Genomic DNA, 43658 nt, shown 5'->3' with positions numbered 1-43658 from the left:
ATCTTCCAGCGCAACACCCGCGCCTCCGGCGTCATCCCGCAGATCAGCGTGATGCTCGGCCCGTGCGCGGGCGGCGCGGCCTACTCACCGGCCCTCACCGACTTCGTCTTCATGGTCCGCGACATCTCCCAGATGTTCATCACCGGCCCCGACGTCGTGCGAGCCGTGACCGGCGAGGAGATCAGCCAGAACGACCTGGGCGGCGCCGACGTGCACGCCACCACCTCCGGGGTCGCCCACTTCGCCTACGACGACGTCCGCAGCTGCCTGGAGGACGTACGCCACCTGCTGTCGCTGCTGCCGTCCAACAACCGCGAACTGCCGCCCACGGCCCGGACCGGCGACCCGGCGGAGCGGCGCACGGACCCGCTGCTCGCTCTCGTCCCCGAGGACCCGAGCCGGGTCTACGACATCCGGACCGTCATCGAGGAGATCGTCGACGACGGCGAGTACTTCGAGGTGCAGCCGGGCTGGGCCACCAACATGGTGTGCGCGCTGTCCCGGCTGGACGGCGAGGTCGTCGGCCTCGTCGCCAACCAGCCCGCCTCCTTCGCCGGCGTCCTGGACATCGACGCCAGTGAAAAGGCCGCGCGGTTCGTGCAGTTCTGCGACGCCTTCAACATCCCGCTTGTCACCCTCATCGACGTGCCCGGCTTCCTGCCCGGCGTGGACCAGGAGCACAGCGGCATCATCCGGCGCGGCGCCAAACTGCTGTACGCCTACTGCAACGCCACCGTGCCGCGCGTCTCCCTGGTCCTGCGCAAGGCGTACGGCGGCGCCTACATCGTGATGGACTCCCGATCCATCGGCACCGACCTGGCGCTGGCCTGGCCGTCCAACGAGATCGCCGTCATGGGCGCGGAGGGCGCGGCCAACGTCATCTTCCGCCGGGAGATCGCCGCCTCCGACGATCCCGACGCCACCCGGGCGCAGAAGATCAAGGAGTACCAGGCGGAGCTGATGCACCCGTACTACGCGGCCGAACGCGGCCTGGTGGACGACGTCATCGACCCGCGGGACACCCGCCGGGCGCTGGTACGGGCGCTGGCGATGCTGCGCAGCAAGCAGGCCGACATGCCGTGCCGCAAGCACGGCAACCCGCCGCAGTGAGCGGGACCGACGGCGAGCGGGACGCGCTGGTCATCCGCGTCGTCAGGGGACGGGCCACGGCCGCCGACATCGCCGCCCTGACCAGCGTCCTCCTCGCCCGAGCAGCCGCCCTCACCCCACCCGACCCCACCCCCCGAACCCGCCCCACAGCCCCCTGGCGCCCCCCACCCCCCAAAAACCCCCGCCCCTGGACCACCTGACCCCGAGGGGCGCGGGGCACTGCGCGACAGGCCGCACCCCCACCCACCCTTGAGGGGCGCGGGGAACGGCGCGACAAGCCACAGCAAACCGGCACGGGCAGACAACGCGCACCCCCACCCACCCTCCGGGGGCGCGGGGAACGGCGCGACAAGCCACAGCAAACCGGCACGGGCAGACAACGCGCACCCCCACCCACCTTCCAGGGGCGCGGGGAACGGCGCGAGAAGCCACAACGAACCCGCACGTTCAAATCACCCGCACCCCCACCCCCAGGGGCGCGGGGAACTGCGCGACCGGCCACAACCAACCCGCACCCGCCGAACAACCGCCCCCGAGGGCCCCAGCAACGGAGTTGCCATGACCGCCCCACCCCTGGCCCCCGCAAACCAAGACCTCACCGCCCTGCGCCAGCAGCTCCGCACGCTCACCGACCGCGCCGACCTCACCGCCCTGGTCGACCGCTACGTCATCCTCCTCGACACCCAGGACGAGCACGGCTTCGACGACACCTGGACCCGCACGGTCTTCACCGAGGACTGCCGGCTCGAGTTCCCCGTCGGAAGGGCGTCCGGCCTCGACGGGCTCGCCGCCTTCCACCTGGAGAAGAAGTCCCGCTTTGCCCGCACCCACCACCTCGCCTCCACCCACGGCATCCACCTGGACGGCGACACGGCCCGGCTGCGCGTCCACCTGGTCGCCTCGCACGTGCACCACGACGACGGCCCGGACCCCGGCGGCCGCTTCGACATCGGCGGCCACAGCGAGGGCGAGGCCGTCCGCACGCCCGACGGGTGGCGGCTGCGCCGCTGGACGTTCCACCTCGTCTGGTCGGCCGGAGCCGGACCCCGGCCGGGCCCCGCGCCGAGCGCCCTGCGCGCCTCCCAGCCGCAGCCGCGCGGTTGACCGAGGGCCGCCGGCCCATCCGCCCCGAAGGGAGAGACCCCGTGTCAGCGATACCCACCACCCCCCAGGCCATGGAGACGTTCCTCTGCCGCAACCTGGCCTCCTACCTCGACATCCCCCCGGCGCACCGCATCCACCGCGACCGGCCCCTGTACAGCCAGGGCGTCGACTCGCTCACCGCGCTGGCCCTCCAGCGCAGGCTGGAACACGCCCTGCGCATCCCCGTCCCGGCGAGCTACCTGCTGCGGGAGAACTCGGTCAGTGAACTGGCCGCCGTACTGGCCGATCTGGCGTGTCGCGCCACCGCGTCACCTGGGGGCGAGGCGGCCGCCGCCTGAGCGGAATGTCCGAATCCTCTTGCTTTCGCACGCGTGTTTGTGGACAGTGGTGCCGCGCCACCATGACCGGGCCGGCGAAAGGCTGTCGTTGAGACTGTCGTTGGGACCGACACGGATCCTCGTTGCGGGCGGGAGCGGCTTCGTCGGCTCCCACGTGGTGCCCCTGCTGCGGGCGGCCGCGGCGGACGCGCCGCAGGACATCGCCGTACGCCTGCTCACCCACCGCAGGCCGCCCCCCGGCACGGCGGCGGGCGAGGTGGAGGCGGTGCACGGCGACCTCGCCGAGCCCGCCACCCTGCGCGGCGTGTGCGACGGCGTCACCACCGTCCTGCACCTCGCGGCCCGGATCGGTGGCGGTGAGGAGGACTGCCGGGCGGTGAACCACGAGGGCACCCGCGCCCTCCTCGCCGAGGCCCGGCGGGCCGGCGTCCGCCGCTTCGTGCAGCTCGGCACCGCCGCGGTCTACGGCGACGGCCCGCACAGCGGCGAGTCCGAGGGCCGGCTGCCGGAGACGCCCGTCTCCGCGACCAGCGTCACCCGGCTCGCCGGCGAACGGCTCGTGCTGGCCGCCGGCGGGACGGTGGTGCGTCCCTACCTCGTCTACGGCGAGGGCGACACCTGGTTCGTCCCCGCACTGGTCAGACTGCTCGGCCGCCTGCCGCACTGGGTCGACGAGGGCGCCGCCCGGCTGTCCCTGATCTCCGCGCCTGCCCTGGCGGGCGTCCTCGCGGAACTGGCCTTCGCCGCGCCCCCGCCCGCCGGCCGCGTCCTGCACGCCGCCCACCCGCGACCGGTGTCGGTCCGGGAGCTGGTGACCACGGTCTGCGGCGCCCTGGACCTGCCGCTGCCGACCGGCACGATGACCGGCCGTGAGGCGCTGTCCCACCTCGACGCGACCGCCGATCCCGTCTTCCGGCGCCACCTGGCGCTGATAGCGGTGGACCGCTGGTACGCCACGAGCCACCTCTGGTCCCTGCTCTCCCGGCCCCCCGGCCCCGCTTTCCCCCAGGACTTCACCCACCACACCCCGTGGTACCGCACGTCCCTCCTGGAACAACTCCCCAAAGCCACATAGCAGCAACACCCCCAGTCCCCCGAGCAACCGAGCACCCGCCCTCAACCGGGGCCACCCCTCAGGCACCCCCAGGGGCACGAGGAACCGCGCACCCAGTCCTCAGCCGGGGGCACTCCTCAAGGCACCTTCAGGGGCGCGAGGAACCGCGCACCCAGCCTCAACCGGGGGCACCCCCCAGCCCCCCAGGGGCGCGAGGAACCGCGCACCCGGCCTCAACCGGGGGCACCCCTCAAGGCACCTTCAGGGGCGCGAGGAACCGCGCACCCCGCCCTCAGCCGGGGGCACTCCTCAAGGCACCTTCAGGGGCGCGAGGAACCGCGCACCCAGCCTCAACCGGGGGCACCCGGGGGGCACCCCTCAAGGCACCTTCAGGGGCGCGAGGAACCGCGCACCCAGCCTCAACCGGGGGCACCCCCCAGGCCCCCAGGGGCGCGGGGAACTGCGCGAAACCCCGACGGGCGTCCACCCACCAGACACCCCCGACGGCATCACCCACCCCACCCCACGCCCTCGGCAAGGTCACAGCACCCCCCGCACCCCCCGCACCAACGCCTGCGCCCGCAAATCCGCCGTCACGCTCCTGCGGAACCCGTTCGTCACATAGCCGAAGGCGATGCCCGACTCCGGGTCGGCGAAGCCGAGGGCCCCGCCGCGGCCGGGATGGCCGAAGGAGCCGGGGGAGAGCAGCGGCGAGGCGGCCTCGTGCAGCATGAACCCCTGGCCGAAGCGCGTGTTGACGACCAGTACCCGGTCCGGTCCCGCGGACCGCTCGGCCCGGGCCCGCTCTCGCGTCTCGGGCGTGAACAGCCGTACCCCGCCGTCGACTTCGCCGATGAGGGAGGCGTAGAAGCGGGCCAGTCCGTCCGCCGTGGCGATGCCGTTGGAGGCGGGCAGGACGGCCGCGCGGTAGCCGGGGTCGTTCTCGTCCGGCAGCGGGGTGATCGCGGCGAAGGCGCGCCGGGTGAGGGACTCCGGGTCGGCGTACGCCTCGGCGACCGCCCGCTTGGGCCGGGTCCGCAGCCCGCCGGCCGGCTCCGGCGGCTCGGTCTCCGCCACCCTTCCCGCCCGGGGGCGTTCACCGTCCGGCAGCCCGAGCCACAGGTCCGCTCCGACCGGTCCGGCGATCTCGTCCGCGATCCACGCCCCGATCGAGCGGCCGGTGACCCGCCGGACCAGCTCGCCGGTTAGCCAGCTGTAGGTCTGCGCGTGGTAGCCGTGGTCCGTGCCCGGCTCCCAGACGGGCGCCTGGGCGGCGACGGCGGCGGCGCCGAGCACGGGGTCGGCGGCCTGCGCGGGCGTCAGCGGCCGGTCGAGGACCGGTACGCCCGCGCGGTGCGCGAGCAGGTGCCACACCAGGGTGCGGTCCTTGCCCGCCGCCTTGTACTCGGGCCAGTACGCGCCGACCGGCGCGTCCAGGTCGAGCTCCCCGCGCTGCCACAGCAGCAGGAGTACGGCCGCGGCGACGCCCTTGGTCGCCGAGCGCACGATCTGCGCGGTGTCCCGCTCCCAGGGCGCCGAGCCGTCCACGTCCCGGGTGCCGCCCCACAGGTCGACGACCTTGTGCCCGTCCCGGTAGACGGCGACGGCCGCCCCCCGGTCCCCGAGCGTCGCGAAGTTCGCCGCGAACGCCTCCCGGACCGGTTCGAAGCCCTCGGCCACCACGCCGTTCACGTCCACGTCCGCACTCCCTGTCCGCTCACCTTCGACAGGTGGTGCAACCTGCGGGCCCAGCCTGCGATTCCGATCTCCCTAGCCCAGCAGAATCGTTACATCGATGTTCCCGCGGGTCGCGTTCGAGTACGGGCACACCTCGTGGGCCGCGTCCACCAGCTTCGCCGCGATCCCCGCGTCGAGGACCGGGAGCGAGACGCTGAGCGCGACCGCGAGGCCGTAACCCCGCTGCTTGTTGGGGCCGAGACCGACCTTCGCGGCGACCGTGGAGCCGGTCAGGTCCAGGCCCTCGCGGCGGCCCACCAGGACCAGCGCGTTGTGGAAGCAGGAGCTGTAACCGGCCGCGAACAGCTGCTCGGGGTTGGTGCCGTTGCCGTCGCCGCCCAGTGCCGGCGGCATCGCGACCTTCAGCTGGAGCTGCCCGTCCTGACTGGTGACGTAGCCGTCCCGGCCGCCGTGCGCGGTCGCCTCGGCGACGTACACGATCTTGGACGGGCGGGTGTCCACAGCGGTGTCGTCAGTCATGACCGGCCTCCCCCAGAAACAGTGCGCACAAAAGCATCGTGCACAAGGTACTGGTTGGTAGGTCGCGTGTCCCCATCAGGGGTGGCCACCACGGACCGCGTGAGATCAGCGGGCGCGCTCCGCCGCCGCCCCCGCCCGCTCCGCGAGCCGCCACAGCTCCGCCCGCAACCGCGTGACCTCCGCGTCGGCGAGTTCCGTTGCCGTCAGCAGGGCGCCGGGCACCCGCGCCGCGCGCTCCCTCAGCTCCTCCGCGCGCCCCGTGCACGCGACCAGCACCGACCGCTCGTCGTGGGCCGCGCGCTCCCGCCGTACGAGACCCGCGTGCTCCAGTCGCTTCAGCAGCGGCGACACCGTGCCGTAGTCGAGCCGCAGCGCCGCCGCCAGCTCCTTGACCGGGCACTCACCGCGCTCCCACAGCACCAGCAGCACCAGGTACTGCGGGTAGGTGATGCCGAGTTCGTCGAGCAGCGGGCGGTAGGCGGCCGTCACCGCGCGCTGGGCGGCATACAGCGCGAAGCACAGCTGGTCGTCGAGGAGCGGCGACGGCCCTTGTCCGGTGGTCTCCGCGTTCGTCACCCGCCCATTGTCACGGACGGCCGTCGCCCGCCGCCGCGGAACGCGGATCGAAACCGAACGGCAGCTCCAGCCGGTGGGCGCGCATCAGCCCGTCGTCGGAGAGCAGTTCGGCCGTCTTCCCGTCGGCCGCGATGGTGCCGTCGCTCAGGATCAGCGCGCGGGGGCACAGCTCAAGCGCGTACGGCAGGTCGTGGGTGACCATCAGCACCGTCACGTCCAACGACCGCAGAATGTCGGCCAGTTCGCGGCGGGAGGCCGGGTCGAGGTTGGAGGACGGCTCGTCCAGCACGAGGATCTCCGGCTCCATGGCGAGCACGGTCGCCACCGCCACCCGCCGCCGCTGCCCGAAGGACAGGTGGTGCGGCGGCCGGTCCTTGAACTCCGCCATGCCGACCTGGGCGAGAGCCCGGTCCACCCGCGCCTCCAGCTCCGGCCCCCGCAGTCCGGCCGCCGCCGGCCCGAACGCCACGTCCTCCCGCACGCTCGGCATGAAGAGCTGGTCGTCCGGGTCCTGGAAGACGATGCCGACCTTCCGCCGGATCTCCGCCATGTGCCGTGCGCCGACGGGCAGTCCGGCGACGCGCACCGTGCCCGTGCCGCCGCTCAGGATGCCGTTGAGATGCAGCACGAGGGTCGTCTTGCCGGCGCCGTTGGGCCCGAGCAGCGCGACCCGTTCGCCGCGCGCGACGGTGAAGTCCACGCCGAACAGGGCCTGATGGCCGTCGGGGTAGGCGAACGCGAGGCCGGAGACCTCCAGGGAAGCAGTCACAGGGCCCATCCCAGCAGACAGACGACGAGGGCGGCGAACGGGAGGGTGAGGGCGTACGACCACTGCGCCCGGGACGCGGTCACCTCGTCGATGACCGGCATCGAACCGGCGTAGCCGCGGCTGACCATGGCCAGGTGCACGCGCTCGCCGCGTTCGTAGGAGCGGATGAACAGGGCGCCCGCCGACTTGGCGAGGACCCCCCAGTGCCGTACGCCCCGCGCCTCGAAGCCGCGCGACTCCCGGGCGATCCGCATCCGGCGCATCTCGTCGGTGATGACGTCGCCGTAGCGGATCATGAAGGACGCGATCTGCACCAGCAGCGGTGGCAGCCTCAGTCGTTGCAGGCCCAGGAGCAGTTCGCGCAGTTCCGTGGTGGAGGCGAGGAGCACGGACGCGGCGACACCGAGCGTGCCCTTGGCGAGCACGTTCCAGGCACCCCACAGGCCGTTGACACTCAGCGACATCCCCAGCACCGACACCCGCTCGCCCTCCGCGACGAACGGCATCAGGACGGCGAACGCCACGAACGGCACCTCGATCAGCAGCCGCTTCAGCAGGAAGCCCGCGGGCACCCGGGCCGCGCGCGCCACCACCGCGAGCAGGACGGCGTACAGCCCGAACGCCCACATCACCTCGCGCGGCGTGGACACCACGACCACCACGAACGCGAAGGTGGCGGCGAGCTTGGTGTGCGGCGGCAGCCCGTGCACCGGCGAGTGCCCGTGCCGGTAGAGCCGGTGTGCGTGCCCCGCGCCCACGTCAGAGACCCGTGCCCACGGGCGAGGCGTCCTGGCTACGGCGCCTGCGCAGCGCCCAGAACACGGCGCTGCCCCCGGCCACGGTGACGCCGACGCCGATCACGCCCGCGAGACCGCCGGAGAGGCGGGCGTCGGTGACGTCCCGGACGCCGTAGCCGGCGAGCGGGGAGTCCGACGAGGCGTGCTTCTCCACCCTGCGGTCGATGCCCTTGTCGGTGGCGACCTTCTCCAGTCCGTCCGGGCTGGCGGAGGCGTAGAAGCTCACGAACCCCGCGAGGAGGAGCGAGGTGACCAGGCCGGCCGCCCACACCCCGCGGTGGGAGCGGGCGGCGACGGGCACGGGCGTGGCGTCCGGTACGTCGACGAGTTCGCCGTCGACCCGCAGCTTCAGCTTCCGCTGGAGCCCGCGGGCCCCGTACACCAGGTCCGGGCGGACGGCGACGACGGCGCCGACGGTCAGCGCGGTGATCGTCGCCTCGCCGAGGCCGATGAGCACGTGCACGCCGATCATGGCGGTCGCGACCTTGCCGATCGAGACGTCGGTGGTGCCGCCGACGGCGTAGATGAGGGTGAAGGCGACGGCCGCGGCCGGCACGGACAGCAGCGCGGCGACGAAGGAGGCCGTGGTGATCGAGCGACGCGTGCGCGGCAGCACCTTCACCAGGCCGCGGAAGACCGCGTAGGCGACCACCGTCGTGACGATCGCCATGTCCGTGATGTTCACGCCGAGTGCCGTCAGGCCGCCGTCGGCGAAGAGGATGCCCTGCATCAGCAGGACCACGGAGACGCACAGGACCCCGGTGAAGGGGCCGACGAGTATCGCGGCGAGCGCGCCGCCGAGCAGATGCCCGCTGGTCCCCGCCGCGACGGGGAAGTTCAGCATCTGCACGGCGAAGATGAAGGCCGCCACCAGGCCGGCCAACGGCGCGGTGCGCTCGTCGAGTTCGCGGCGGGCGCCGCGCAGGCTCACGGCGACGGCGGTCGCCGCGACGACCCCGGTCGCGGCGGAGATGGGCGCGTTGATGAATCCGTCAGGCACATGCACCGTTCGATGATAGTGGCTTGTTGCGAACTCCTTGCAAGAGCGAGGGGGTCGTTCGTGCGTGCGGAATCCGCCGCCACGAGGGGCGGGATCCGGAGAATATGCGACATTGGAGAGGAAGCGGATGCACAGCATCCGCACAGGTCACCCAGTGTGAAGGGGCCGTCCGATGTCCGTAGTCGAGCAGTACGCGCGCGCACACATCGTCACCACCGACGCGGACATCCCCGAGGACGAACACGAGGCCGCCGTTCCCGTCGTCCTGCGCTACGACCCCGACGCCGATCCCCGCTCGGTGCGCGTCGGGCTCCCCGGCACCCACGAGTGGACCCTCTCCCGGTCACTCCTCGAACAGGGACTGCGCGCCCCGGCCGGCAGCGGCGAGGTCCGCGTGTGGCCCTGCGGACGCGTGCAGGCCGTCGTCGAGTTCCACTCGGCGCACGGTGTCTCGGTCGTGCAGTTCGAGTCGAAGACCCTCGTCCGCTTCCTGCGCCGCACCTACACGGCGGCCGACCACCGGGTCGCCGGCTAGACCGTGTCCCCCGAGCTCGTCCGCCCGCCCGGGGACGGTCAGCCGCCCGCCTTCAGCAGCGCCGCCACGATCGGGCCCGCGGTGTCGCCGCCGTGCCCGCCCGCCTGGACCACGCCCGCGGCCGCCAGGTCACCCCGGTACGCGGTGAACCAGCCGTTCGGCTTCTTCTGGCCGTCGACCTCCGCGGAGCCCGTCTTCGCGCCGTAGTCCGGGCCGAGGCCCGACATCGCCTCGGCCGCCGTGCCGTACGCGGCCGTGTACCGCATGACGTCCTTCAGCTCCGCCTGCGTCGTCGACGACATCGTGCGCGAGGCCTTCGCGACCGTGCGGCCGTCCACCGCCGGGGACACCAGGTAGGGCTGGTGGAAGACGCCCGTCCGGACCGTCGACGCCACCGACGCCATGTTCAGCGGGTTCATGCGCACCCCGCCCTGCCCGATCAGCGAGGCACCCATCTGCGCGCCGCTCTGCACGGGGACGGAACCGTCGAACGTCGGGACGCCGATGGCCCAGTTGTTGAGGCCGAGGCCGTATACCTGCTGGGCCTCCTTCGTCAGGTCGCTGTCGGACAGCTTCGGCGCGAAGTTGATGAAGGCGTTGTTGCAGGAGGCGCCGAAACTCATCTTGAACGTGCCGTGCTTGATCTCGGAGTCGGCGTCGTTGTGGAACGTCCAGCCCGCCAGCTTGTACGTCTTGGGGCAGGGATGCGAGGCGTCCGGGCTGGTCAGCTCCTTCTCGAACAGCATCGTGGACGTCACGATCTTCATCGTGGAGCCGGGCGCGAGGGAGCCCTGGAAAGCCGTGTTGAAGCCGTGGGAGGTGTTCGCGACGGCCAGGATCTCGCCCGTCGACGGCCGCATCAGCACCACCGAGGCCCGCTTCTGTCCGGCCACCTGCCGCTCGGCCGCCGCCTGAAGGGCCGGGCTGAGCGTGGTCTTCACCTCGCCCGGCGTGCCCTTGCTGAGTTCGAGGAGCGTCTTGTCGGACGACTTGGCCGACTTCGACGAGGTGCCCCGCACGACCCGGAGCTCCACGCCCGCCTTGCCGCCGGCCGTCTTGCCGAACTTCTCCCGCAGCCCGTCGAGGACGGTGCCCAGCGACGGGTACTTCGCCGCGGTGATCTTCCCGCCGTCCCGGTCGAGCGCCGTGACGGGTGGCGTCCCCGACTCACCGGTGACCAGGGTGTCGCCGTCCTCCAGGTCGGGATGCACGACGGCGGAGTGCCAGTCCACGACCGGCCTGCCGTCCTTCGCCCGCCGTACGACCGTCAGCGCGCTGTCGTACGCCAGCGGCTTGGACGTGCCCTTGTACGACACCGTCGCCTTCACCGAGAAGGGCACCCTGGCGCCGCTGCGGGTGCCCTCGGTCAGGGTGACGTCCTTGACGCGGGCGTCCTTGGCGTAGCCGGTGAGCAGGGCGGCCGCCGCCCTGCTGTCGTCGGTGGCGGCCGCCGCCCGGGTGACCTTCCCCTGCTGCCAGGCCGTCAGGAAGGCCGCGGCGGTGGTGTGCACCTCGGTCGCCGACAGCGGCCCGGTCTTCACGTCCTTCGCCCGCTGGGCGGCGGACGGGGAGCCCTCGTCGGCCGCCGCCCCGCCGCCGTACAGGGCGTAGGCGCCGAAACCGGCGCCGCCCACGACCACGGCGATCATCCCACCGACCACGGCGGGTCTCGTCCGCCGCCGCTCGGCGACACGCCTTCTCTTGCCCACAGCCTTCGATCCTCCGCGAAATCCTCGGTCCGCGGGCCCTGGCGGCCCGGCCCTCGTCGCCTTCACACGAACCGACGACGACGCCCACACTAGAGTCCCGTCCTGTGCGGGGTGCGTCAGCCTCCGGCTCGTAGCACGGCTGCGACAATCGGGCCGGCCGCGTCGCCGCCGTGTCCGCCCTCCTCGGTCATGGCCGCCGCCGCGACGTCGTCGCGGAAACCGGTGAACCAGCTGTTGGACACGGCCTGTCCGTCGACCTCGGCGGACCCCGTCTTCGCCCCGATGTCCCCGCCGAGCCCCGACATGGCCGGCCGGGCGGTGCCCTGGGTCGCGGTCAGCCGCATCATCTGCTTGAGCTGCGAGGCCGTCGCGGCCGGCAGGCCCTTGGCGGTCGCCAGGCTCCGGTCGTCCAGCCGCGCCGGCACCAGGTAGGGCTGGCGGAAGGACCCGGTGATCGCGGTCGCCGTCACCGACGCCATGTTCAGCGGGCTCATCTGGACCTGGCCCTGGCCGATGGCGTTGGCCGCGCGGTCGGGGCCGCCCGAGGCGGGGACACTGCCGTCGAAGGAGACGATGCCGGTCTTCCAGTTGTCCATGCCGAGCCCGAAACGCGTCTGCGCCTCCGTCGTCAGGGACTCGTCGGTCAGCGGCTTCTCGTCGATCAGCTTCACGAAGGCCGTGTTGCAGGAGCGCAGGAAGCTGTTGGCGAGCGTGGCGCTCTCGTTGGGCTGCATGCCCGTGAGGTTCTTGAAGGTCTGGCTCTGCCAGGTGGCGGTGTCCGTGCAGGGTGCGGGCCCGTTCATCGAGGTCACGCCGTTGTCGATGAGCATCGCCGCGGTGATGATCTTCATGGTGGAGCCGGGCGCGACCCGTCCCTCGAAGGCCGCGTTGAAGCCGTCCGTGCGGTTGTTGGCCACCGCCAGCACCTCGCCGGTGCTGGGCTTGACGGCCACCACCGACGACTGGGCGTACCGCTTCACCGCCTGCTCGGCCGCCGCCTGCGCGCTCGCGCCGATCGTCGTCGTCAGCCGGCCCGCCCGGCCCTTGGCGAGGGTCAGCAGCGAGGTGTCGGCGGCGCCTTCGGCCTCGTGCCGGACCGACAGCTCGATGCCGGGCGTACCGCCGGCCTTGTCGCCGTACTTGGCCCGCAGGGCGTCCAGGACGGGGCCGAGCGAAGGGTACTTCGCCTTGGTCAGCACGTTCCCGTCGCGGTCCACCGCCTCGATCGGCGGGTTGGCGGCCTCGCCGGTGTAGAGCGTGTCGCCCTTCTTCAGCTCGGGATGCACGACCGACGGCTTCCAGTCGACCAGCGCCCGCCCGGTGCTCACCCCGCGCACGACGGTCAGTTCGCTCTTGTACGCCAGCGGCTTGGACCTGCCCTGGTACGACACCGTCGCCCGCACCGAGAACGGCACGGTCGCCCCGGTCGCCGCACCGGGTGTGATCTTCACGTGCGTGATGTGCGCGGCGCCGCCGTAGGACTCCAGCAGCGGTTCGGCCGCCGCGTCGTTGTTGGTGTACGTCGCCGCGGTCGCCGCCCGCCCCTTCTCCCAGGCGGTGAGGAACGCGGACGCCGTCTTCCCGACCTCGTCCTTGTCCGGCGGCCCGGTCTTGACGGCGGCCGGCCCGCCCGCGCCCGACCCCCCGTCCCCGTCCAGCGCGGACACCAGGTTGAACGCCCCGTATCCGGCTCCTCCCACCATCACGGCGAACACGCTGCCGACGACGGCCGCCTTGACCCCCTTGCGCATGGTGCGGTCCCCTCCCCGTTTTCCAGTGCTTCGACTGTATGGGGCGGGAGGGGAGGCTGTGAGGCGAGTTTCCGTATGTTGGCCGAAGAGAGATCACCCGCGACCGGGCGGCCGCGCAGGGTGGGCCCGCCCCGGTCGCGGGTGCCACGTACGTGAACAATGGTCATCTCTCGGGACGTCCATCGTTCACGTACGGATCAGCCGGCCATGACGCTGCCGAACTCCGGGTAGCCGCTGGTGGAGACACCGACCGTGGAGGGCCCGAAGGTGACGACCCCGTGGGTGCCGATCGCGGTGCCGTCGGAGAGGAGCCCGACGACGTTGCCGTTCCAGTCGTTCTCGCCGTTGGCGCCGATGCTCAGGTCGGCCTTCTTGTCGCCGTCGACGTCGGAGAGGAAGACCTCGCCGCCGAAGAAGTCGGACTTCTCGTTGCCGCCCGGTATGCCGGCGGTGTCCTGGTGGAAGTACTGGCTGGGCGGGTACGACGCGGACACCGAGTACAGCACCAACGTGCTCATCTACGCCTCGCCCACCGGCACCAAGCTGGAGGACGGCTCCCAGGAGGACCTGGCGGCCGGCATGATCAGCGCCACGGGCGACCTGAGCGGCGACGGCAAGGACGACATCGTGATCGGGGAGACCTGGGACGACGGGATCCCGGGCGCCGTCAAGGGCGGCAAGATCGCCGTCATCTACGGCAACGACTACAGCTCCTACCAGGTCCACTCCTTCGGCCAGGACACCGCGGGCGTGCCCAGCGCCGCCGAGAACGGCGACCGCTTCGGCTGGGAGGTCTCCGTGACGACATCGACGGGGACGGCTACGCCGACGTCGCGGTCGGCGCGCCCGGCGAGAACCTGACCACCGCCGGCGCCTCCGTGACCGATGCCGGCGCGGTCACCGTCCTGTACGGCTCCGCCTCCGGTCTCACCACCGCCGGCCGAAATCCCGGGAACACGAAGCCCCGGGACCCGGCCTCCCGGGGTGGCGGACCTGAAATCCCCGGCCCGGGTCAGACCCAGGTGTCCAGCCACATCCGCGAGCGCCATTCGTCGATGGGGATCGCCTGGCCCGTGTACAGGGGCCAGAAGTAGATGAAGTTCCAGGCGATCAGCAGGGTCAGGACGCCCGCGCCCGTCGCGCCCGCGACCCGGCGGGCGTCGCTCGCACCCGGTGGGCCGATGATCGCGCCGAGGAGCATCGCGACCGCCAGGCACAGGAACGGCACGAACACGACGGCGTAGAACAGGAAGATCGTGCGCTCCTGGTACATGAACCAGGGGAGGTAGCCGGCCGCGACGGCGCAGGCGACGGCGCCCGCCCGCCAGTCGCGGCGGAACAGCCAGCGCCACAGGACGTACAGGAGCGCGAAGCAGCCCACCCACCACAGCAGCGGGGTGCCGATCGCGAGGACTTCGCGGGCGCACTTGCCGCCGGCGTCGGTGGGGCAGCCGTCCGTGCCGGGCAGGGGGGACTCGTAGAAGTAGGACACCGGGCGGCCCAGGACGAGCCAGCTCCACGGGTTGGACTGGTAGGTGTGCGGCGAGGAGAGGCCGACGTGGAACTCGTACACCTCGTGCTCGTAGTGCCACAGGCTGCGCCACCAGTCGGGGAACAGCCAGGTCCAGCTGCCGCCCTTCCCGTCGGTCGCCGCCCAGTTGCGGTAGTAGCCGCCGCTGCCGTCGGTGGGGGAGAGGATCCAGCCGGTCCAGGACACCAGGTAGGTGACGATCGCGACCGGGACCGTCGCCAGGAAGGTGATGCCCACGTCGTGTTTCAGCGCCGCGCGGTACGGGCGGCCCGCGCCCGCGACCTTGCGGGAGCCGATGTCCCACAGCACCGCCATCACGCAGAACGCGGCGAGGATGTAGAGGCCGTTCCACTTGGTGCCGATGGCCAGGCCCAGCATGAGGCCCGCCAGCCAGCGCCAGGGGCGCCATCCCAGGCGGGTCGTCTCCGCGATGTGCGCGTCGGGGCGGACCCGGCCGTCGGCGTCGGCCGGCAGGGCGGCGGCGAGTCTCGCGCGCGCCTTGTCCCGGTCGACCACCAGGCAGCCGAACGCGGCCAGCACGAAGAACATCAGCACGCCGTCGAGGAGCGCGGTGCGGCTCATCACGAAGTGCAGCCCGTCGACCGCCATCAGAGCGCCCGCGAGGCAGCCGAGGAAGGTGGAGCGGAACAGCCGGCGGCCGATGCGGCACAGCAGCAGCACGGACAGCGTGCCGAGCAGCGCGGTCATGAAGCGCCAGCCGAACGGGTCGAAGCCGAACAGCAGCTCGCCGAGCCCGATGACGTACTTGCCGACCGGCGGATGCACCACGTACGCCGCGTCCGAGGGGATCGTGATGTGCGAACCGGTGGACAGGACGACGTCGTTGGCGTTCTTGTCCCAGTTGACCTCGAAACCGCGGTGGATCAGCGCCCAGGCGTCCTTGGCGTAGTACGTCTCGTCGAATATCACCGCCTTCGGGCTGCCCAGGTGCCAGAACCGCAGCGCTCCCGCGAGCAGCGTGACCAGCAGCGGGCCGCCCCAGCCGGACCAGCGGGTGAGGCGGGTGGCGAGGGTGGGCGGCACCCCCAGGACCTGCCACAGGCGCGGGTTGGGCCGGGCGTACGGCGGCACCAGGCGGTCGCGGACGTCGGTTGCGGGCGCGGGGCTGTAGCCGAAACGGCGCAGCCGCTGCTGCCACGACGGCCGCTGGTCGGTCGCTGCCTGGCCCTGCCGGGTGTCCGTGGAGGACGCGGTACTGGTCACCGCGCCATCGTAGGGAAACGTTCTGTGGGAGTCCCGTGCATGGCGGTACCGGTGCGGATGCGTCGGCCGCCGACGGCCCCTGGGAGGATGGGGAGGTGACCACTACGCCCGGAACCCTCGTCCTCGCCGGCACCCCCATCGGCGACGTCTCCGACGCCCCGCCACGGCTCGCCGAGGAACTGGCCGGCGCCGACGTCGTCGCCGCCGAGGACACCCGGCGGCTGCGGCGGCTGACCCAGGCCCTCGGGGTCACGCCCAAGGGGCGCGTGCTGTCGTACTTCGAGGGCAACGAGACCGCCCGGACGCCCGAACTGGTCGCGGAACTGCTGGGCGGCGCGCGGGTGCTGCTGGTCACCGACGCCGGCATGCCCTCCGTGTCCGACCCCGGGTACCGGCTGGTCGCGGCGGCCGTCGAGCAGGACATCCGGGTCACCGCCGTACCAGGTCCGTCCGCCGTGCTCACCGCGCTCGCGCTGTCCGGGCTGCCCGTCGACCGCTTCTGCTTCGAGGGGTTCCTGCCGCGCAAGGCGGGCGAGCGGCTGTCGCGGCTGCGGGAGGTCGCCGACGAGCGCCGGACGCTGGTCTACTTCGAGGCCCCGCACCGGCTCGACGACACCCTCGCCGCCATGGCCGAGGTGTTCGGCGCGGACCGCCGGGCGGCCGTCTGCCGGGAGCTGACCAAGACCTACGAGGAGGTCAGGCGCGGCGGGCTGGGCGAGCTGGCGGCCTGGGCCGCGGAGGGCGTACGGGGCGAGATCACCGTGGTCGTGGAGGGCGCCCCCGAGAAGGCCGCCGGGGAACTCGACGCCGCCGAGCTGGTGCGCCGGGTGCGGGTGCGCGAGGAGGCGGGGGAGCGGCGCAAGGAGGCCATCGCCGCCGTGGCCGCCGACGCGGGACTGCCCAAGCGGGAGGTGTTCGACGCCGTGGTCGCCGCGAAGAACGCCGCCGGGCGCACAGCGGTGTGAGAGGGCGGTGTCCGGGGTGCTGGTGGCCGCGGGGGCGGCCGTCGGGCGCACGGGGTGTGAATCAGCGCACATGCCCTCTGAGCAGGGCGCATCTCGCGTGAGCGGGCGCCCCACGGCACGGCAAAGGGCTGTCGCCGAAGGCAAAGCGCAGACCCCCTGAGCGGGCCCCTTGGGCAAGCCGACGCCAAATCGCCTCCAACACTCGACAGGGCTGATGCGTTCGCGCCGGCTGAAGCGTCCACTGGACGAAGGGACGCACCCGTCCCCAGGTCCAGCGGACTGAAGGAGCTGGCATGAGCGAGATCGCAGGGCAGGCCGGAACGCGCGGCACGTCGAGCCCGGTCGTCCACGAGTCGTATTCCTTCGCCTGCATGCGCTGTGGGCACGGCTGGGAGCAGTCGTACGAGATCGAGCACCACCGGGACACCGACGGGCACGAGTTCGTGATGTACGTGGCGGAGGGCCGGGTCGTCCCGTCCCCGCTGAGCCGGCCCTCGTGCAAGAACTGCGACGGCCATGTGCTGCGGATCATGCGGGCCGGGCAGGTGTCGTCCGCCCTCGGCGCGGTGCAGCGGCAGCAGCAGATCCCCCGCCGCCGTCCCGCCGACGCGCCGCCCGCCGGCCCGGTGGAGGTCCCGGCGGCCGAGGGCGAGGCGGCGCCGCCGCCGCACGAGCAGCACCACTGGCACCTGTCCGACCTGCTGCACCCCTTTCACCGCAAGGCGAGCTGAGCGCACCGCCGTCCACCCGGGCGTGCCCCTTTCGTAGGATCGGGGCATGCCTTCGAACGCCCCCCGCGCAACCGGCGCCGCCGACAAGAACGCGGCGCCGCCGCTTCCGGAGCCCCTCCGGGTGCCGGTCGCCGACTCCCACACCCACCTCGACATGCAGTCCGGCACGGTGGACGAGGGCCTCGCGAAGGCCGCGTCGGTGGGCGTGACCACGGTCGTCCAGGTCGGCTGCGACGTGCGCGGCTCCCGGTGGGCGGCCGAGACGGCGGCCCGCCACGAATCCGTCCACGCCACGGTCGCCCTGCACCCCAACGAGGCCCCGCGGATCGTCCACGGCGATCCCGACGGGTGGTCCCGGCAGGGCGCGCGCACCCCGGGCGGGGACGCCGGGCTCGACGAGGCGCTCGCCGAGATCGACCGGCTGGCCGCGCTGCCCCAGGTCAAGGGCGTCGGTGAGACGGGCCTGGACCACTTCCGCACCGGGCCGGAGGGCAAGGAGGCGCAGGAGCGGTCCTTCCGCGCCCACATCGAGATGGCCAAGCGGCACGGCAAGGCCCTGGTCATCCACGACCGCGACGCCCACGCCGACGTGCTGCGCGTCCTCAAGGAGGAGGGCGCCCCCGAACGCACGGTGTTCCACTGCTACTCCGGGGACGCCGAGATGGCGGAGATCTGCGCCGCCGCCGGATACTTCATGTCCTTCGCCGGCAACGTCACCTTCAAGAACGCCCAGAACCTGCGGGACGCCCTCGCCGCCGCCCCGCTGGAGCTGGTCCTGGTGGAGACCGACGCGCCGTTCCTGACGCCGGCGCCGTACCGCGGACGGCCCAACGCCCCCTACCTGGTCCCGGTCACGGTGCGTGCCATGGCCGCCGTGCGGGGCATCGACGAGGACGCGCTCGCCACCGCCCTCGCCGCGAACACGGCCCGCGCCTTCGGCTACTGAGGGGCGCCGGGCGGTCCGCGTCCCGCCCGGCGGACACCCTCCGTGGTCGCGTCGCTTTGGAGAGTGACCGCCGCTCCGCTAGGTTCTGGGGGCCCGATCCGGACCCATTCGGCCCTCTGGAGCGTGTCGGCGTGAGCAACTCGCAGTACGAGACCATCGAGACCTACCGGACGCCCGAGCCGTACGGCACCGACTGGAGCCCCGGGATCCCCGCCCCGAGCTGCGGCGCGGAGGCCGCCGCGGGACCGTACGACACCGTCGAGCTGCCGCCGTACGACGGGCCGCACGACACCTCGTACGACGGCTTCGACGTGCACAGCGCGCCGACGCTGGCCTACGGGGTGCGCGAGGCGCAGCGGCCGCCGCGGCCACCCGAGGCGTACGGGCCCTCCGGCACCCGGGCGTACGGGGACACCTACCGGCCCGCGTACGAGGTGCCCGCGCCCGCCTCGCGCGCCGGTGTGAGCCGGGGGTCCGGGCGGCGGCGCAAAGCACGGTACGCGGAGCGCGTGGACGGGCCGATGCGGCGTCTGCTGCCGCAGGCGCTGGTCGTCGCCTTCCTCGCGGGCGGCACCACCGCCTTCGTCGCCGAGGACAAGGCCGTCGAACTGAGCGTCGACGGCAGACCGCGCACCCTGCACACCTTCGCCGACGACGTGGGCGAACTCCTCGCCGACGAGGGCGTCGCCGTGGGACCGCACGACGTGGTGGTGCCCGCCCCCGGCACCGCCCTCGACGACGGCGACGACGTCACCGTGCACTACGGCCGTCCCGTCCGGCTCACCCTCGACGGGCGGCAGCACGAGGTGTGGACCACCGCGCCCACCGTCGAGGAGGCGCTGCGGCAGCTCGGCGTGCGCGCGGACGGCGCCTACCTGTCCGCCTCGCGCTCGCGGACCATCGGACGCGTGGGGCTCGCCCTCGACGTACGCACCGAACGCTCGGTCACGATCATGGCGGACGGCCGGGCCCGCGCCGTCCGCACCAATGCGGCGACCGTCGGCGAGGCGATCGCGGAGGCCGGCATCACCCTGCGCGGCCAGGACACCACCTCGGTGCCGGCCGACAGTTTCCCGCGCGACGGGCAGACCGTCACCGTGCTGCGCATCACCGGCTCGAAGGAGGTCCGCGAGGAGGCGGTCCCCTTCCAGGTCCGGCGCACCGAGGACCCCTCCCTGCTCCGCGGCACCGAGGTCGTCGAGCGGGCCGGACAGCCGGGCCTGCGCCGGATCACGTACGCCCTGCGGACCGTCAACGGGGTCCGGGAGAAGCCGCGCCGGCTGCGCACCGACCTGGTGCGCGAGCCGCGCGCGCAGGTGGTCCGGGTGGGCACCCGGCCGCTGCCGACGTCCGTGCGGGGCGCTGACCACCTGGACTGGCGCGGCCTCGCGGCCTGCGAGTCCGGCGGCCGCCCCGACGCGGTGGACGCCTCGGGGACCTACGGCGGCCTCTACCAGTTCGACACCCGGACCTGGCACGACCTCGGTGGCAGCGGCCGCCCGCAGGACGCGCCGGCCGCGGAGCAGACCCTGCGGGCCAAGAAGCTGTACGTACGGCAAGGGGCGGGTCCCTGGCCGCACTGCGGGGCACGGCTGCACGGGTGAGGCGGCCCGGCCGGGGCCCCGTACCCTGGTGCGGTGAGCAGCAGCCCCGCCCCCGACGCCCTTCTGAGCCCCGCCGACGTCCGTGAACTGGCGGCCGCCCTCGGCGTACGCCCCACCAAGCAGCGCGGCCAGAACTTCGTGATCGACGCCAACACCGTCCGCCGTATCGTCCGCACCGCGCAGGTCCGGCCCGACGACGTGGTCGTCGAGGTCGGACCCGGACTCGGCTCCCTCACGCTGGCCCTGCTGGAGGCCGCCGACCGGGTCGTCGCGGTCGAGATCGACGACGTGCTCGCCGGGGCGCTGCCCGCGACCGTCGAGGCACGGATGCCGGAGCGCGCCGACCGGTTCGCGCTGGTGCACTCCGACGCGATGCTCGTCACCGAACTGCCGGGCCCCGCGCCGACCGCGCTGGTCGCCAACCTGCCGTACAACGTCGCCGTACCCGTGCTGCTGCACATGCTCGCCACCTTCCCGAGCATCGAGCGCACCCTCGTGATGGTGCAGGCCGAGGTCGCCGACCGGCTCGCGGCCCCGCCCGGCTCGAAGGTGTACGGCGTCCCCTCCGTGAAGGCCAACTGGTACGCCGACGTCAAACGGGCCGGCTCCATCGGACGCACCGTCTTCTGGCCCGCGCCCAACGTCGACAGCGGACTCGTCGCCCTGGTCCGCCGCAGCGAGCCGGTCAGGACGACGGCGTCGCGGCGGGAGGTGTTCGCGGTGGTCGACGCGGCGTTCGCGCAGCGCCGCAAGACGCTGCGGGCCGCGCTCGCCGGGTGGGCCGGGTCCGCGCCCGCCGCGGAGGCGGCCCTCGTCGCGGCCGGCGTGTCACCGCAGGCCCGCGGAGAGTCCCTGACCGTCGAGGAGTTCGCCCGGATCGCGGAACACGGGCAACCGACCGGGAGCACCCGCGGCGCGCACAACGAGGAGTCCGGTCAGCTGTGAGCGTGACGGTACGCGTGCCCGCCAAGGTCAACGCGCAGCTCGCGGTGGGCGCCGCCCGGCCCGACGGCTTCCACGACCTGGCCAATGTGTTCCTCGCCGTCGGCCTCTACGACGAGGTCACCGTGACCCCGGCCGACACCCTGCGCGTGACCTGCGCCGGGCCGGACGCCGACCAGGTCCCCCTCGACCGGACGAACCTCGCGGCCCGCGCCGCCGAGGCCCTCGCCGCGCGGTACGGCCTGAGCCCCGACGTGCACCTCCACATCGACAAGGACATCCCGGTCGCCGGCGGCATGGCGGGCGGCAGCGCGGACGGCGCCGGCGCGCTGGTGGCCTGCGACGCGCTGTGGGGCACCCACGCCTCCCGTGAGGAACTCCTTGAGATCTGCGCCGAGTTGGGCAGCGACGTGCCGTTCAGCCTGGTGGGCGGGGCGGCCCTCGGCATCGGCCGGGGGGAGCGGCTCACCCCGCTGGAGACCGGCGGGGACTTCCACTGGGTGTTCGCGATGGCCGGGCGCGGACTGTCGACACCGGCCGTGTTCCGCGAGTTCGACCGGCTCGGCGCGGGCCTGGACATCCCCGGGCCCGTCGCCTCCCGCGACCTCCTCGACGCCCTGGCCAAGGGCGACCCGGACGCCCTGGCCGCCGCCGTCTCCAACGACCTCCAGCCCGCGGCCCTGTCCCTGTTCCCCGAACTCGCCGAGACCCTCGCCGCCGGCCGCGCCGCCGGAGCCCTCGCCGCCCTGGTCTCCGGCTCGGGCCCGACCACCGCCTTCCTCGTCCGCGACGCGGGGTCGGCGTCGAAGGTGGCGCGGGCCCTGCGCACGTCCGGAACGTGCCGGACCGTGCGCACCGCCTCGGGACCGGCCCCGGGCGCGACGGTGCTCGGCGACCAGGACACCGCCCCCACCCCCTGACCTGCCGGGGGACCGGCCACCGACCGGCGCGCATTACGCTGGGAGGCTGATCGATCCCCCCTGTCAGGAGAGTAATGGCCGTCAACCTGGTCAATGTCGAGAACGTCAGCAAGGTGTACGGCACTCGTGCCCTCCTCGACGGCGTGTCCCTCGGCGTCTCCGAAGGGGACCGCATCGGTGTCGTGGGCCGGAACGGGGACGGCAAGACGACCCTGATCCGCATGCTCGCCAAGCTGGAGGAGTCCGACACCGGGCGGGTCACCCACTCCGGCGGCCTGCGCCTGGGCGTCCTCACCCAGCACGACTCCCTCGACCCGACGGCCACCGTCCGGCACGAGGTCATCCGGGACATGGCCGACCACGAGTGGGCCGGGAACGCGAAGATCAGGGACGTGCTCACCGGCCTCTTCGGCGGCCTTGACCTGCCCGGGTTCCCGCAGGGCCTGGACACCGTCATCGCCCCCCTCTCCGGCGGCGAGCGGCGCCGTATCGCGCTCGCCAAGCTGCTCATCGAGGAGCAGGACCTGATCGTCCTGGACGAGCCGACCAACCACCTCGACGTCGAGGGCATCTCCTGGCTGGCGCGGCACCTGCGCGAGCGGCGCTCCGCGCTCGTCTGCGTGACCCACGACCGCTGGTTCCTCGACCAGGTCTGCACCCGCATGTGGGACGTCCAGCGCGGTGACGTCTTCGAGTACGAGGGCGGCTACTCCGACTACGTCTTCGCACGCGCCGAGCGTGAGCGGATCGCCGCCACCGAGGAGGTCAAGCGGCAGAACCTGGTTCGCAAGGAGCTCGCCTGGCTGCGCCGCGGCGCCCCCGCCCGCACCTCCAAGCCCCGCTTCCGGGTGGAGGCCGCCAACGAGCTGATCAAGGACGTGCCACCGCCCCGGGACACCAGCGAGCTGATGAAGTTCGCCTCCTCCCGGCTCGGCAAGACGGTCTTCGACCTGAAGGACGTCACCGTCCAGGCCGGCCCCAAGGTCCTGCTGAAGCACGTCACCTGGCAGCTGGGCCCCGGCGACCGGATCGGCCTGGTCGGTGTCAACGGGGCCGGCAAGACCTCCCTGCTGCGGGCCATGGCCGAGGCGGCCCGCACCGAGGGCGAGGTGCAGCCCGTCGCGGGGCGGGTCGCCGTCGGCCGGACGGTCAAGCTCGCCTACCTCTCCCAGGAGGTCGCCGAACTGGAGCCCACGCTGCGGGTGTTGGAGGCCGTCCAGCAGGTACGGGAGCGCGTCGACCTCGGCACGGGGCGCGAGATGACGGCCGGCCAGCTGTGCGAGACGTTCGGGTTCAACAAGGAGAAGCAGTGGACGCCCGTCGGCGACCTGTCCGGTGGTGAGCGGCGCCGGCTCCAGCTGCTGCGGCTGCTGATGGACGAACCCAACGTCCTCTTCCTCGACGAGCCCACCAACGACCTCGACATCGAGACCCTCACCCAGCTGGAGGACGTCCTCGACGGCTGGCCGGGGTCGATGATCGTCATCTCCCACGACCGGTTCTTCGTCGAGCGGACCACCGACCGGGTCTTCGCCCTCCTCGGTGACGCCACCCTGCGGATGCTCCCGCGCGGCATCGACGAGTACCTGGAGCGCCGCCGCCGCATGGAGGAGGCCGCCGCGGCCTCCGCCTCCGCGGGCGCGTCCGCCGCCGCCGCGCAGAAGGCGGGGCCCGAGCGCAGCGCCGCCGACCAGCGCGCCGCCAAGAAGGAACTCCAGAAGATCGAGCGGCAGTTGGACAAGCTCTCCGAGCGGGAGGCCACACTGCACGCGCGGATCGCCGAGCACTCCACCGACTTCGCGAAGGTCGCCGAACTCGACGCGGAACTGCGGGATCTGGTGGGCCGGCGGGAGGAACTGGAGCTGAGCTGGCTGGAACTCGCCGAGGACGCGTGAGCGCGCACGACCGCGGAGCCCACGCGCCGCGCGCGCCGCGTGAAGGGGGCGTGAAGGCGGGTAACGAGGTCATCACGGGCCGGTTCTCCCTTGGGAACAGGGGAGGACGCGGCCCGGTGCGCTGTCCGCGCCGAGTGATACAAAGAGCCGTCTGACAACAGTCTGAGTACGACTCTGGGTCCTTCACGTACCTCGGGGCGTGGCGAGAAATCAGTGAACGAGGGGGAGCACGCTGATGAGTCAGCCGCCCGACCAGCCCGCGCAGCACGGTGGGTTCGGCCCGCCGCAGGACCAGCCGCCGTCCGCCGGCGGCTTCGGCCCACCGCCGCAGGAACCACAGGCCCCGGCCCCGCCACCCCCTCCGCAGGCGCCGCCCCAGGCCCCGCCCCCCGGTTACGGCCCGCCCCAGCAGCAGCCCGGCTACGGCTATCCGCAGCAGCAGCTCGGTTACGGCCATCCGCAGCAGCCGGGCCTCTACGCCCAGCCCGGTCCGTACGGCGCCCCCGGCACGCCCGGTGCCGCCGGCCCCTACGGCCCTCCCCAGCAGCCGGGGCCGTACGGACCGCAGGGTTACGGCCACCCGCCGCAGCCCCCGTTCCCCGGCGCACCCGGCACCCCGCCCCCGGGCGGCGGCTCCCGCGGCCCCTTCGGCGGCAGGCGAGGCGTAGTCATCGGGGCGGCGGTGGCGGCGCTGCTCGTCGTCGCCGGGACCGTGTGGGCCGTCAGCGGCGGGGACGGCGGCGGCGACAAGAAGCCGGTCGCGCAGCACACCGACGACGCCACGTCCTCCGCCTCCGCGACCGACGATCCGGCCAACCCCGGGGACGGCAGCGGCGACGGCGGCGCGGACCCCGAGAACCTCAACGAGGGCCGCAAGCCCGGCGAGGCGAAGGTCCTCTGGTACAAGGAGGCGCCCGACGCCCCCGGTTCCGGCGCCGACGCCCCCGGCATGTGGATCACCGGGAAGACCGCGGTGAAGGCCGCCTACAAGCAGGTCTTCGCCTACCGGGTGGGCAGCGGCGCGCCCGCCTGGGACCCGGTCACCTTCCCGCAGAAGATCTGCGCGGTCACCCCGCGGCAGACCGCCGACGACACGGTCGTCGTGGCGTACATGAGCGGCACCAGTGACCGTGCCAAGTGCAACCAGCTCCAGCAGATCGACCTCGACACCGGCAAGAAGGGCTGGAGCGCCGAGGTCGCGGACGGCGCGCTGTTCGACAGCGCGATCAGCGTCGAGCTGACGGTCAGCGGCAACACCCTGATGGTGGGCCGCTCGCAGTCCGGGACGGCGTACGACGTCACGACCGGCAAGAAGCTGTTCGACAAGAAGAAGTACGGGAACGCCTGCTTCCCGACCGCCTTCGCGGGCGGCGGCCGGCTCATCTCCGTCGCGTCCTGCGAGGCCTCGGCCCCCGGCGAGCACGACGAGATGCAGGAACTCGACCCGAGGACCGGCAAGGTCAGGTGGACGCGGAAGTTCGACAAGGGCTGGCGGGTCGCCCGCGCCTACTCCGTCGACCCGCTCGTCATCTACAGCACCAACGAGGACAAGAAGGCGTGGAACATCTCCACGTTCGACGACGACGGCACCTTCCGCTCCCAGGTGAGCTTCGACGAGGAGTTCGCCCCCGCGTGCGGACTGGCGATCCTGGAGCGTGACCTGACGGGCTGCCAGGGCGTGGCCGCCGACGCCGACACCCTCTACCTGCCCACCGAGGCCACCAGTGGCGCCAACGAGGTCGTCGCCGTCAACCTCGCCACCGGCAAGGAGAAGTGGCGCGTGAAGTCCCCGGCGGACGAGTCGATGCTGCCGGTGAGGATCGAGGGCGGCCGGCTCATCGCCTATGTGCAGCCGTCGTACGACGCGGGCGGGCAGGTCGTGTCGATCCCGACGGCCGGGAGCGGCCACACCCCGGTGAAGCTGCTGCAGAACCCGCAGGGCACCGCGGACATCGAGAACGGCTTCTACTCGAAGGCGTTCGACTGGGTCGACGGGCGGTTCTACCTCTCGACCACCCGGCTGACCGGCAACGACGAAGCGAAGGAGAAGTTGATGCTCGCCTTCGGCAAGTGACCCTTCCCCCCACGTCCCCGTCCCCGCAGCCTGCCCCCGAGGTACTCACGTCATGACCCAGCCGCCGCCCCCGCCGTCCGACGAGCCCCCGCAGCAGAAGGGATTCGGCCCGCCGCCGGACCAGCCGCCGCAGCAGCCGGGCGGCTTCGGCCCGCCCCAGGCCCCGCCGCCCCAGGCCCCGGCACCGCAGCCGCCCCAGGCCCCGCAGACGCCACCGCCGCCCGCCCCGCCGGCCGGGCAGCCCCCGCAGGCGCCCCCCGGCTACGGCTATCCGGTGCAGCCGCCCCCCGGCTACGGCTATCCGGTGCAGCCGCCCGCCGGCTACGGCTACCCGCAGCAGCCCCAGCCCCCGCAGGCCCCCGGCTACGGCTACCCCGGCCAGCAGCCGAACCCCTACGGCCAGCCGAACCCCTACGGTCATCAGCCGCCGCCCGGTTACGCGCAGCCGACGATGCCGATGCACCCGCAGCCCGGTCCGCCGGCCGGCGGAGGGCGGAAGATCAACGCGCAGTTGGCGATCATCGTCGCGGCCGTCGCCGCGATCGCGCTGATCATCGGCGGCGGTGTCTGGTACGCGTCCACGTCCGGTGACGACGGCAAGAAGGACGACACCGCCCACTCCACCGGCGGCACCGGAGGCAAGGACGACAACGGCGGCGGCACCGGCGGCACGGGCGGCGGCACCTCCACCGACCCGGTCGAGAAGGCCCCCGCCGACCCCGCCTCCGAGGTCCTCTTCAAGGTCCCGGCACCCGAGGTCGCCAAGAGCACCACCGTCTCGGTCGCCGGCTCCTGGATCACCGACAAGGTGTACGCCAAGAGCGGCGTCGCCAAGATCGTCGGCTACGACCCCGCCAAGGGCACCGAACTGTGGACGATCAAGCTGCCCGGCCCGGTCTGCCAGGCCAGCGACCACATGACCGACGACCACCGCACGGCGATCACCTACCAGCCGGCCATGCCGACCAAGGCGCAGCCCGCGCACGGCTGCACGCAGGTCGCCGCGATCGACCTCGACGCGGGCCGCAAGCTGTGGACGAAGACCGTGGACGCCGGTGACCAGCCGATCAGCCTCAGCAACGTCACCGTCAGCGGGAACACCGTCGCCGCTGGCAGCACCAGCGGCGGCGGCGCCTTCGACATCGACTCCGGCAAGGCACTGTGGGCGCCCAAGCCGGGCGACACCTGCTACGACTCCGGTTACGGCGGCGGACCGAAGCTGGTCGCGGTGCGCAAGTGCGGCCCCTACGACGACCGTGAACTGCACATCCAGACCATCGACCCGGCCTCCGGCAAGGTGCTGTCCGACTACAAGATGGCGACCGGCATCGCGTACGCCAGCGTGGTGTCCACCGACCCGCTGGTCGTGGCCGCCGACGTCGGGCAGGCCGCCAAGGACGGCAGCGGCATCTCCGACTTCTTCTCCATCGACAACAGGACCGGCAAGCTCCGCATCCGCATCTCCGCGCCCAGCGACCAGTACGCGGCCACCTGCGACGGCATCACCCGGATCGAGGAGTGCCACCAGGTCGCCGTCGGCAACGACCGGCTCTACGTGGCGACCGAGGAGCACGACGGCGGTGGCGGCGGCCTCGGCCAGACCAACGAGATCGTCGCCTTCGACCTGGCCACCGGCAAGCTGACCGGCCAGCGCGCCGACGCCGGCGAGGACTACACGATCTCCCCGCTGCGCATGGACGGCACCGACCTCATCGCCTACAAGCGCCCGCCCTACGACAAGGGCGGCCAGATCGTCAGCATCGACGGCGGCTCCTTCAAGGCGACCGAGCTGATGCAGAACCCCTCCACCCAGGCGGTGCACGACGTGGAGTCGCGGATGACCCCGGACTACTCCGAGATCCTCTACGCGCACGGCCGGCTGTTCATGTCGGACGTGTTCGCCAGCGCCCTGACCGGCACCGGCGGCAAGGAGTACCTGGCGATCGCGTTCGGCACCGGCTGACGCCCCACCCGCCCCACCCCGACGGCCCCGTCCCTGCTCAGGGGCGGGGCCGTGCGCGTACCGCTCATCACCCTCGAATGTGAGGAATTTCGGCGATCCGGGGCACTTCTCGCCAGTAGGGGGCGCGCGACGTCGAACAAGCGTGTAGCTTCCGGGGGCATGCGGGGCGGGGGGCCGGAGGGGGCTTCCGCCCGTGCGGACCGGTGGCATCCACGGTGGGGCGTCCACGGGATTCCGTCGGGGGGACTGGGGGGTTGCTCGATGGGAGTGCGGCTCATGGTGGTCGACGACCACCGGCTGCTGGCCGAGGCGCTGGCCTCGGCGCTGAAACTGCGCGGGCACCGGGTGCTCGCCGCGGCGGCGCCGGCCGCGGGCGCGGCGGACCTGGTGATCAGCCGCGCGCCGGAGGTGTGCCTGCTGGGGACGGCGACACCGGCGGAGCCGGGCATGTTCGACCCGGTGGTGCGGATCAAACGGGAACGGCCGCAGGTCGCGGTCCTGGTGCTCGGCCCGGTGCCGAGCCCGCGGGGCATCGCGGCCGCCTTCGCCGCGGGAGCCTCCGGCTACGTACGGCACGACGAACGCATCGAGGGCGTCGAGCGCGCGATCATGAAGGCCCGGGCGGGTGAGGCCGCCGTGGCGCCGCAACTGCTCCAGGGCGCCTTCAGCGAACTGCTCAACCCGGTGGCCCAGCCCGACGACGAGGGCCAGCGCCTGCTGCAGATGCTCACCCCCCGCGAGGTGGAGGTGCTGGTCCGGGTCGCCGACGGCGAGGACACCCGGCTGATCGCCGCCGGCATGGGCATCGCCCCGTCCACCGCCCGCACCCACGTCCAGCGGGTGCTGATGAAACTCGGGGTGGGCTCCCGGCTGGAGGCGGCGGCGCTGGCCGCGCGGACCGGCCTGCTGGACCGGGCGGGCCCGGTGCCGCACACCGCGTCGGAGGCGGGCGCGCCGCTGGAGCCGTAGACACCACCGGCGGCGGCCCGCCTTCGCGCGAGCCACCGCCGGTCACGTGCGTCGCCGCACGCGCGGACGCCGTTCCGTCAGCTCTCAGCTCTCAGCCCTCAGCCGTGAGCCGTCCGCCGTCAGCCACCGGCCGTCAGCCGTCAGCCGCCGGCCGGCGTGTCGTCCGGGGACGTGTCGTCCGGCGCGACCTGCGGGACGGGGGCCGCCGTGGGCCGCAGCTTCAGCCAGGTCAGGAAGAACAGGCCCAGCAGCAGCATGCCGAGGCCGGTCCACAGGTTGATGTTGATGCCCTGCGACTTGTCGAGCGAGGCGTCGGAGGGGGAGATGCCGGCGATCGTCACGATGACGCCGTAGAGCACGAAGAGGCCGCCGATGATCAGGCGGATGTCGAAGAGGCGGGCCGCGGTCGTGGACCGGCTCTCCAGCTCGGTGACCTCACGCTGGACGTCCCTCTCGGAGGATCCTGAGTATTCAGACATGGTGTTCCTGATTGTCCTCTCGCAACGGCGTCAGATCGAGAAGGGGATGTAGCAGGCGGCAGCCAGGACGATCGCGCCCCAGCCCAGCAGGGCCGGCCGCCGGTACCAGGCGTCGTCCCCGGCGGCGGGCGGCTCGGTCATGCCGGGGGAGGTGGTGCCGTAGACCAGGCCCTGGAGTTCCGCCTCCGGCTTGGGCTCGGTGAACAGCGACACGACGACCATGACGACCGCGCCGGCCACGAACCCGGCGATCGCGGAGACGAAGTTGGCGCCCTGGTCGGTGGGGATGCCGATGATGTCCCGCTTGTAGAGGACGAAGTAGTTGACCATCGCGGCGGTGGTGCCGGCCAGCAGGCCCCAGAACCCGGATTTCTTCGAGGCGCGCTTCCAGAACATGCCGACGATGAAGACGACGAACATCGGCACGTTGAAGAAGGAGAACAGCGTCTGCAGGTAGCTCATGATGTTGGAGAACGACGACGCCAGGAACGCCGTGCCGATCGAGGCGAGCACGCCCACGACGGTGATGAGCCGGCCGAAGCGCACGTAGTACGCGTCGTCGCGGTCCCGCACCACGTACTTCGCCCAGATGTCGGTGGTGAACACGGTGTTGAAGGAGGAGATGTTGGCCGCCATGCCCGCCATGAACGCGGCGAGCAGACCGGTCACCGCGATGCCGAGCACCCCGTTGGGCAGCAGCTGCTCCATGAGGTACGGGATCGCGTCGTTGTACTGGAGGTCCGAGCCGGCGGTGCCGATCTTCGGCACCAGGACCGCGGCGACCAGGCCCGGGATCATCACCAGGAACACGATGAAGATCTTCGGGAAGGCGGCGATCAGCGGGGTGCGCTGGGCGGCGGAGAGGTTCTTCGCGGACAGCGCGCGCTGCACCTCGGCGAAGTTCGTCGTCCAGTAGCCGAAGGACAGCACGAAGCCGAGGCCGAGGACGATGGTCAGCCAGTTGGCGCCGAGCGGGTTGTCGCTGCCGATGCCGGTGCCGCCCCAGGCGCTGACGAAGTTGTCGCCGTGGGTCTTGGTGAGGGCGTCGGACAGTCCGTCCCAGCCGCCGACCCGCTTCAGGCTGAGCACGACCAGCGGGATCAGCGCGGCGAGGATGACGAAGAACTGGAGCACCTCGTTGTAGATCGCCGAGGAGAGTCCGCCGAGGGTGATGTACGCCAGGACGAAGAAGCCGGCCACCACGATCGCCACCCACTGCGGCCAGCCCAGCAGCGCCTCGACCACGATCGCGAGGGCGTACAGGTTCACGCCGGCGATCAGGATGGCCGCGAAGGCGAACAGGATCGAGCTCAGCAGGTGCGCGCCCCTGTCGAAGCGCAGCAGCAGCATCTCGGGGACCGAGCGGACCTTGGAGCCGTAGTAGAAGGGCATCATCACCAGGCCGAGGAAGACCATGGCGGGGATGGCGCCGATCCAGTACCAGTGGACGGTGTAGGCGCCGTACTGGGCGCTGTTGGCGGCCATGCCGAGGATCTCGGTGGCGGCCAGGTTGGCCGAGACGAAGGCCAGACCGGTGATCCAGGCGGGCAGGGAGCGCCCGGAGAGGAAGAAGTCGAGGCTGGTCTTCACCGAGCGGCGGGCGGCGAAGCCGATGCCGAGGACGACGACGAAGTAGATGCCGAGGATCGTGTAGTCGAGCCCGTTGGTGGGGAGCCGGAGCTCGGCCGCCAGTGAGGTGGCCGGAAGGATGGGGGTTCGCATGCAGCGCTCACCTTGCTTGGTGTTCTTTGTTTGATTGTGATGGTGACGAACGTGGGGAATTGTGCTTTGATGTGTTCGGTTCTGTTTAAAGCTTGATCACTGCTCGATCGCTGCTCGATCACTGCTCGACCGGTCCCCGGATCGATGCCTGGATCGGTGTACGGACTGGATGGAGTGCCCGGCGTGAAGAAGACCTCGACCCGGCTGGCCGACGGGCGTGAGCTCATCTACTACGACCTGCGGGACGACACCGTGCGCGACGCGGTGGACCGCCGCCCGCTGGAGCGCACGGTCACCACGTCGGAGGTACGGCGTGACGTGCTGCTCGGCGACGAGGTGGCGATCGCCTCGCACCGCCAGGGCCGCACCTACCACCCGCCCGCCGACCAGTGCCCGCTGTGCCCGACCCAGGGCGACCGGCTGAGCGAGATCCCCGACTCGTCGTACGACGCAGTCGTGTTCGAGAACCGCTTCCCGTCGCTGGCCGGCGACTCGGGCCGCTGCGAGGTCGTCTGCTTCACCTCCGACCACAACGCGTCCTTCGCCGACCTCACCGAGGAACAGGCCCGTCTCGTCCTGGACGCGTGGACGGACCGTACGTCGGAGCTGTCGCATCTCCCCTCCGTGGAGCAGGTCTTCTGTTTCGAGAACCGCGGCGCCGAGATCGGTGTGACGCTGGGTCACCCGCACGGCCAGATCTACGCCTACCCCTTCACCACCCCCCGCACCGCACTGATGTTGCGCTCGGTGGCGGCGCACAAGGAGGCCACCGGCGGGGAGAACCTCTTCGACGCCGTCGTGGAGCGCGAACGCGCCGGTGAGCGGGTCGTCCTGGAGGGTGAACACTGGGTCGCGTTCGTGCCGTACGCCGCCCACTGGCCCTACGAGGTCCACCTGTATCCCAAGCGCCGGGTGCCCGACCTGCTCGGCCTCGACGAGGACGCGCGCACAGAGTTCCCCCAGGTCTATCTGGAACTCTTGAGGCGCTTCGACCGGATCTTCGGCGAAGGTGAACCGCCCACGCCGTACATCTCGGCCTGGCACCAGGCCCCGTTCGGCGCGCTGGAGGAGTTCGAGGGCGTCAACCGCGACGACTTCGGGCTGCACCTGGAGCTTTTCACCATCCGCCGCACCTCCGGCAAGCTGAAGTTCCTCGCGGGCTCCGAGTCCGGCATGAACGTGTTCATCAACGACGTGCCGCCGGAGTTCGCGGCTCAGCGACTGCGAGAGGTAGCGAGTTCATGAGTGGGAAGTACCTGGTCACCGGAGGCGCGGGCTATGTCGGCAGCGTCGTCGCCCAGCACCTGCTGGAGGCCGGCCACGAGGTCACCGTCCTCGACAACCTGACCACCGGCTTCCGCGAGGGCGTGCCCGCCGGGGCCGCGTTCGTCGAGGGCGACATCCGTGACGCCGCCAAGTGGCTCGACTCCTCCTACGACGGTGTCCTGCACTTCGCCGCCTCCTCCCAGGTGGGCGAGTCGGTCGCCAAGCCCGAGAAGTACTGGGACAACAACGTCGGCGGCACCATGGCCCTGCTCGGCGCGATGCGCGAGGCGGGCGTCCGCACGCTGGTGTTCTCCTCCACGGCCGCCACCTACGGCGAGCCGAAGGAGGTCCCGATCGTGGAGTCGGCCCCGACCTCGCCGACCAACCCCTACGGCGCCACCAAACTCGCCGTCGACCACATGATCACCGGCGAGGCCGCGGCACACGGCCTGGCCGCGGTCAGCCTGCGTTACTTCAACGTGGCGGGCGCGTACGGGCACTGCGGCGAGCGGCACGACCCCGAGTCGCACCTCATCCCGCTCGTCCTCCAGGTCGCGCAGGGCAGGCGCGAGGCGATCTCCGTCTACGGCGACGACTACCCGACACCGGACGGCACCTGCGTCCGCGACTACATCCACGTCGCGGACCTCGCCGAGGCCCACCTGCTCGCACTGCGGGCGGCGACCCCCGGCGAGCACCTGATCTGCAACCTCGGCAACGGCAACGGCTTCTCCGTCCGCGAGGTCATCGAGACGGTCCGCCGGGTCACCGGCCACCCCGTGCCCGAGGTGGTCGCCCCCCGCCGGGGCGGCGACCCGGCGGTGCTGGTGGCGTCGGCCGGCGCGGCCCGGGAGAAGCTGGGCTGGAAGCCGTCGCGCGCCGACCTCACGGGGATCGTCGCCGACGCCTGGGAGTTCGCGCAGCGGCGCGGCGACTAGAACGCACAGCGCGCCCCACAGCGCGCGGCGCACACCGCATCACGCATCACGCACAACGCATCACGCACACCGCGGGAAAGGTCAGGGGCCAGGGGATGAGCGAGGCTGTCGCAGGGGCTGTCGCCGGACGGTTCAGGGAGCTGTACGGGACCGATCCGGACGGGGTGTGGGCGGCGCCCGGCCGGGTCAACCTGATCGGCGAACACACCGACTACAACGACGGCTTCGTCATGCCGTTCGCGCTGCCGCACGTCGCGGTCGCCGCCGTGGCCCGGCGCGACGACGGCGTGCTGCGGCTGCACTCGGCCGACATCGAGGCCGGCGTGACGGAGCTGCGACTGGACGAACTGGCCCCGGAGTCGGACCGGAACTGGACGGCGTACCCGGCCGGTGTGGTGTGGGCGCTGCGCGAGGCGGGCCACGACGTCACCGGCGCGGACGTCCACCTGACGTCGACCGTGCCGTCCGGCGCCGGCCTGTCCTCCTCGGCCGCGCTGGAGGTCGTGGTGGCCCTCGCCCTCAACGACCTGTTCGCCCTGGACCTCAAGGGCTGGCAGCTGGCCAGGCTGTGCCAGCGCGCCGAGAACGTCTACGTCGGCGCCCCCACCGGGATCATGGACCAGACCGCGTCCGCCTGCTGCCGGGCCGGCCACGCCCTGTTCCTCGACACCCGCGACCTGTCCCAGCGTCAGATCCCCCTCGACCTGGCCGCCGAGGGCATGCGCCTGCTCGTCGTCGACACCCGCGTCAAGCACGCCCACAGCGACGGCGAGTACGGCAAGCGCCGCGCCGGCTGCGAGAAGGGCGCGGCCCTGCTGGGCGTCGACGCCCTGCGTGACGTGCCGTTCGACGGGCTGGAGGCGGCGCTGGAGCGACTGGCCGGCGAGGACGAGGTCCGCCGGCTGGTCCGGCACGTGGTGACGGAGGACGCGCGGGTCGAGCGGGTCGTGTCCCTGCTGGAGGCGGGCGACACCGAGGCCATCGGGCCGGTGCTCACCGAGGGCCACGCCTCCCTGCGGGACGACTTCCGCATCTCCTGCGCCGAACTGGACCTGGTCGTCGACACCGCCCTGTCGGCCGGTGCCCTCGGCGCCCGCATGACCGGCGGCGGCTTCGGCGGTTCGGCGATCGTCCTGGCCCGGGCGGCCGACGTCGACACCCTCACCAAGGCGGTCGAAGAGGCCTTCGCGGCAGCCGGGTTCACCGCGCCGCGGGTCTTCGAGGCGGTGCCGTCGGCCGGCGCGCGCAGGCTCAGCTGAGCCGTTTCGTCAGCGTGTACTCCGTGATCCCCGGCGGATAGCCGGGGATCACGCACACCACCTCGTACCCCTGCTTCACATAGAACCCCGGCGCCTGGAAGTCCCAGGTCTCCAGCCGCGCCGAGGCGCAGCCCCGCTCACGGGACGCGATCCGCTCGGCCTGCGACAGCAGCCGGGACCCCAGCCCCGCGCCGCGGTGGCGGCCGTCGACCCACAGATACGTCACGTGCAGCCAGGTCGCCCAGGTGTGGCCGACCAGACCGCCCGCCAGTTCCCCGGCCTCGTCCGACACCCACACATGCAAAGGGACTTCACGTTCGCCCGGGGTGCCGCGCAGCGCGCGCAGGACCGGTGAGGACGCCGTGTTGGTCTCCCTGAGCCTGCTGCGAAGCAGATCACGCCGGACCTTGTCGACTTCTGTCTCGATGCGAAACATGCGGCTCACCATAAACGTGTCGGGCGACCAGTTCTGCAAATCGCCTTCCGCTCCCGGCCCCCGGTCGTACCCTGTGAACAGCACCGGTGGGGGCCGGTGCTGTTCAGGGGGCGAGACGGTCGGGTACGGCGCCCGCACCGGGGGTAGCAGTCCCCTGCACGGCGGCGGTCGTGCAGGAGCGGTACTCCCGGGCGCCGTGCCCGCAGCAGTCGTCCCTCTCCGAACCTTGGGGTATCCCCTGCTCTTCAGGAGCCTGGGGAAGGGGGTTTCGTGGTTCGCATTCGAGTCCTGGTCGTCGACGACCATCGCATCTTCGCCGAGTCGCTGGCCGCGGCACTGGCCGCCGAGCCGGACGTGGACGTCTCCGCGGCCGGCAGCGGCTCCGCCGCGCTGCGCAGCCTGGAGCGGGCCGCCGCCGAGGGCCGTCGCTACGACGTGCTGCTCGTGGACGCCGACCTGGGCGGCAACGTGCCGGGCCTGCGGCCCGCCGTGCCCGTCTCGGAGGGCAACGAGGACGGGCTGGTGGACGGCATATCGCTGGTCGCCGGTGTCCGCGTCGCGCAGCCCACCGTCAAGATCGTGGTCCTCGCCGAGAGGGACGACCCGCGCCGGGCCGCGCTCGCGCTCCAGGCCGGGGCCTGCGGCTGGGTGGCCAAGGACTGCTCGCTGTCGCGGCTGCTGACCGTCATACGCGGGGTCCTGCGCGAGGAGACGCACCTGCCGCCCGCCCTGCTCACCGGGGTGCTGCGCGAGCTGACCGCGGCCCGCAAGCACCGCACCGACAGCGAACGGCTGGTGGAGTCGCTCACCCCGCGCGAACGGGAGGTGCTGCGCTGCATGGTCGCCGGGCTGGGCCGCAAGGCGGTCGCGGAGCGGCTGTTCCTCTCGCCCCACACGGTCCGCACGCACATGCAGAACGTGCTGGGCAAGCTGGGCGTCCACTCCACGCTCGCAGCCGTCGCGCTCGCCCGCCGGGCCGGGGTCGGACCGGCCGACCTGGGACCCGCCGGACGGGTCGTCAGGCCGGAGGAGAGCAACAGCGCCTGAAGGGGCCCCGCGCCGTGCCGCGTCCGACGCCGCGCGCTGATCCACCGGGGATCACGGGACAGCCCTCAGCCCGGGATGTTGTCGAAGGGGGCGGTCAACTGGCGTAGCAGGGAAGCCAGTTCGCCCCGCTGGGCGCGGGAGAGTTCCGCGAGGATCGCCCGCTCCTGGTCCAGTAGACCGGCCAGGGCCTGGTCCGCGCGGTCCTGCCCCTCGGCCGTCAGCCGGACCAGCACGCCACGCCGGTCGCTCGGGTCGGGCAACCGCTCCACCAGGCCCTTCTGCGCGAGCCGGTCGATGCGGTTGGTCATGGTGCCCGAGGTGACCAGGGTCTGGGTCAGGAGCTGCCCCGGCGAGAGCTGGTACGGCGATCCGGCGCGCCTGAGCGCGGTCAGCACGTCGAACTCCCAGGGCTCCAGGGCGTGCTCGGCGAAGGCCAGCCGGCGGGCGCGGTCGAGGTGCCGGGCCAGTCTGCTCACCCGGCTGAGCACCTCGAGCGGTTCCACGTCGAGGTCAGGGCGCTCCCGGCGCCACGCTGCGACCAGCCGATCGACCTCGTCCTCCATGGCGATCAGTGTAGTGGTTGTGTCGACGTGAAGTCTCTTGACGTAAAGTCTCTTGACGTCGAGATAAATGTGGGGGGAAGGTGGACGGCATGACCACCCCCGCCTGGGACCCCGCCCAGTACCTCCGCCACGCCGGCCACCGCGCCCGCCCCTTCACCGACCTCCTGGCCCGCGTCCCCGACCTGCCCGGCACCCCGCCCCGCATCGCCGACCTCGGCTGCGGCCCCGGCAACGCCACCACCGTCCTCGCCGACCGCTGGCCCACCGCCCACATCACCGGCTACGACAACTCCCCCCAGATGCTCGCGGAGGCCGCGGCGCACGCCGGCCCCACCGCCGGAGGCGGCCGGCTCGACTTCACCCACGCCGACGCGACCGCCTGGACGCCGGGGGAGACCTACGAACTGATCGTCTCCAACGCCACCCTGCAATGGGTCGACGGCCACCTCGACGCGTTCCCCGCCTGGCTGGACGCCCTCGCGCCCGGCGGCACCCTCGCCTTCCAGGTGCCCGACAACATCGACGCGCCCCTGCACGCCCTGATGCGCGAACTCGGGACCGGCCCCCGCTGGAAGGACCGGCTCGGCGGCGTCCTGCGCCGCACGGACTCGGTGCACACCCCCGCCGTCTACCTGGACCGGCTCGTCCGCCTCCGCTGCGACACCGACGTCTGGCAGACGACGTACCTGCACGTCCTGCCCGGCGAGGACCCGGTCCTGGACTGGGTGAAGGGCACAGGCCTGCGCCCGGTCCTCACCGCCCTCGCGTCCGACCCGCAGGCGCGGGACGCCTTCCTCGCCGAATACCGCGACCTGCTCCGCACGGCCTACCCGCGCCAGGAGTACGGCACCGTGCTCCCCTTCCGCCGGCTGTTCGCCGTCGCCCGAAAAGGCACCTGATGCACGGCGCTGCCACCCCGACGCCGCTCACAGCTCCCTGAGCGCGTCCAGGGTGATGTCGATGCCGAGCTCGTAGGGGACACCCAGCTTGAGCGCGTCGTGGTGGATACCGGTCAGCGCGTAGGTCTTCGACAGCGGGTCGAGTTCGTAGACACGGACGACGGGGTGCTGGTTCGCGCCGGCCATCTCGACCAGCCAGAAGTGCGGGATGCCCGCGGCGGCGTACTTGCGGGGCTTGGTGTCGCGGTCGCGGGCCTCGGAGTCGGGGGAGACGACCTCCACGGCGAGCAGCACGTCGGCGGCCTCGAACCGGGTCTGCTCCAGGCCGGTGACGGCCTCGGCGCGCACGACGGACACATCGGGCTCGGGCCCGTTACGGCGGTCCAGGACGACGGTCATCTCGCGAAGAACCTTCAGGTCCTTGGGTACCGTGCCCCGCAGGCCGGTCAATAGCAGGTCGATCATGCGGCTGTGGAAAATCCGCTGCGGACTCACGAAAACAAGGCTCCCGTCGATCAGCTCGGTGTGCGGCGGGAGGTCGGGCAGCGTGAACAGGTCGTCCACGGTGTACCCGTCCTGCGGCGGCACCGGCCAGCGGCAGCCGTGCTCGGCGGTCGGCTCGGCGGTCATGGTTCCTCCCATGGACGGGATTCTCGGCCTGCCGCTCAACCGTAGCCGCCGGAATCCGCCCGCGTCATCACAAAGGGTGACCGCGTCAGCTCTTGCGGCGGCCTATCAGGTGGGGCTTCGCCTCCAGGCCGTCCAGGCCGTGCCAGGCCAGGTTGACCAGGTGGGCCGCCACCTCCGCCTTCTTCGGACGGCGCACGTCCAGCCACCACTGACCCGTCAGCGCCACCATCCCGACCAGGGCCTGCGCGTACAGCGGAGCCAGCTTCGAGTCGAAACCGCGGTTCTTGAACTCACGGCCCAGGATGTCCTCCACCTGGGTGGCGATGTCCGAGATCAGCGACGCGAACGTACCCGTCGACTGCGGGATGGGCGAGTCACGCACCAGGATGCGGAACCCGTCCGTGTACTCCTCGATGTAGTCCAGCAGCGCGAACGCCGCCTGCTCGCACAGCTCACGCGGATGGCCCGCCGTCAGGGAACTCGTCACCATGTCCAGCAGGCGCCGCATCTCACGGTCCACCACCACCGCGTACAGCCCCTCCTTGCCGCCGAAGTGCTCGTACACCACCGGCTTGGACACCCCGGCCTTCGCCGCGATCTCCTCCACCGACGTGCCCTCGAACCCCTTGGCGGCGAAGAGGGTGCGACCGATCTCCAGCAACTGCTGGCGACGCTCCGCACCGGTCATCCGGGTGCGACGCGCTCGCCGCGGCTTCTCATTGCTCGGAGTGCTGCTGGAGTCGGTCGCCACGCACTCCATCATGCCGCCTCGGCGGTCTCCTCCCGGCGCCGGGAGGAGACCCCGTCGGTGTTACGGCGGGAATCGATGCGCGAGCGTGACGGCCAGCGCACGTCCGAGGCCCAGCCGAGCAGTTCGAACCAGCGGATCAACCGCGCCGAGGAGTCCACCTGGCCGCGCTCCACCCCGTGCCGCGCCGACGTCGGGTCGGCGTGGTGCAGGTTGTGCCACGACTCACCGCAGGACAGCACCGCAAGCCACCACACGTTGCCCGAGCGGTCACGCGACTTGAACGGCCGCTTGCCCACCGCGTGACAGATCGAGTTGATCGACCACGTGACGTGGTGCAGCAGCGCCACCCGCACCAGCGAACCCCAGAAGAACCCGGTGAACGCACCCCACCACGACATCGTCACCAGGCCGCCGACCAGCGCCGGCAGAGCCAGCGACAGACCCGCCCAGAGGATGAACGTCCGGGAGACCGCACGCAGCGCCGGATCCTTGATCAGATCCGGGGCGTACTTCTCCTGAGAGGTCTGCTCCTCGTCGAACAGCCAGCCGATATGGGCCCACCACAGGCCCTTCATCAGCGCCGGCAGCGTCTCGCCGAACCGCCACGGGGAGTGCGGGTCACCCTCCGCGTCGGAGAACTTGTGGTGCTTGCGGTGATCCGCGACCCACCGCACCACGGGCCCCTCGATCGCCATCGACCCCATGATCGCCAGAGCGATCCGCAGCGGCCGCCTGGCCTTGAAGGAACCGTGCGTGAAGTACCGGTGGAAACCGATCGTGATGCCGTGGCACCCCAGGTAGTAGAAGAAGACGAGCAGGCCGAGGTCCAGCCAGCTCACCCCCCAGCCCCATGCCAGCGGCACCGCCGCCACCAGCGCCAGGAACGGCAGGACGATGAAGCCGAGGAGCGTGATCTGTTCGATCGAGCGCTTCTGCTCCCCGCCCAGCGTGGCGGAGGGCACGGACGGGCCGTCACTCGCCTCCGGGGCGTCTTCGATCACATCGGAGCTCGTGGTCATGGGCGTCCCCTGTGGGGTCGAGGGTCTGGAGAAGTGCCGGGCTGCGGGAACGGCGCGCAGCGCCCTACGGTTGCGTAACCTACGACATCGTACGTACGGCAGTGCGCCGGTCGGCGGCAAGAGCCCGAGATTCTGCGCGTCCGCATGGACACCTATCCTTGGAGTCGGTCGGACAGCGCGGTCCGCTCTGAATACTTCCCGGATGCCCGTCCCCTAAGCGGCAGCAGCCGCCAGGGCGGTCCGGGTTCCCCTCCGGACGAGCTTCAACACTGCAAGGAGCCGCACCTGTGAGCAGTGCCGACGACCTGACTGCAAGTGCCACCACGACCAGCACCGAACTGCGCGCCGACATCCGGCGGCTGGGTGACCTCCTCGGTGAGACCCTGGTCCGCCAGGAGGGCCCCGAGCTGCTGGAACTCGTCGAGAAGGTCCGCCGCCTCACCCGCGAGGACGGCGAGGCCGCCGCCGAGCTGCTGCGCGGCACCGAGCTGGAGACCGCCGCCAAGCTGGTCCGCGCCTTCTCCACCTACTTCCACCTCGCCAACGTCACCGAGCAGGTCCACCGCGGCCGCGAACTGCGCGCCCGGCGCGCCGCCGAAGGCGGCCTCCTCGCCCGCACCGCCGACCGGCTCAAGGACGCCGACCCCGACCACCTGCGCGCCACGGTCCGCAACCTCAACGTCCGCCCGGTCTTCACCGCCCACCCCACCGAAGCCGCGCGCCGCTCCGTCCTCAACAAGCTCCGGCGCATCGCCGCACTCCTCGAAGCCCCCGTCATCGAGTCCGACCGCCGCCGCCACGACACCCGTCTGGCCGAGAACATCGACCTCGTCTGGCAGACGGACGAGCTGCGCGTCGTACGACCCGAACCGGCCGACGAGGCCCGCAACGCGATCTACTACCTCGACGAACTGCACGCCGGCGCCGTCGGCGACGTCCTGGAGGACCTGACCGCGGAACTGGACCGCGTCGGCGTCAAGCTGCCCGACGACACCCGCCCGCTCACCTTCGGCACCTGGATCGGCGGCGACCGCGACGGCAACCCCAACGTGACCCCGCAGGTCACCTGGGACGTCCTCATCCTCCAGCACGAACACGGCATCAACGACGCCCTGGAGATGATCGACGAACTGCGCGGCTTCCTGTCGAACTCCATCCGCTACACCGGCGCCACCGCGGAACTCCTCGACTCCCTCGGCACCGACCTCGAACGCCTCCCGGAGATCAGCCCCCGCTACAAGCGGCTCAACGCCGAGGAGCCCTACCGGCTCAAGGCCACCTGCATCCGGCAGAAGCTCGAGAACACCAAGGCGCGCCTCGCCAGGAGCATCCCGCACGAGCCCGGCCGCGACTACCTCGGCACCCCCGAACTGCTGCACGACCTCACCCTCATCCAGACCTCCCTGAGGGAACACCGCGGCGGACTCTTCGCCGACGGCCGCATGGACCGCACCATCCGCACCCTGGCCGCCTTCGGCCTCCAGCTCGCCACCATGGACGTACGCGAACACGCCGACGCCCACCACCACGCCCTCGGCCAGCTCTTCGACCGCCTCGGCGAGGAATCCTGGCGCTACGCCGACATGCCCCGCGACTACCGCGGCAAGCTGCTCGCGAAGGAGCTCCGCTCCCGCCGGCCCCTCGCCCCCAGCCCGGCCCCCGTGGACGCCGCCGGCGAGAAGACCCTCGGCGTCTTCCAGACCGTCCGCAAGGCCCTGGAGGTCTTCGGACCCGAGGTCATCGAGTCCTACATCATCTCCATGTGCCAGGGCGCCGACGACGTCTTCGCCGCCGCCGTCCTGGCCCGCGAGGCCGGCCTCCTCGACCTGCACGCCGGCTGGGCGAAGATCGGCATCGTGCCGCTCCTGGAGACCACCGACGAACTCAAGGCAGCCGACACCATCCTGGAGGACATGCTCTCCGACCCCTCCTACCGCCGCCTGGTGGCGCTGCGCGGAGACGTCCAGGAGGTCATGCTCGGCTACTCCGACTCCTCCAAGTTCGGCGGCATCACCACCAGCCAGTGGGAGATCCACCGCGCCCAGCGCCGCCTGCGCGACGTCGCCCACCGCTACGGCGTCCGGCTGCGCCTCTTCCACGGCCGCGGCGGCACCGTCGGCCGCGGCGGCGGCCCCTCCCACGACGCGATCCTCGCCCAGCCCTGGGGCACCCTGGAAGGCGAGATCAAGGTGACCGAACAGGGCGAGGTCATCTCCGACAAGTACCTCGTACCATCGCTGGCCAGGGAGAACCTGGAACTGACCGTCGCGGCCACCCTCCAGGCGTCCGCCCTGCACACCTCGCCCCGCCAGTCCGTCGAGGCCCTGGCCCGCTGGGACGCCGCGATGGACGTGGTGAGCGAGGCCGCCGAGGCCGCCTACCGCAGGCTCGTCGACGACCCGGACCTGCCCGCCTACTTCTTCGCCGCCACCCCCGTCGACCAACTCGCCGACCTCCACCTGGGATCCAGGCCCTCGCGCAGGCCCGACTCCGGCGCCGGCCTCGACGGCCTGCGCGCCATCCCCTGGGTCTTCGGCTGGACCCAGTCCCGCCAGATCGTGCCCGGCTGGTTCGGCGTCGGCTCCGGACTGAAGGCACTGCGCGAAGCGGGCCTGCGGCAGGAAGGGGACACCGTCCTCGACGAGATGCACGAGCAGTGGCACTTCTTCCGCAACTTCATCTCCAACGTCGAGATGACGCTCGCCAAGACCGACCTGCGGATCGCCGCCCACTACGTCGACACCCTCGTCCCCGACGAACTCAAGCACGTCTTCGACACCATCCGCGCCGAACACGAACTGACCGTCCGCGAGGTGCTGCGCATCACCGGCGAGCAGGAACTCCTCGACGCCACCCCGGTGCTGAAGCAGACCTTCACCATCCGCGACGCCTACCTGGACCCCATCTCCTACCTCCAGGTCGCCCTGCTCAAGCGCCAGCGCGACGCGGCCGCCGCCGGCACCGACCCCGACCCGCTGCTGGCCCGAGCCCTGCTCCTGACCGTCAACGGCGTCGCAGCCGGCCTGCGCAACACCGGCTGACCGAAGCACAAGGGCGGTGCCCCCGAGCGAGAACGAAACTCGCGGGCACCGCCCTTCCGCGTCCCCGGTGAACCCGCCCGGTCACAGCAGCAGAAACGTCACCGTCAGCAGCGCGAGCCCCGAACCCCCCACCACCCACGCCGCCCGGGTCCGCCGCAACCCACCCGCGATCACCACCGACGCCAGCAACAGAGCACCCTGCAACGGCACCCACGCGTACAGCACCCCCGCCGGCCCCGAACGCACCGCCTCGTCACTGCCCGGCTTCACCACCACCGCGTACGTCCGGCCACCGCGCACCGCCACCGACCTCGCCAGAACCACCCGCCCACGCGCCGTCGCACCCGCCGACACCGGCGTGAAAGGGCCACTGCACGTGTCCGCGTCGCACCGCGCCACCCGGACGCTCCCGCTCTCCCGGCCCTTGGTCAGCATCACGTGCTGCGCCGTCCCCCACGACGCCCGCACACCCGCGACCACGATCAGCACCGCGACCGCGCCCATCACCGCCGCCCGCCCGAACCGCAGCACCGGACGGTCGCGCTGACGGGAGGTGACGGCGGCATGCATGGCCGAGATCCTTGGCCATGGCCATACCCCCGGTCAACCCGGGCAGGCCGGCACCCCACACGTCAGGAGTTGTACGTCCCCTGCGCCCGCTCCAGCCCCTCGATCACCAGACACTCCACCGCGTCCGCCGCCCGGTCCACCAGGTAGTCCAACTCCTTGCGCTCCGCCGACGAGAAGTCCTTCAGCACGAAGTCCGCGACCTGCATACGACCCGGCGGCCGCCCGATCCCGAACCGCACCCGGTGATACTCCGCCCCCATCGCCTTCGTCATCGACTTCAACCCGTTGTGCCCGTTGTCACCGCCCCCCAGCTT

Annotated in this window: 43 protein-coding genes (1 of these 43 only partly in view); 24 read left to right on the top strand and 19 right to left on the bottom strand. The window is 72.1% G+C overall.

From position 1 onward, the window contains the following. From ABZT03_RS18790 to ABZT03_RS18770, 5 genes are all read left to right on the top strand, one after another. A partial coding sequence (locus ABZT03_RS18790; RefSeq protein WP_356040636.1) for an acyl-CoA carboxylase subunit beta occupies positions 1-1110 on the top strand: 1110 nt, incomplete at its 5' end. Then, entirely contained in the window at positions 1107-1310 is a 204-nt protein-coding gene (locus ABZT03_RS18785) for an acyl-CoA carboxylase subunit epsilon (protein ID WP_356040633.1), read from the top strand. The genes ABZT03_RS18790 and ABZT03_RS18785, both read left to right, overlap by 4 nt. 358 nt (positions 1311-1668) lie before the next feature. Continuing rightward, positions 1669-2214, top strand: a complete 546-nt coding sequence (locus ABZT03_RS18780; RefSeq protein ID WP_356040631.1) for a nuclear transport factor 2 family protein — start codon at positions 1669-1671, stop codon at positions 2212-2214. 41 nt (positions 2215-2255) lie between these two features. Beyond that, positions 2256-2552 carry an acyl carrier protein gene (locus tag ABZT03_RS18775; protein ID WP_356040628.1) on the top strand — a complete coding sequence of 99 codons (297 nt, stop codon included), beginning with the start codon at positions 2256-2258 and terminating at the stop codon, positions 2550-2552. A 100-nt stretch (positions 2553-2652) separates the two neighbouring features. Continuing rightward, entirely contained in the window at positions 2653-3627 is a 975-nt protein-coding gene (locus ABZT03_RS18770) for an NAD(P)-dependent oxidoreductase (protein WP_356040625.1), read from the top strand. Positions 3628-4146: 519 nt separating this feature from the next. Here ABZT03_RS18770 and ABZT03_RS18765 read toward each other — a convergent pair. The 6 genes from ABZT03_RS18765 to ABZT03_RS18740 form a co-directional block, all read right to left on the bottom strand. Continuing rightward, complete coding sequence (locus ABZT03_RS18765; protein WP_356040623.1) at positions 4147-5304, bottom strand: serine hydrolase domain-containing protein; 1158 nt, start codon at positions 5302-5304, stop codon at positions 4147-4149. A 72-nt stretch (positions 5305-5376) separates the two neighbouring features. Next, positions 5377-5823 (bottom strand): organic hydroperoxide resistance protein, encoded by a 447-nt coding sequence (locus ABZT03_RS18760; RefSeq protein ID WP_356040620.1) that lies wholly within the window; start codon positions 5821-5823, stop codon positions 5377-5379. Positions 5824-5928: 105 nt separating this feature from the next. After that, positions 5929-6399: a MarR family transcriptional regulator gene (locus ABZT03_RS18755; protein ID WP_356040618.1), complete on the bottom strand. Its 471-nt coding sequence runs from the start codon at positions 6397-6399 to the stop codon at positions 5929-5931. Positions 6400-6409: 10 nt separating this feature from the next. Continuing rightward, entirely contained in the window at positions 6410-7177 is a 768-nt protein-coding gene (locus ABZT03_RS18750; protein WP_356040615.1) for an ABC transporter ATP-binding protein, read from the bottom strand. Then, positions 7165-7926: a cobalt ECF transporter T component CbiQ gene (cbiQ, locus tag ABZT03_RS18745; protein ID WP_356040612.1), complete on the bottom strand. Its 762-nt coding sequence runs from the start codon at positions 7924-7926 to the stop codon at positions 7165-7167. Before cbiQ ends, ABZT03_RS18750 begins: the two co-directional genes overlap by 13 nt. Position 7927: 1 nt before the next feature. Then, the gene (locus ABZT03_RS18740; protein ID WP_356040609.1) at positions 7928-8971 is read right to left on the bottom strand and encodes an energy-coupling factor ABC transporter permease; all 1044 of its coding nucleotides are present in this window, start codon (positions 8969-8971) and stop codon (positions 7928-7930) included. A gap of 166 nt (positions 8972-9137) precedes the next feature. Between ABZT03_RS18740 and ABZT03_RS18735 the strand changes: the two genes are divergently transcribed. Then, positions 9138-9500, top strand: coding sequence for an SsgA family sporulation/cell division regulator (locus ABZT03_RS18735; protein WP_356040606.1), 363 nt, complete (start codon positions 9138-9140; stop codon positions 9498-9500). Positions 9501-9538: 38 nt separating this feature from the next. Here ABZT03_RS18735 and ABZT03_RS18730 read toward each other — a convergent pair whose 3' ends face one another. The 3 genes from ABZT03_RS18730 to ABZT03_RS18720 form a co-directional block, all read right to left on the bottom strand. After that, on the bottom strand, positions 9539-11209 hold the full coding sequence (locus tag ABZT03_RS18730; protein ID WP_356040603.1) for a penicillin-binding transpeptidase domain-containing protein: 1671 nt from the start codon (positions 11207-11209) through the stop codon (positions 9539-9541). Between the two features lie 116 nt (positions 11210-11325). Then, positions 11326-12960, bottom strand: a complete 1635-nt coding sequence (locus tag ABZT03_RS18725; protein ID WP_356040600.1) for a penicillin-binding transpeptidase domain-containing protein — start codon at positions 12958-12960, stop codon at positions 11326-11328. A gap of 197 nt (positions 12961-13157) precedes the next feature. Further along, a complete protein-coding gene (locus ABZT03_RS18720; protein WP_356040597.1) occupies positions 13158-13478 on the bottom strand; it encodes a hypothetical protein in 321 nt (106 codons plus the stop codon). Here ABZT03_RS18720 and ABZT03_RS18715 point away from each other — a divergent pair. Both ABZT03_RS18715 and ABZT03_RS18710 read left to right on the top strand, forming a co-directional pair. After that, on the top strand, positions 13471-13821 hold the full coding sequence (locus ABZT03_RS18715; RefSeq protein ID WP_356040595.1) for an FG-GAP repeat protein: 351 nt from the start codon (positions 13471-13473) through the stop codon (positions 13819-13821). The genes ABZT03_RS18720 and ABZT03_RS18715 overlap by 8 nt on opposite strands. Beyond that, on the top strand, positions 13746-14054 hold the full coding sequence (locus tag ABZT03_RS18710) for an FG-GAP repeat protein (protein WP_356040653.1): 309 nt from the start codon (positions 13746-13748) through the stop codon (positions 14052-14054). Before ABZT03_RS18715 ends, ABZT03_RS18710 begins: the two co-directional genes overlap by 76 nt. Here the strand turns inward: ABZT03_RS18710 and ABZT03_RS18705 are convergent. Further along, positions 13973-15715 (bottom strand): phospholipid carrier-dependent glycosyltransferase, encoded by a 1743-nt coding sequence (locus tag ABZT03_RS18705; protein WP_356040592.1) that lies wholly within the window; start codon positions 15713-15715, stop codon positions 13973-13975. The genes ABZT03_RS18710 and ABZT03_RS18705 overlap by 82 nt on opposite strands. A gap of 95 nt (positions 15716-15810) precedes the next feature. Here ABZT03_RS18705 and rsmI point away from each other — a divergent pair, with 95 nt between their 5' ends. From rsmI to ABZT03_RS18655, 10 genes are all read left to right on the top strand, one after another. After that, a complete protein-coding gene (gene rsmI, locus ABZT03_RS18700; RefSeq protein ID WP_356040589.1) occupies positions 15811-16680 on the top strand; it encodes a 16S rRNA (cytidine(1402)-2'-O)-methyltransferase in 870 nt (289 codons plus the stop codon). Positions 16681-16973: 293 nt separating this feature from the next. Continuing rightward, entirely contained in the window at positions 16974-17411 is a 438-nt protein-coding gene (locus tag ABZT03_RS18695; RefSeq protein WP_356040586.1) for a hypothetical protein, read from the top strand. 46 nt (positions 17412-17457) lie between these two features. Further along, the gene (locus tag ABZT03_RS18690) at positions 17458-18357 is read left to right on the top strand and encodes a TatD family hydrolase (RefSeq protein ID WP_356040583.1); all 900 of its coding nucleotides are present in this window, start codon (positions 17458-17460) and stop codon (positions 18355-18357) included. A 131-nt stretch (positions 18358-18488) separates the two neighbouring features. Further along, positions 18489-19961: a ubiquitin-like domain-containing protein gene (locus tag ABZT03_RS18685; protein ID WP_356040580.1), complete on the top strand. Its 1473-nt coding sequence runs from the start codon at positions 18489-18491 to the stop codon at positions 19959-19961. Positions 19962-19994: 33 nt separating this feature from the next. Next, on the top strand, positions 19995-20906 hold the full coding sequence (gene rsmA / locus ABZT03_RS18680) for a 16S rRNA (adenine(1518)-N(6)/adenine(1519)-N(6))-dimethyltransferase RsmA (protein ID WP_356040577.1): 912 nt from the start codon (positions 19995-19997) through the stop codon (positions 20904-20906). After that, positions 20903-21823, top strand: a complete 921-nt coding sequence (locus tag ABZT03_RS18675; RefSeq protein ID WP_356040574.1) for a 4-(cytidine 5'-diphospho)-2-C-methyl-D-erythritol kinase — start codon at positions 20903-20905, stop codon at positions 21821-21823. Before rsmA ends, ABZT03_RS18675 begins: the two co-directional genes overlap by 4 nt. A 74-nt stretch (positions 21824-21897) precedes the next feature. Beyond that, positions 21898-23718, top strand: coding sequence for an ABC-F family ATP-binding cassette domain-containing protein (locus ABZT03_RS18670; protein ID WP_356040570.1), 1821 nt, complete (start codon positions 21898-21900; stop codon positions 23716-23718). A gap of 235 nt (positions 23719-23953) precedes the next feature. Next, positions 23954-25792 (top strand): PQQ-binding-like beta-propeller repeat protein, encoded by a 1839-nt coding sequence (locus ABZT03_RS18665; RefSeq protein ID WP_356040568.1) that lies wholly within the window; start codon positions 23954-23956, stop codon positions 25790-25792. A gap of 52 nt (positions 25793-25844) precedes the next feature. Next, a complete protein-coding gene (locus ABZT03_RS18660; RefSeq protein ID WP_356040565.1) occupies positions 25845-27755 on the top strand; it encodes a PQQ-binding-like beta-propeller repeat protein in 1911 nt (636 codons plus the stop codon). Positions 27756-28016: 261 nt separating this feature from the next. Continuing rightward, positions 28017-28724, top strand: coding sequence for a LuxR C-terminal-related transcriptional regulator (locus ABZT03_RS18655; protein ID WP_356040562.1), 708 nt, complete (start codon positions 28017-28019; stop codon positions 28722-28724). Between the two features lie 140 nt (positions 28725-28864). Here the strand turns inward: ABZT03_RS18655 and ABZT03_RS18650 are convergent, their stop codons facing one another. Together ABZT03_RS18650 and ABZT03_RS18645 are read right to left on the bottom strand one after the other, a co-directional pair. After that, a complete protein-coding gene (locus tag ABZT03_RS18650; protein WP_356040559.1) occupies positions 28865-29203 on the bottom strand; it encodes a hypothetical protein in 339 nt (112 codons plus the stop codon). Between the two features lie 30 nt (positions 29204-29233). Then, positions 29234-30925 carry a sodium:solute symporter family protein gene (locus tag ABZT03_RS18645; protein WP_356040556.1) on the bottom strand — a complete coding sequence of 564 codons (1692 nt, stop codon included), beginning with the start codon at positions 30923-30925 and terminating at the stop codon, positions 29234-29236. A gap of 183 nt (positions 30926-31108) precedes the next feature. Between ABZT03_RS18645 and galT the strand changes: the two genes are divergently transcribed. From galT to galK, 3 genes are all read left to right on the top strand, one after another. After that, positions 31109-32170 (top strand): galactose-1-phosphate uridylyltransferase, encoded by a 1062-nt coding sequence (gene galT / locus ABZT03_RS18640; RefSeq protein WP_356040553.1) that lies wholly within the window; start codon positions 31109-31111, stop codon positions 32168-32170. After that, positions 32167-33129, top strand: a complete 963-nt coding sequence (gene galE, locus ABZT03_RS18635) for a UDP-glucose 4-epimerase GalE (RefSeq protein ID WP_356040550.1) — start codon at positions 32167-32169, stop codon at positions 33127-33129. The genes galT and galE overlap by 4 nt, the downstream gene beginning before the upstream one ends. Positions 33130-33224: 95 nt before the next feature. After that, complete coding sequence (galK, locus tag ABZT03_RS18630; RefSeq protein WP_356040547.1) at positions 33225-34388, top strand: galactokinase; 1164 nt, start codon at positions 33225-33227, stop codon at positions 34386-34388. On the opposite strand, the gene ABZT03_RS18625 is transcribed toward galK, so the two are convergent. Then, positions 34381-34836 (bottom strand): N-acetyltransferase, encoded by a 456-nt coding sequence (locus tag ABZT03_RS18625; protein ID WP_356040544.1) that lies wholly within the window; start codon positions 34834-34836, stop codon positions 34381-34383. The genes galK and ABZT03_RS18625 overlap by 8 nt on opposite strands. A gap of 258 nt (positions 34837-35094) precedes the next feature. On the opposite strand from ABZT03_RS18625, the gene ABZT03_RS18620 reads away from it, so the two are divergent. Further along, on the top strand, positions 35095-35871 hold the full coding sequence (locus tag ABZT03_RS18620; protein WP_356040541.1) for a response regulator transcription factor: 777 nt from the start codon (positions 35095-35097) through the stop codon (positions 35869-35871). A 65-nt stretch (positions 35872-35936) separates the two neighbouring features. Here the strand turns inward: ABZT03_RS18620 and ABZT03_RS18615 are convergent, their stop codons facing one another. After that, the gene (locus tag ABZT03_RS18615) at positions 35937-36434 is read right to left on the bottom strand and encodes a MarR family transcriptional regulator (RefSeq protein ID WP_356040539.1); all 498 of its coding nucleotides are present in this window, start codon (positions 36432-36434) and stop codon (positions 35937-35939) included. Between the two features lie 89 nt (positions 36435-36523). Between ABZT03_RS18615 and ABZT03_RS18610 the strand changes: the two genes are divergently transcribed. Then, a complete protein-coding gene (locus ABZT03_RS18610) occupies positions 36524-37333 on the top strand; it encodes a trans-aconitate 2-methyltransferase (protein ID WP_356040536.1) in 810 nt (269 codons plus the stop codon). A gap of 27 nt (positions 37334-37360) precedes the next feature. On the opposite strand, the gene ABZT03_RS18605 is transcribed toward ABZT03_RS18610, so the two are convergent. The 3 genes from ABZT03_RS18605 to ABZT03_RS18595 form a co-directional block, all read right to left on the bottom strand. Further along, positions 37361-37963 carry a Uma2 family endonuclease gene (locus ABZT03_RS18605; RefSeq protein ID WP_356040650.1) on the bottom strand — a complete coding sequence of 201 codons (603 nt, stop codon included), beginning with the start codon at positions 37961-37963 and terminating at the stop codon, positions 37361-37363. A gap of 85 nt (positions 37964-38048) precedes the next feature. Then, positions 38049-38726 (bottom strand): TetR/AcrR family transcriptional regulator, encoded by a 678-nt coding sequence (locus ABZT03_RS18600; RefSeq protein ID WP_356040533.1) that lies wholly within the window; start codon positions 38724-38726, stop codon positions 38049-38051. After that, positions 38723-39733 carry a fatty acid desaturase gene (locus tag ABZT03_RS18595; RefSeq protein ID WP_356040530.1) on the bottom strand — a complete coding sequence of 337 codons (1011 nt, stop codon included), beginning with the start codon at positions 39731-39733 and terminating at the stop codon, positions 38723-38725. Before ABZT03_RS18595 ends, ABZT03_RS18600 begins: the two co-directional genes overlap by 4 nt. 287 nt (positions 39734-40020) lie before the next feature. On the opposite strand from ABZT03_RS18595, the gene ppc reads away from it, so the two are divergent. Further along, on the top strand, positions 40021-42774 hold the full coding sequence (ppc, locus tag ABZT03_RS18590) for a phosphoenolpyruvate carboxylase (protein ID WP_356040528.1): 2754 nt from the start codon (positions 40021-40023) through the stop codon (positions 42772-42774). 81 nt (positions 42775-42855) lie between these two features. Here ppc and ABZT03_RS18585 read toward each other — a convergent pair whose 3' ends face one another. Next, complete coding sequence (locus ABZT03_RS18585) at positions 42856-43344, bottom strand: hypothetical protein (RefSeq protein ID WP_356040525.1); 489 nt, start codon at positions 43342-43344, stop codon at positions 42856-42858. 62 nt (positions 43345-43406) lie between these two features. Beyond that, positions 43407-43658, bottom strand: partial view of an aminoacyl-tRNA hydrolase gene (gene pth / locus ABZT03_RS18580; protein WP_356040522.1) — the final stretch only. 351 nt of this gene lie beyond the right edge of the window; the window shows 252 of its 603 coding nt (coding positions 352-603); the start codon falls outside the window, past its right edge; it ends in the stop codon at positions 43407-43409.

Source organism: Streptomyces sp. NPDC005574 (assembly GCF_040605435.1).
Classification (GTDB): Bacteria; Actinomycetota; Actinomycetes; order Streptomycetales; family Streptomycetaceae; genus Streptomyces.
This window is presented reverse-complemented; position numbering and strand designations above follow the sequence as displayed.

Bases quoted from the DNA above. Each gene is read 5' to 3' on its own strand.
- ABZT03_RS18735 (WP_356040606.1), top strand. From the start codon at position 9,138: ATGTCCGTAGTCGAGCAGTACGCGCGCGCACACATCGTCACCACCGAC.
- ABZT03_RS18750 (WP_356040615.1), bottom strand. From the start codon at position 7,177: ATGGGCCCTGTGACTGCTTCCCTGGAGGTCTCCGGCCTCGCGTTCGCC.
- ABZT03_RS18585 (WP_356040525.1), bottom strand. From the start codon at position 43,344: ATGCATGCCGCCGTCACCTCCCGTCAGCGCGACCGTCCGGTGCTGCGG.
- ABZT03_RS18625 (WP_356040544.1), bottom strand. From the start codon at position 34,836: ATGGTGAGCCGCATGTTTCGCATCGAGACAGAAGTCGACAAGGTCCGG.
- ABZT03_RS18690 (WP_356040583.1), top strand. From the start codon at position 17,458: ATGCCTTCGAACGCCCCCCGCGCAACCGGCGCCGCCGACAAGAACGCG.
- ABZT03_RS18695 (WP_356040586.1), top strand. From the start codon at position 16,974: ATGAGCGAGATCGCAGGGCAGGCCGGAACGCGCGGCACGTCGAGCCCG.
- ABZT03_RS18660 (WP_356040565.1), top strand. From the start codon at position 25,845: ATGACCCAGCCGCCGCCCCCGCCGTCCGACGAGCCCCCGCAGCAGAAG.
- ABZT03_RS18780 (WP_356040631.1), top strand. From the start codon at position 1,669: ATGACCGCCCCACCCCTGGCCCCCGCAAACCAAGACCTCACCGCCCTG.
- ABZT03_RS18720 (WP_356040597.1), bottom strand. From the start codon at position 13,478: ATGAGCACGTTGGTGCTGTACTCGGTGTCCGCGTCGTACCCGCCCAGC.
- ABZT03_RS18600 (WP_356040533.1), bottom strand. From the start codon at position 38,726: ATGATGGAGTGCGTGGCGACCGACTCCAGCAGCACTCCGAGCAATGAG.
- ABZT03_RS18665 (WP_356040568.1), top strand. From the start codon at position 23,954: ATGAGTCAGCCGCCCGACCAGCCCGCGCAGCACGGTGGGTTCGGCCCG.
- ABZT03_RS18650 (WP_356040559.1), bottom strand. From the start codon at position 29,203: ATGTCTGAATACTCAGGATCCTCCGAGAGGGACGTCCAGCGTGAGGTC.
- ABZT03_RS18610 (WP_356040536.1), top strand. From the start codon at position 36,524: ATGACCACCCCCGCCTGGGACCCCGCCCAGTACCTCCGCCACGCCGGC.
- galK (WP_356040547.1), top strand. From the start codon at position 33,225: ATGAGCGAGGCTGTCGCAGGGGCTGTCGCCGGACGGTTCAGGGAGCTG.
- ABZT03_RS18605 (WP_356040650.1), bottom strand. From the start codon at position 37,963: ATGACCGCCGAGCCGACCGCCGAGCACGGCTGCCGCTGGCCGGTGCCG.
- ABZT03_RS18670 (WP_356040570.1), top strand. From the start codon at position 21,898: ATGGCCGTCAACCTGGTCAATGTCGAGAACGTCAGCAAGGTGTACGGC.
- ABZT03_RS18595 (WP_356040530.1), bottom strand. From the start codon at position 39,733: ATGACCACGAGCTCCGATGTGATCGAAGACGCCCCGGAGGCGAGTGAC.
- ABZT03_RS18725 (WP_356040600.1), bottom strand. From the start codon at position 12,960: ATGCGCAAGGGGGTCAAGGCGGCCGTCGTCGGCAGCGTGTTCGCCGTG.
- ABZT03_RS18645 (WP_356040556.1), bottom strand. From the start codon at position 30,925: ATGCGAACCCCCATCCTTCCGGCCACCTCACTGGCGGCCGAGCTCCGG.
- ABZT03_RS18760 (WP_356040620.1), bottom strand. From the start codon at position 5,823: ATGACTGACGACACCGCTGTGGACACCCGCCCGTCCAAGATCGTGTAC.
- galE (WP_356040550.1), top strand. From the start codon at position 32,167: ATGAGTGGGAAGTACCTGGTCACCGGAGGCGCGGGCTATGTCGGCAGC.
- ABZT03_RS18615 (WP_356040539.1), bottom strand. From the start codon at position 36,434: ATGGAGGACGAGGTCGATCGGCTGGTCGCAGCGTGGCGCCGGGAGCGC.
- ABZT03_RS18655 (WP_356040562.1), top strand. From the start codon at position 28,017: ATGGGAGTGCGGCTCATGGTGGTCGACGACCACCGGCTGCTGGCCGAG.